This is a genomic window from Arthrobacter sp. B3I4, from assembly GCF_030816855.1.
In the GTDB taxonomy this organism is placed as follows: domain Bacteria; phylum Actinomycetota; class Actinomycetes; order Actinomycetales; family Micrococcaceae; genus Arthrobacter.
In genome coordinates, this window is the sequence record NZ_JAUSYK010000001.1 from 3,403,651 (window position 1) to 3,460,161 (window position 56,511).

Annotated in this window: 53 protein-coding genes, 1 tRNA gene and 1 pseudogene (2 of these 55 cut by a window edge); 16 read left to right on the forward strand and 39 right to left on the reverse strand. The window is 67.7% G+C overall.

All coding sequences use genetic code 11. The features are described from left to right. Window positions 1-213 carry the 3' end of a GNAT family N-acetyltransferase gene (locus QFZ61_RS15985; protein ID WP_307037673.1) on the forward strand. 435 nt of this gene lie to the left of the window's left edge, so 213 of the gene's 648 nt are visible here — the last part of the coding sequence; the start codon falls outside the window, past its left edge; it ends in the stop codon at window positions 211-213. Between the two features lie 62 nt (window positions 214-275). Further along, window positions 276-1,205, forward strand: a complete 930-nt coding sequence (locus QFZ61_RS15990; RefSeq protein ID WP_307037675.1) for a threonine/serine dehydratase — start codon at window positions 276-278, stop codon at window positions 1,203-1,205. A 3-nt stretch (window positions 1,206-1,208) separates the two neighbouring features. On the opposite strand, the gene QFZ61_RS15995 is transcribed toward QFZ61_RS15990, so the two are convergent. Together QFZ61_RS15995 and QFZ61_RS16000 are read right to left on the reverse strand one after the other, a co-directional pair. Next, on the reverse strand, window positions 1,209-2,603 hold the full coding sequence (locus QFZ61_RS15995; protein ID WP_307037678.1) for a PhoH family protein: 1,395 nt from the start codon (window positions 2,601-2,603) through the stop codon (window positions 1,209-1,211). 154 nt (window positions 2,604-2,757) lie between these two features. Further along, a complete protein-coding gene (locus tag QFZ61_RS16000) occupies window positions 2,758-3,519 on the reverse strand; it encodes an isoprenyl transferase (RefSeq protein WP_307038266.1) in 762 nt (253 codons plus the stop codon). 262 nt (window positions 3,520-3,781) lie between these two features. Between QFZ61_RS16000 and QFZ61_RS16005 the strand changes: the two genes are divergently transcribed. After that, window positions 3,782-4,423, forward strand: a complete 642-nt coding sequence (locus tag QFZ61_RS16005) for a hemolysin III family protein (RefSeq protein ID WP_307038268.1) — start codon at window positions 3,782-3,784, stop codon at window positions 4,421-4,423. A 10-nt stretch (window positions 4,424-4,433) separates the two neighbouring features. Here the strand turns inward: QFZ61_RS16005 and QFZ61_RS16010 are convergent, their stop codons facing one another. The 4 genes from QFZ61_RS16010 to mca form a co-directional block, all read right to left on the reverse strand. Then, a complete protein-coding gene (locus QFZ61_RS16010) occupies window positions 4,434-5,111 on the reverse strand; it encodes an HAD family phosphatase (RefSeq protein WP_307037680.1) in 678 nt (225 codons plus the stop codon). Further along, window positions 5,108-7,297: a thioredoxin domain-containing protein gene (locus QFZ61_RS16015; protein WP_307037681.1), complete on the reverse strand. Its 2,190-nt coding sequence runs from the start codon at window positions 7,295-7,297 to the stop codon at window positions 5,108-5,110. The genes QFZ61_RS16010 and QFZ61_RS16015 overlap by 4 nt, the downstream gene beginning before the upstream one ends. Next, window positions 7,272-7,529 (reverse strand): hypothetical protein, encoded by a 258-nt coding sequence (locus QFZ61_RS16020; protein ID WP_307037683.1) that lies wholly within the window; start codon window positions 7,527-7,529, stop codon window positions 7,272-7,274. The genes QFZ61_RS16015 and QFZ61_RS16020 overlap by 26 nt, the downstream gene beginning before the upstream one ends. A gap of 80 nt (window positions 7,530-7,609) precedes the next feature. Further along, window positions 7,610-8,515: a mycothiol conjugate amidase Mca gene (gene mca, locus QFZ61_RS16025; protein ID WP_307037685.1), complete on the reverse strand. Its 906-nt coding sequence runs from the start codon at window positions 8,513-8,515 to the stop codon at window positions 7,610-7,612. A gap of 124 nt (window positions 8,516-8,639) precedes the next feature. Between mca and QFZ61_RS16030 the strand changes: the two genes are divergently transcribed. Continuing rightward, window positions 8,640-9,098, forward strand: coding sequence for a DUF4307 domain-containing protein (locus QFZ61_RS16030; RefSeq protein WP_307037687.1), 459 nt, complete (start codon window positions 8,640-8,642; stop codon window positions 9,096-9,098). Window positions 9,099-9,300: 202 nt separating this feature from the next. Further along, complete coding sequence (gene greA / locus QFZ61_RS16035) at window positions 9,301-9,795, forward strand: transcription elongation factor GreA (RefSeq protein ID WP_307037689.1); 495 nt, start codon at window positions 9,301-9,303, stop codon at window positions 9,793-9,795. Between the two features lie 80 nt (window positions 9,796-9,875). On the opposite strand, the gene QFZ61_RS16040 is transcribed toward greA, so the two are convergent. From QFZ61_RS16040 to QFZ61_RS16055, 4 genes are all read right to left on the reverse strand, one after another. Further along, window positions 9,876-10,493 (reverse strand): rhomboid family intramembrane serine protease, encoded by a 618-nt coding sequence (locus tag QFZ61_RS16040; RefSeq protein ID WP_307037691.1) that lies wholly within the window; start codon window positions 10,491-10,493, stop codon window positions 9,876-9,878. Between the two features lie 9 nt (window positions 10,494-10,502). Then, entirely contained in the window at window positions 10,503-11,741 is a 1,239-nt protein-coding gene (gene ilvA / locus QFZ61_RS16045) for a threonine ammonia-lyase (RefSeq protein WP_307037693.1), read from the reverse strand. A 3-nt stretch (window positions 11,742-11,744) separates the two neighbouring features. Beyond that, on the reverse strand, window positions 11,745-13,124 hold the full coding sequence (locus tag QFZ61_RS16050; protein WP_307037695.1) for an AI-2E family transporter: 1,380 nt from the start codon (window positions 13,122-13,124) through the stop codon (window positions 11,745-11,747). 99 nt (window positions 13,125-13,223) lie between these two features. Continuing rightward, complete coding sequence (locus tag QFZ61_RS16055; protein WP_307037697.1) at window positions 13,224-14,210, reverse strand: aldose 1-epimerase family protein; 987 nt, start codon at window positions 14,208-14,210, stop codon at window positions 13,224-13,226. An 83-nt stretch (window positions 14,211-14,293) separates the two neighbouring features. On the opposite strand from QFZ61_RS16055, the gene galT reads away from it, so the two are divergent. Continuing rightward, the gene (gene galT / locus QFZ61_RS16060; RefSeq protein ID WP_307037699.1) at window positions 14,294-15,460 is read left to right on the forward strand and encodes a galactose-1-phosphate uridylyltransferase; all 1,167 of its coding nucleotides are present in this window, start codon (window positions 14,294-14,296) and stop codon (window positions 15,458-15,460) included. Further along, window positions 15,457-16,638, forward strand: coding sequence for a galactokinase (galK, locus tag QFZ61_RS16065; protein WP_307037701.1), 1,182 nt, complete (start codon window positions 15,457-15,459; stop codon window positions 16,636-16,638). The genes galT and galK overlap by 4 nt, the downstream gene beginning before the upstream one ends. 158 nt (window positions 16,639-16,796) lie before the next feature. Here the strand turns inward: galK and QFZ61_RS16070 are convergent, their stop codons facing one another. After that, complete coding sequence (locus tag QFZ61_RS16070; protein ID WP_307037703.1) at window positions 16,797-17,720, reverse strand: Bax inhibitor-1/YccA family protein; 924 nt, start codon at window positions 17,718-17,720, stop codon at window positions 16,797-16,799. A 538-nt stretch (window positions 17,721-18,258) separates the two neighbouring features. On the opposite strand from QFZ61_RS16070, the gene QFZ61_RS16075 reads away from it, so the two are divergent. From QFZ61_RS16075 to QFZ61_RS16090, 4 genes are read left to right on the forward strand one after another with little or no spacing between them, the layout of a single operon-like run. After that, window positions 18,259-19,542 carry a branched-chain amino acid ABC transporter permease gene (locus QFZ61_RS16075; RefSeq protein ID WP_373427210.1) on the forward strand — a complete coding sequence of 428 codons (1,284 nt, stop codon included), beginning with the start codon at window positions 18,259-18,261 and terminating at the stop codon, window positions 19,540-19,542. A 9-nt stretch (window positions 19,543-19,551) separates the two neighbouring features. Next, on the forward strand, window positions 19,552-20,520 hold the full coding sequence (locus QFZ61_RS16080) for a branched-chain amino acid ABC transporter permease (RefSeq protein ID WP_307037706.1): 969 nt from the start codon (window positions 19,552-19,554) through the stop codon (window positions 20,518-20,520). Further along, complete coding sequence (locus tag QFZ61_RS16085; RefSeq protein WP_373427174.1) at window positions 20,517-21,632, forward strand: ABC transporter ATP-binding protein; 1,116 nt, start codon at window positions 20,517-20,519, stop codon at window positions 21,630-21,632. Before QFZ61_RS16080 ends, QFZ61_RS16085 begins: the two co-directional genes overlap by 4 nt. Continuing rightward, a complete protein-coding gene (locus QFZ61_RS16090; protein ID WP_307037709.1) occupies window positions 21,629-22,402 on the forward strand; it encodes an ABC transporter ATP-binding protein in 774 nt (257 codons plus the stop codon). The genes QFZ61_RS16085 and QFZ61_RS16090 overlap by 4 nt, the downstream gene beginning before the upstream one ends. A gap of 331 nt (window positions 22,403-22,733) precedes the next feature. On the opposite strand, the gene QFZ61_RS16095 is transcribed toward QFZ61_RS16090, so the two are convergent. The 24 genes and pseudogenes from QFZ61_RS16095 to QFZ61_RS16210 form a co-directional block, all read right to left on the reverse strand. Further along, a complete protein-coding gene (locus QFZ61_RS16095) occupies window positions 22,734-24,101 on the reverse strand; it encodes an ABC transporter substrate-binding protein (RefSeq protein ID WP_307037711.1) in 1,368 nt (455 codons plus the stop codon). A 227-nt stretch (window positions 24,102-24,328) separates the two neighbouring features. Continuing rightward, a tRNA-Leu gene (locus QFZ61_RS16100) sits at window positions 24,329-24,402 on the reverse strand. 31 nt (window positions 24,403-24,433) lie between these two features. Then, a complete protein-coding gene (locus QFZ61_RS16105) occupies window positions 24,434-25,411 on the reverse strand; it encodes an N-acetyltransferase (RefSeq protein ID WP_307037713.1) in 978 nt (325 codons plus the stop codon). A 135-nt stretch (window positions 25,412-25,546) separates the two neighbouring features. After that, window positions 25,547-27,004, reverse strand: coding sequence for an NAD(P)/FAD-dependent oxidoreductase (locus QFZ61_RS16110; protein WP_307037715.1), 1,458 nt, complete (start codon window positions 27,002-27,004; stop codon window positions 25,547-25,549). A gap of 35 nt (window positions 27,005-27,039) precedes the next feature. Continuing rightward, the gene (locus tag QFZ61_RS16115; protein ID WP_373427175.1) at window positions 27,040-28,425 is read right to left on the reverse strand and encodes a S8 family serine peptidase; all 1,386 of its coding nucleotides are present in this window, start codon (window positions 28,423-28,425) and stop codon (window positions 27,040-27,042) included. A 50-nt stretch (window positions 28,426-28,475) separates the two neighbouring features. After that, window positions 28,476-29,426 carry a Ppx/GppA phosphatase family protein gene (locus QFZ61_RS16120; protein ID WP_307037717.1) on the reverse strand — a complete coding sequence of 317 codons (951 nt, stop codon included), beginning with the start codon at window positions 29,424-29,426 and terminating at the stop codon, window positions 28,476-28,478. Beyond that, window positions 29,423-30,178: a DUF501 domain-containing protein gene (locus QFZ61_RS16125; RefSeq protein ID WP_373427176.1), complete on the reverse strand. Its 756-nt coding sequence runs from the start codon at window positions 30,176-30,178 to the stop codon at window positions 29,423-29,425. Before QFZ61_RS16125 ends, QFZ61_RS16120 begins: the two co-directional genes overlap by 4 nt. A 65-nt stretch (window positions 30,179-30,243) precedes the next feature. Beyond that, a complete protein-coding gene (locus QFZ61_RS16130; RefSeq protein WP_307037719.1) occupies window positions 30,244-30,948 on the reverse strand; it encodes a septum formation initiator family protein in 705 nt (234 codons plus the stop codon). Between the two features lie 96 nt (window positions 30,949-31,044). Next, complete coding sequence (gene eno, locus QFZ61_RS16135; RefSeq protein ID WP_307037721.1) at window positions 31,045-32,325, reverse strand: phosphopyruvate hydratase; 1,281 nt, start codon at window positions 32,323-32,325, stop codon at window positions 31,045-31,047. 125 nt (window positions 32,326-32,450) lie between these two features. Further along, a complete protein-coding gene (locus tag QFZ61_RS16140) occupies window positions 32,451-33,137 on the reverse strand; it encodes a MazG nucleotide pyrophosphohydrolase domain-containing protein (RefSeq protein ID WP_373427211.1) in 687 nt (228 codons plus the stop codon). Between the two features lie 64 nt (window positions 33,138-33,201). Then, window positions 33,202-34,365 (reverse strand): adenosine deaminase, encoded by a 1,164-nt coding sequence (locus QFZ61_RS16145; protein ID WP_307037725.1) that lies wholly within the window; start codon window positions 34,363-34,365, stop codon window positions 33,202-33,204. Between the two features lie 32 nt (window positions 34,366-34,397). After that, entirely contained in the window at window positions 34,398-35,117 is a 720-nt protein-coding gene (locus tag QFZ61_RS16150) for a DedA family protein (protein ID WP_307037727.1), read from the reverse strand. 218 nt (window positions 35,118-35,335) lie between these two features. After that, entirely contained in the window at window positions 35,336-35,986 is a 651-nt protein-coding gene (locus tag QFZ61_RS16155; protein ID WP_307037729.1) for a DedA family protein, read from the reverse strand. 183 nt (window positions 35,987-36,169) lie between these two features. Continuing rightward, the gene (locus QFZ61_RS16160) at window positions 36,170-37,492 is read right to left on the reverse strand and encodes a thymidine phosphorylase (protein WP_307037731.1); all 1,323 of its coding nucleotides are present in this window, start codon (window positions 37,490-37,492) and stop codon (window positions 36,170-36,172) included. Beyond that, window positions 37,489-37,944, reverse strand: coding sequence for a cytidine deaminase (locus QFZ61_RS16165; RefSeq protein WP_307037732.1), 456 nt, complete (start codon window positions 37,942-37,944; stop codon window positions 37,489-37,491). The genes QFZ61_RS16160 and QFZ61_RS16165 overlap by 4 nt, the downstream gene beginning before the upstream one ends. A 2-nt stretch (window positions 37,945-37,946) precedes the next feature. Continuing rightward, window positions 37,947-39,284 (reverse strand): ABC transporter permease, encoded by a 1,338-nt coding sequence (locus QFZ61_RS16170; RefSeq protein WP_307037735.1) that lies wholly within the window; start codon window positions 39,282-39,284, stop codon window positions 37,947-37,949. Continuing rightward, window positions 39,281-40,711, reverse strand: a complete 1,431-nt coding sequence (locus tag QFZ61_RS16175; protein WP_307037737.1) for an ABC transporter permease — start codon at window positions 40,709-40,711, stop codon at window positions 39,281-39,283. Before QFZ61_RS16175 ends, QFZ61_RS16170 begins: the two co-directional genes overlap by 4 nt. Next, on the reverse strand, window positions 40,704-42,320 hold the full coding sequence (locus tag QFZ61_RS16180) for an ABC transporter ATP-binding protein (protein WP_307037739.1): 1,617 nt from the start codon (window positions 42,318-42,320) through the stop codon (window positions 40,704-40,706). Before QFZ61_RS16180 ends, QFZ61_RS16175 begins: the two co-directional genes overlap by 8 nt. A 169-nt stretch (window positions 42,321-42,489) precedes the next feature. Further along, complete coding sequence (locus QFZ61_RS16185; protein WP_307038275.1) at window positions 42,490-43,560, reverse strand: BMP family protein; 1,071 nt, start codon at window positions 43,558-43,560, stop codon at window positions 42,490-42,492. 334 nt (window positions 43,561-43,894) lie between these two features. Then, window positions 43,895-44,926 (reverse strand): NADP-dependent oxidoreductase, encoded by a 1,032-nt coding sequence (locus QFZ61_RS16190; RefSeq protein ID WP_307037742.1) that lies wholly within the window; start codon window positions 44,924-44,926, stop codon window positions 43,895-43,897. After that, window positions 44,923-45,354 (reverse strand): organic hydroperoxide resistance protein, encoded by a 432-nt coding sequence (locus QFZ61_RS16195; RefSeq protein WP_307037745.1) that lies wholly within the window; start codon window positions 45,352-45,354, stop codon window positions 44,923-44,925. The genes QFZ61_RS16190 and QFZ61_RS16195 overlap by 4 nt, the downstream gene beginning before the upstream one ends. A 59-nt stretch (window positions 45,355-45,413) precedes the next feature. Further along, a complete protein-coding gene (locus tag QFZ61_RS16200) occupies window positions 45,414-45,806 on the reverse strand; it encodes a MarR family winged helix-turn-helix transcriptional regulator (protein ID WP_307038277.1) in 393 nt (130 codons plus the stop codon). A gap of 326 nt (window positions 45,807-46,132) precedes the next feature. After that, window positions 46,133-47,222, reverse strand: a pseudogene (locus QFZ61_RS16205) (amidohydrolase). Window positions 47,223-47,447: 225 nt separating this feature from the next. Then, a complete protein-coding gene (locus QFZ61_RS16210) occupies window positions 47,448-48,605 on the reverse strand; it encodes a mannose-1-phosphate guanylyltransferase (protein WP_307037747.1) in 1,158 nt (385 codons plus the stop codon). 257 nt (window positions 48,606-48,862) lie between these two features. Between QFZ61_RS16210 and sdhC the strand changes: the two genes are divergently transcribed. From sdhC to QFZ61_RS16235, 5 genes are all read left to right on the forward strand, one after another. After that, entirely contained in the window at window positions 48,863-49,243 is a 381-nt protein-coding gene (gene sdhC / locus QFZ61_RS16215; protein WP_307037749.1) for a succinate dehydrogenase, cytochrome b556 subunit, read from the forward strand. A 2-nt stretch (window positions 49,244-49,245) separates the two neighbouring features. Further along, a complete protein-coding gene (locus QFZ61_RS16220; protein WP_307037752.1) occupies window positions 49,246-49,728 on the forward strand; it encodes a succinate dehydrogenase hydrophobic membrane anchor subunit in 483 nt (160 codons plus the stop codon). A gap of 118 nt (window positions 49,729-49,846) precedes the next feature. Continuing rightward, window positions 49,847-51,646, forward strand: a complete 1,800-nt coding sequence (gene sdhA / locus QFZ61_RS16225; RefSeq protein WP_307037754.1) for a succinate dehydrogenase flavoprotein subunit — start codon at window positions 49,847-49,849, stop codon at window positions 51,644-51,646. A 1-nt stretch (window position 51,647) separates the two neighbouring features. Next, window positions 51,648-52,430 (forward strand): succinate dehydrogenase iron-sulfur subunit, encoded by a 783-nt coding sequence (locus tag QFZ61_RS16230; protein WP_307037756.1) that lies wholly within the window; start codon window positions 51,648-51,650, stop codon window positions 52,428-52,430. An 88-nt stretch (window positions 52,431-52,518) separates the two neighbouring features. Beyond that, window positions 52,519-53,289 (forward strand): S9 family peptidase, encoded by a 771-nt coding sequence (locus QFZ61_RS16235; protein ID WP_307037758.1) that lies wholly within the window; start codon window positions 52,519-52,521, stop codon window positions 53,287-53,289. Here QFZ61_RS16235 and QFZ61_RS16240 read toward each other — a convergent pair. The 4 genes in view from QFZ61_RS16240 to QFZ61_RS16255 are tightly spaced (at most 17 nt apart) and all read right to left on the reverse strand, a layout consistent with a single transcriptional unit that may run on beyond the window. Next, a complete protein-coding gene (locus QFZ61_RS16240; protein WP_373427177.1) occupies window positions 53,246-54,412 on the reverse strand; it encodes a YihY/virulence factor BrkB family protein in 1,167 nt (388 codons plus the stop codon). The two genes, QFZ61_RS16235 and QFZ61_RS16240, sit on opposite strands and share 44 nt — an antisense overlap. After that, complete coding sequence (locus tag QFZ61_RS16245) at window positions 54,354-55,034, reverse strand: 2'-5' RNA ligase family protein (RefSeq protein ID WP_307037760.1); 681 nt, start codon at window positions 55,032-55,034, stop codon at window positions 54,354-54,356. Before QFZ61_RS16245 ends, QFZ61_RS16240 begins: the two co-directional genes overlap by 59 nt. Window positions 55,035-55,038: 4 nt before the next feature. Next, complete coding sequence (gene trpS / locus QFZ61_RS16250; RefSeq protein WP_307037762.1) at window positions 55,039-56,157, reverse strand: tryptophan--tRNA ligase; 1,119 nt, start codon at window positions 56,155-56,157, stop codon at window positions 55,039-55,041. A 17-nt stretch (window positions 56,158-56,174) separates the two neighbouring features. Beyond that, window positions 56,175-56,511 carry the 3' end of an exodeoxyribonuclease III gene (locus QFZ61_RS16255; protein WP_307037763.1) on the reverse strand. Its footprint extends 497 nt past the window's final position, so 337 of the gene's 834 nt are visible here — the last part of the coding sequence; its start codon lies off the right edge, out of view — the gene reads right to left on this strand; its stop codon occupies window positions 56,175-56,177.

Below are 56,511 nucleotides of genomic sequence, written 5' to 3' on the forward strand. Positions count from 1 at the left end.
GCTGAGTCTGAAGCAGCCGCCTGGAACCAGCAGTCCCTGGGCGTCTCCCGGTCGCTCGGCTACGAGCTCAACGGCACCTCCCCTGCCAACTGGGGCGGCATCCGCCAGGACGCCCAGAGAGTCCGCCTCACCCCCGCCAGCTTCAACCGCCCCGCGTGGACGCTGGAAGTCCAGGGCCACGAACCAACAGCTAAGTACCTTGGGATCGGCTAGGACCGCGTGCTGGCGTAAGGTGTTCAGGAATCCCGGCGAAGTGCCGACCAGAAGGAGAAACGGTGATCGATCGCAGCGACGTACTCGACGCGAAGAACCGCATCAGTGGCTACGTGCGGCGGACACCCTTGCTCAGCGCCGGTACCGCGGCGGCTCCGCTGTGGTTGAAGTGCGAATTCCTGCAGCACACAGGGGTCTTCAAAGCCCGTGGCGCCTTCAACCGCCTGCTGGCCGCCCGCGAGCGCGGCGAACTGGACCCGCGCGTCGGGGTGGTGGCGGCCTCCGGCGGTAACGCGGGCCTGGCCAACGCCTACGCTGCCGCCGCCCTCGGGGTTCCGGCCACGGTGTTTGTCCCGGAGACAGCCCCGCAGGTCAAGGTCGAGCGACTGCGCGGATACGGCGCGGCCGTCCGCCAGGTCGGCGCGGAGTATGCCGAGGCCTACGCCGCCGCGATGGAGTACGTAGCGCAGACCGGGGCACTGTTCTGCCACGCGTACGACCAGCCCGAAATCGCGGCAGGCGCGGGCACCCTCGCCGAGGAAATCCTTGAGGACGAGCCGGACATCGACACCATCGTCGTCGCCGTCGGCGGCGGCGGACTGTACGCGGGCATCGCAGCAGCGGCGGAAGGCCGGGCGCACGTGGTGGCGGTTGAGCCGGTGAGCATTCCCACCCTGCACGCCGCTCTTGCCGCGGGACACCCCGTCGATGTGCCCGTTTCGGGCATCGCCGCCGATTCCCTGGGCGCACGGCGGGTGGGTGAGATCGCTTTCAGCATGGCATCGCGGGTTCCACCGACGTCCGTTCTGGTGGAGGACGCGGACATCATTGCCGCCCGCGCAAAGCTGTGGAGCGACTACCGGATCCCGGCGGAGTACGGAGCGGCCGCGGCCCTCGCGGCGCTCACCTCCGGGGCGTATGTGCCCCGGGCAGGTGAACGCGTTGCGGTGGTTGTCTGCGGCGGCAACACCGATCCGGGCACGCTGGGCTAAACCCTAAATCTCCGCCCCCTCGAGCATCTCCGTCACCAGCGCCGCGATCGGTGAGCGCTCCGAGCGGGTGAGGGTGATGTGGCCGAAGAGCGGATGGCCTTTGAGGGTCTCGACGACGGCGGCAACGCCGTCGTGCCGACCGACCCGAAGGTTGTCACGCTGGGCGACGTCGTGGGTCAGCACAATCTTGGAGTTCTGGCCGATCCGGCTCATCACCGTGAGCAGGACGTTTTTCTCCAGGGACTGGGCTTCGTCGACGATCACGAACGCGTCGTGCAGGGAGCGGCCGCGGATATGGGTGAGCGGCAGAACCTCCAGCATGCCGCGGTCCATCACTTCCTCCACCACTTCCTGGCTGACCAGCGCGCCGAGGGTGTCGAAGACGGCCTGCGCCCACGGGTTCATCTTCTCCGACTCGGACCCTGGCAGGTAGCCAAGCTCCTGGCCGCCGACGGCGTAAAGCGGCCGGAAGACGACCACCTTGCGGTGCTCCCGTCGCTCCAGCACGGCTTCGAGACCGGCGCACAGGGCCAGCGCGGACTTGCCGGTTCCGGCACGGCCGCCGAGCGAGACGATGCCCACGGAGGGGTCCATCAGCAGGTCGATGGCGAGCCGCTGTTCGGCGGAGCGCCCATGCAGTCCAAACACGTCACGGTCGCCCCTGACCAGGCGGACCTGCTTGTCCTCCCCCACCCGGCCCAGGGCGGAGCCGCGGCCGGAGAGCAGCACCAGGCCGGTGTTCACCGGCAGTTCGGCAGCGGCGGGGATGAAGACCGGTTCGTGGCCGTAGAGCGTCGCCACCTCGTCCTCGGCGGCGTCGATCTCGGCGATGCCGGTCCAGCCGGAGTCCTTGACCAGTTCATTGCGGTACTCGTCGGCGAGCAGCCCCACCGCTGAGGCCTTGACCCGCATCGGGAGGTCCTTGGACACGACGGTCACGTTCCGGCCCCCGTTGGAGAGGTTCTTAGCGACGGCGAGGATCCGGCTGTCGTTGTCGCCGCCGCGGAAGCCGGCCGGCAGCACCTCGGCGGAGATGTGGTTCATCTCCACCGTGAGGGTGCCGCCCTGGTCGCCCAGCGGGATCGGGCGGTCCAGGCCGCCGTGTTCCACCCGGAGGTCATCGAGCAGCCGCAGCGCTTTGCGGGCGAAGTACCCCAGTTCCGGGTCGTGCCGTTTGCTTTCCAGTTCGGTGATGACCACGATCGGCAGGATGACTTCGTGCTCGGCAAAGCGCAGCAGCGCGCGCGGGTCCGAAAGCAGCACGGAGGTGTCAATCACGTAGGAATGAACATCGGGCACTGTGTCAGAAATAGCCACTTCGACTCCAGCCCCGGGCCGCCGGCCCGGAATTGTTAGTGGTGAGGCGGCTCGGCTGGAAGGCCGGACGCGGCCTCCCATACATCCGGTGCGAACTTCCGCTGCATGTACTGGCCTCCCCCATCAACCGGCGGTTTGCCCGCTGATGGGAATAACGTACGCCCGCGGCCGGCGTATTGCCCACCCATTTGTCAGCGATTCGTGTTGCCGGCGAGTGAAGACCGGGTGAACCAGTTCAGGCGCCGAACCGGCGCTGCCGGCCGGCGTAATCACGCAGTGCCCGGAGGAAGTCCACCTTGCGGAAGGCGGGCCAGAGGGCCTCGCAGAAGTAGAACTCGCTGTAGGCGCTTTGCCACATGAGGAAACCGGAGAGCCGCTGCTCCCCTGAGGTGCGGATCACGAGGTCGGGGTCCGGCTGGCCGCGGGTGTAGAGGAAACGGGAAATGTCATCGACGCTGAGGTTGTCGGCGAGCCGGCCGATGTCCGCTCCGCGGGCGACGGCGTCGTGCAGCAGTTCGCGGACGGCGTCGACGATCTCACGGCGGCCGCCGTAACCGACGGCGACGTTGACGTGGATTTTCTCGTGCACGGGGGTGCGCGCGGTGAGTTTGTTGAGCCGTTCAGCAAGATAGTCCGGGAGCAGTTCGGGGGCGCCCATGGCGTGCACGGAAACGTCCACATCCTCATCGAGCCGGTCCAGGGTGTTGGCGATGATGCCCATCAGCAGCTCCAGCTCCTCGCCCGAACGGTTCATGTTGTCCGTGGAGAGCATGTAGAGCGTGACGACCTTGACGCCGAGTTCCTGGCACCAGCCGAGGAACTCGTGGATCTTGTCCGCTCCAGCCTGGTGGCCCTGGCTTGTGGGGGCATTGAACTGCCGGGCCCAGCGCCGGTTCCCGTCGACCATGACGCCGATGTGCCGGGGGATCCGCTCCTGGTCCAGGGAGCGCTGCAGCCTGCGCTCATAGAAGCCATACAGAAACCCGGGCAGTTCCATCCGGAGATTCACCTGGCTTCCTGGGTCTGACGGCAGTGCATACCTAGGCTACCCGCAGGACGGCCGGTGCCGCGCACCCCGGTCCCGCGATTCACCCTGCACCGCTTGTTACCCACCAGTAACTTACCGCGCCGTAGATTATTATGACGGAATGGAGAGCAACAACCCGGAACCCGGATACGGGCCGTCCGCGAACGGCGCACCGCAGGACGACAAACAGGGCACCAGGCCCGGCGGACCGATCGACGACGCCGCCGTCCGCATCGCCGAACTCCTGACGATCAAGCCCAAGTGGCGCGGCTGGATCCACACCGTCACCGCGCCGCTGGCGCTGGTTTCCGGCCTGGTCCTGGTGGTCCTGGCTCCCAGCACCGATCTGAAGATCGCCTCGGCGGTATATGCCTTCACCGGCGTGCTGCTCTTTGGTGTCAGCGCCGTCTACCACCGGGGCAACTGGTCCCCAGGGGTGAAGATGGTGCTCAAGCGGCTGGACCACACCAACATCATGCTGGTGATCGCCGGCAGCTACACTCCGCTGGCCTGGGCTCTCCTGGAGCGGCCCACCGCGGTGTTCCTGTTATGGCTGATCTGGTCCGGCGCGGTGCTAGGCGTGCTCTTCCGGCTGTTCTGGACGCACGCCCCGCGCTGGCTCTACGTGCCGATCTACATCGCGCTCGGTTGCGGCGCCCTGTTCTACCTGCCGGATTTCTTCGCCGCGAGTGTGCCCTCCGCGGTCCTCATCTGCGTCGGCGGGGCTCTCTACATTGCCGGGGCCGTCTTCTACGCGCTGAAGAAGCCGAACTTCAGCTACCAGCATTTCGGCTTCCACGAGCTGTTCCACGCCTTCACGGTCTTCGCCTTCGCCGCGCACTACGTCGCGATCGCGATCGCCGTCCTGGGCTGACCGGCTCCGCTCAGCGGGGCCTGCCGGCGGCAATCAGCTCCGGAAGCTCCCGCATGTCGAAGAAAACAGTGGTGCCGGGTCCGGCGAGCCGTTCCGCCGGCGTGACCCCGCCGGCGTAGGCGAACGCATGCATCCCGGCAGCCCGCGCGGCCTGCACCCCATACGCGCTGTCCTCGACGACGGCGCAGCGGCCCGGGTCGGTTCGCAGCGTTCCGGCCGCGTGCAGGAACAGATCCGGCGCGGGCTTGCCGCGGGCCACTTCGGTGGCGCTGAAGATGCGGCCGGCGAAGCGGTGGAACAGGCCGGTCTGGCCCAGGGTCCGCTGCATTTTCTCGTGGCTGCCGCTGGAGGCCACGCAGTGCGGCAGACCCAGCCGGTCCAGGGCCTCTTCCACGCCGTCCACCGCGGTGAGCCCGCGCTCGAAGGCGTCGCGGTACCACGGTTCGTAGCGGCGGTCCCAGCCTTCGGCCAGTTCGATGCCCAGCTGGTGTTCCACCGCTGCGATGAAGTTTGCCTCGCTCCGGCCGACGAAACGCTGCACGATTTCCTCAAGTTCCAGCTCCCAGCCGAGATCGGCGAGCACCCGCTGGTCCACCCGGACGGAGATTTTCTCGGAATCGACGAGCACGCCGTCGCAGTCGAAGAGCACCAGTTCAAACGGTTCCGGGGCGGCCGGGGCAGAAGTCATTCCGCCATGCTAGCCAGTTGCTCCCGCAGTTGGGCAACGGTACGCACCGGGAGCCTGCAGACCATACCGCGGCACAGGTAGGCCGTCGGCTCCGCGTCCGCCGCTGTCCGGCCGCGCAGCAGCGGGACGACAGCGCTGGCGGACCCAGTGGCTTCCGCGCCGGGCTCCGCGGCCGTGTCCTGCACGGCAATGACGAGCCCGGGGCTCGGTGTGAGCAGCAGCGCGCGGTGCAGGGCCGCCCGTTCCGGCGTAGCTGCTCCGGCGACGGCGGCCTCCAGCGGACCGGCCAGCGCCGCCTGCGCGGTGGCCAGCAGCCAGCCGGCCGCCCGGGGTGCGCGGACCGCCAGCGGCGGCAGCAGGGCCAGGATGTTAGCCGCCATGGCGCGGTGTTCGGCCGACCCGGAGAGGGCGGAGTAGCTCAGCAGCACGCCGGCAAAAGCGGCAGCACCGCTGGGGGTGGCGTCATCGTAGGGGTCCGTCCCGGCGCGCCGGCCCTGGGCATTGAACACCTGGGATGATTCCCCGGCTGTGTCGCGGAGAGTGCCGTCGCCGGCGAACCGCTTGCACGCGGCGGCGAGCAGCGCCTCAGCGAAGGCATACCAGCGGCTCCTCCCGGTGGCGGCGTAGAGCGCGAACAAGCCCTCGGCGCAGAAGGCGTAGTCCTCCAGCAGGCCGCCGATCCCGCGGGCCTGCCCGGCGTGGGAGACCCGCACCAGCAGGCCCGGTTCCTGGCCCTGTCCGGGGTTCCAGTGGACGCGTTCCAGATACCCGGCGATCCGTTCGGCGGCGTCGAGCAGGTCGGGCCGGTCCAGCACGGCACCGGCTTCGGCCAGGGCTGCCACGGCGAGCCCGTTCCAGCCGGCCACCACCTTGTCGTCACGGGCGGGCTGCGGCCGCACCGCACGGGCAGCGCGCAGCACCGGCCGCACCCGTTCCCACAGCTCGCTGTCCGGTCCCTGGAGCCGGCGCCCCGGGTGCAGCGGGGACCCGGCCTCGGAGACCGTGCCGCGGGCCCGGACGTTCATCATCCGCGCGACGGCGGCGCCGTCGTCCTCCCCCAGCAGCTTCGCGAGTTCGGCGGGGGTCCACAGGTAGCTGGCGCCTTCAAAGTGTTCCCCGTCCACCACCGTGTCGGCGTCGAGGGACGAGGCCAGCGCCGCCGGCTTTCCGTCTGCTCCGGGCAGCCCCAGGGCGCTGAGCATCCAGTCCGCGGTGCCGCCGGCGACGGCCGCTGCCTCCTCGGCCGGGTAAACGCCGGTGCCGCCGAGCCGGACCCAGTGGACGTAGCCGCGCAGCAGCTGGGCATTGTCGTAGAGCATCTTCTCGAAGTGCGGGACGGACCAGTCTCCGGTCACGGAGTACCGGGCAAAGCCGCCCTCGAGCAGGTCAAACAGGGCCGAGCGGGCCATCGCGGCCAGTGTGCGGGCGGCGAGGTCCTGCGCGTCGCGAGAGGTCCCGGAGGGCGCGGCGGCGTGCCGGATCAGGAACTCCAGCACTGCCGACGGCGGGAATTTGGGCGCGGTCCCGAAGCCGCCGGCGGCGTCCTCGGAGCGGGCCAGCGCGCGCACCGCCTCGGCGAGCAGCGCCGGGTCCAGCTCCGGCGCCGGTCCGTCGACGCGGACCGCGGCGCCGGCCTGGGCAGCGGCGATGCCCCGCGCCAGCGCATCTGCGTTCTCCTCGATGGCGCTGCGCCGCTCCAGCCACGCTTCGTGGACCGCTTCCAGCAGCTGGCGGAAGGAGGGCCGTCCGGGCATCGGCCGGGGCGGATAGTAGGTACCGGCGTGGAAAGCCCGGCCGTCAGGGAGCAGGAAGACCGACATCGGCCAGCCGCCTTCGCCGCTGATGGCCTGGGTCGCGGCCATGTAGACGGCATCGACGTCGGGACGCTCCTCCCGGTCCACCTTCACGGAAACGAAATTCGCGTTCAGGAACTCGGCGGTGGCGGGGTCTTCGAAGGATTCGCGGGCCATGACATGGCACCAGTGGCACGCCGCGTAGCCGATCGACAGGAAGACCGGAACGTCGCGGGCCGCGGCCATGGCGAAGGCGTCATCGCCGAAGGGGCGCCAGTGCACCGGGTTCCCGGCGTGCTGGCGGAGGTAGGCGGAGGGTTCCCCGCCCAGGGCGTTCGCCCCGGACGAGTCGTTGGCGGAGCCGGGCTCAGCGGCTCCCGGTTCCGGCGTCACGTTCGGCTTCCTCGGCGGCGGCGCGCTCCTCCTCCACCTGCGCCCGGTACCGGACGCGGCGGATCCGGCGCACCATGTCCACGATCAGCAAGGCCGTGAGGACCACAATGAACGCGGTCAGCAGGAACCCCAGCAGGCCGGGCGTAACCTGGCTCGGGTCCAGCCCGGGGCGCAATGACGGCGACGGGGCGGGCGCCGGGGAAGTCGCCAGGGCGACGAGCAACGAATGCACGGTGGAAACCTTCTATGGGGAGCTTGTCCTGCAGGCCTTCAACGCCGCTCTTCTACGCGGAATAGAAGTTCCTGCTGGATCTATCTTAGCCCGGCAAAGAAGTCGGTCTCAGGCAGCTCTGTGGGGATCTTGGACTGGATGAGCGAGTAGTCCTCCCACGGCCACGTCTGGCGCTGCAGGGCCGGCGACACGGCGAAGAAGAAGCCTTCCGGGTCGATCTGGGTGCGGTGGGCGCGCAGGGCGTCGTCGCGGGCTTCGAAGAAGTCCCCGCACTGGATCTGGGTGGTGGTTTCGTGGGTGGGGGCCGGCGGCGTGTGGCCCTCGGCGTCTGCCTCGAGCCAGGCGGCGATCCGTTCGGCGTACGGCGACTGCAGCCCGGCTTCCTCCAGGGCGTAGTGCAGGGCCCGGAAGCGTTCCGGGCTGAACGCGCGGTCGTAGTAGAGCTTGCTGGGTTCCCAGGCCTCGCCCGTTCCCGGGTACCGCGCGGGGTCGCCGGCGGCTTCGAAAGCCTCCACCGCGACCCGGTGCGCCATGATGTGGTCCGGGTGGGGGTAGCCGCCGTTCTCGTCGTAGCTCAGGATGACCTGGGGCTTGAACGCGCGGACCAGCCGGACCAGCGGCGCGGCTGCCCGCTCCAAGGGCAGCGTGGCGAAGGACCCTGGGGGCAGCGGCGGCAACGGGTCCCCCTCCGGCAGGCCGGAGTCAACGAAGCCGAGCCACCGCTGCCGGATGCCCAGGACGCTGGCGGCGTTGTTCATTTCCAGCCGGCGGGCGCCGGCCATGTCCCGTTTGGGATGCGGCGCGGATTCCATGGCGGGGTTCTGGATGTCGCCGCGTGAACCGTCCGTGCAGGTGGCGACCAGAACGTCGACGCCGGCGGCGGCGTACATGGCCATAGTCGCGGCGCCCTTGCTGGACTCATCGTCCGGGTGGGCGTGGACGGCGAGCAGCCGAAGCGGTGCCGACGGGCTGGGGGACGCTGTCATGGGCGGACGGCTCCTCTTTCTTCTGCGGGTTTCGTACTGCGGAGATCTTTGCTGCGGCTGGAGCTGGACGAGGCGGAGCGGTAGTGCGGAACTGCCGCTGCCCGATCCACACTAAACTGGACTGGTGACTTCCGAGGACCAGCCCGCCGCGCCCGCGCCGGCCCCCACCAGCCTAGCCAATCGCTACGGCCGTCAAAAGCGCGCGCTTGGAGGTAAGGCGAAGCGCAATATCGTGATCGTGGCCCTCGCCGCCGGGATCGGCTTCCTGGCCTGGGTGTCGACGTCGGGCGCCGCCGAGTCCGTCAGCTTCAAGGACGTCGGTTACAGCACCCCCGACGCCACGCTCGCCGAGATCGACTTTCAGGTCACCAAGAATCCGGACACGGCTGCCAAGTGTGCGGTCAAGGCCCTCGATGCCAAGTTCGCCGTGGTCGGCTGGAAGGTCGTGGATATCGGCCCCAACGCGGCCGACGCCGGCACCGACGGCGGCCACACCACGGTGCACCGGGAGAAGGTCCGCACGGAGACGCAATCCGTGTCCGCCGTCGTCGACAGCTGCTGGATTCCGGACCGCGCCAAGTAACGTTTGCCACCCACCGGCGTCCGCCCGGGCGTAACACGGTGTGATCTGCGCCGCAGCGGTTCTTGGGTTTATCCACATCCTTTGCCTACAATGGACTAATACCCCTGCCCCGCTGAGCTGGTTACTGAGATCCATAAGTGGCCACCGTGGCGGGGTCTTTGCTTGTTTGACCAGCTTGTTTGACCACCAAAAGGAGAAGTCCGTGTCGACCACCAACAGCGCAACTGCAGCTTGGCTTACCCAGGAAGCTTTTGACCGCCTGAAGGCAGAGCTGGACCACCTCTCCGGCGCCGGCCGTGCAGACATTGTTCAGAAGATCGAAGCTGCCCGCCAGGAAGGCGACCTCAAGGAGAACGGTGGCTACCACGCCGCCAAGGAGGAGCAGGGCAAGATCGAGGCGCGGATCCGCCAGCTGACCGTCCTGCTGCGCGACGCGCACGTGGGCGCTGCCCCCGCAGACGACGGCATCGTGGAGCCCGGCATGCTCGTGGTTGCGCGGATCGCCGGCGACGAAGAGACGTTCCTGCTCGGCTCCCGGGAAATCGCCGGTGACTCCGATCTGGATGTCTTCAGCGAGAAGTCCCCGCTCGGTGCCGCCATCGTCGGCCACAAGGAAGGCGACAAGCTCAGCTACACCGCCCCCAACGGCAAGGACATTTCGGTGGAGATTCTCTCCGCCAAGCCTTACGCAGGCTGACTCCCGCGCAGCCCTGACGCCGGCCCTTCCCCGCAGCGGGAGGGCCGGCGTCGATGTTTAACCGCGTTCCCGGAAGAAGGTCAGAAGTTCCCGGCGTTCCGGACGTCCCGCCGGGCCGGGCGCAGCAGCAACGCCGCAACTATCCCGCCGGCAGCGCCGCCGAGGTGCGCCTGCCAGGAAATGTAGCCGGCGAAGGTGGGCAGCACGCCGAAAAGGATGCCGCCATAGGCCAGGAAAAGCACCACGGAGAGCAGGATCTGGCCCCAGTGGCGGTTGATGAAGCCGCGGACCAGCAGGAATGCGAACAGGCCGAAGACCAGCCCGGAAGCTCCGACGGTGACGTTGTCGCCGATCAGCCAGACCGTGGCCCCGGAGCCGAGCCAACTCGAGGCCAGCGCGGTCAGGAAGACCCGCAACCCGGACAGGAAGACCAGGAACCCAAAGATGATCAGCGGCAGGGTGTTGGAGAGCAGGTGGCCCAGGTTGGCGTGCAGCAGGGGAAACGTCAGTACGTCCAGGAGCCCGTCCGGGCTCCGCGGGCGCAGCCCGAAGGTCCGGTTCAGCGAGTGCAGCATCAGCGTATTGAGGATCTCGACCGCGTAGAGCAGCAGCACGAAGCAGCCCACCACCAGCAGGCCCTGGCGGGCCCGGGCGGCGGGAGTGTCGCGGCGCCGCTCCCCCTTGGGCGCTTCGAGCACGGCGGCCGCCTAGTGCACCACGATCGGCTGGAAGCCCTCGGCGCGGAGCGCACCGAGGACCTGTTCGCAGTGCTCGTGGCCCTTGGTTTCGAGGTTGATCGTGATGGAGACGTCGCCCATGCTGATCGAGCCGCCCACCCGGGTGTGGTCCAGGCCGGTGACGTTCGCGTCGTTCTCGGCAATGATCCGGGCGATGGTCGCGAGCGAACCGGGCCGGTCATCGAGCATCATCCGCACCGTCATGTAGCGGCCGGCGGCGGAGAGGCCGCGCTGGATCACTTTGAGCATGAGCATCGGGTCGATATTGCCGCCGGAGAGCACGACGGCGGTGGTCCCCGGGTTTTCGATCTTGCCCTCCAGCAGGGCGGCCACGCCGACGGCGCCGGCCGGCTCGACCACCATCTTGGCCCGCTCCAGCAGGAAGATCAGGGCCCGGGCCAGCGCATCTTCGCTGACCGTGACGACGTCGTCGACAAGTTCGCGGATGATGCTGAAGGGCAGCTGTCCCGGACGGCCCACGGCGATGCCGTCGGCCATGGTGGACACGCGCTTGAGCGGTACGAGCGCGTCAGCGGCGAGGGAGGGCGGATAGGCGGCGGCGTTCTCGGCCTGCACACCGATGATTCTGATCTCCCGGCCAAGCTCCTTGGCCCTGGCCTTGACCGCAACGGCGACGCCGGCCAGCAGACCGCCGCCGCCGACCCCCATCAGGATGGTGTCGACGGACGGGATCTGCTCGAGGATCTCGAGTCCGACCGTGCCCTGCCCGGCGACGATGTCGACGTCGTCGAACGGGTGCACGAAGACGGCGCCGGTCTCATCGGCGTAGCGCTTGGCCTCGGCCAGGGCCTCGTCGACGTTGTGGCCGTGCAGCACCACCTCAGCGCCGTGGCTGCGGGTGGCAGCCAGCTTCGGCAGGGCAACGCCCAGCGGCATGTAGATGCGCGCCTTGATCCCCAGCGCCTTTGCCGCCACTGCCACACCCTGGGCGTGGTTGCCGGCCGAGGCGGCGACCACTCCGCGTTTTTTCTCCTCGGCGGAAAGCTTCGCCATCCGAACGTACGCACCGCGGACTTTGAAGGAGCCCGCACGCTGCAGGTTCTCGCACTTGAAGTAGACTTCCCCGCCGGCCAGGGCGCCGAGGGCGCGGGACGATTCGACCGGGGTTCGGGTAATAATCCCGTCGAGCAGCTTCTGCGCCTCCAGGACATCGTCCAGCGTGACGGGCAGGCTCTCGAGGGTGTTCACGAATTAGTCTCCTTTGGGGTTTCCGGCGTCGGCGCCGGGGAGGCGGGCCTCCCTGATACTTGGGTCCTCGCCGGCGCCGGCGAGTGCAGGGGCCTGCTGCCAGCCCGCGGCTGCCAGCTCTCCATCATGTTCCCACGTTCGGGCGGCGATGTACCGAATCGACGAGTTTGCTACGGCGAGGATCGGCACGGAGAACAAAGCGCCCGGAATGCCGGCCAGGTAGGAGCCGGCAGCCACGGACAGGATGACGGCGACCGGGTGGAGGGAAACCGCACGGCCCATGATGAGCGGCTGCAGGATGTGGCTCTCGAGCTGCTGGACCAGCAGCACAATGCCGAGCATGATGAGCGCGTTGACGGGCCCGTTGGCTACCAGGGCCAGCAGCACGGCGATGACGCCGGTCACGAGCGCGCCGACCACGGGGATGAAGGAACCGATAAAGACCAGCACACCGAGCGGCAGCGCCAGCGGCACGCCGATGATTGCGGCGCCGACGCCGATCCCCAGGGCGTCCACGGCCGCGACGAGCATCTGGATCCGGGTGTAGCTGACCATGGACTTCCAGCCCCGCCGGCCGGCCCCGTCGAAGCCCGGACGGGCCCGCCGCGGCATCAGACGGACCAGGAAGCGCCAGATCCGCTGGCCTTCGAGGAGGAAAAAGATCGTGACGAACAAGGCGATCAGCAGGCCGGCGGCAAAGTGGCCGGCGGTGCTGCCGAAGTTCAGCGCCCCGCTGACGATGCTGCTGCTGTTGTTCTGAAGTGCGTTGGCCGCTTCTTTGACGTAGGTGTCGATTTCGGCCGCCGAGAGGTGCAGCGGGCCCTCGCCAAGCCAGTCCTGGACCTGCTGCACGCCGGTGAGCGCCTGGCCCCACAGCTCGCTGAAACCTGTGGTCAGCTGGCGGCCCACCAGGGTCAGCGCGCCGCCGACGAGGCCGATGAAGCCGAGGATGGTGATGGCCACGGCGGCTCCGTTGGGAACTTTGCGCTTGCGGAGCCAGTGCGTGACGGGGCTGAGCAGCCCGGCCAGCAGCGCGGCCACCATCACCGGGATGATCAGGAACGTGATCTTGCTGAGCAGCCAGATCAACGCGCCGGTCACGAGCAGGATTAGACCGATCCGCCAGGCCCATTCGGCCGCGATGCGCACGCCGTACGGAATGTCCTCTTCCTGCAGCTTCCGGCCGCTGCGGGCCGCCTGGGCCGGAAGCGGCACGCCGGTGCGGGCTGGCACGGGTGCGGCGCCCGGGACCGTGGCGGCCGCCGCGCCGTTTGCTGCGGCGGGCGTCGTGCCGGTTGCCGCGGGCGGGGCGGAGAGCTCCGGGGCGGCGTATCCGGGGAGTTGGGAGTCGGGGCGGGTGGCGGCGTCCTCAGCTGGCGTCATTTACCCATGATTCACCAGCGCGGCCGCTAAAGGAAACGCAGCAGCCGCCCGGGGCACTGAACCGCCGACGCCACCACTGCCGAAGGCGTTCCCGGCGGACTACCCTTCCAGCGCGGCGGTGATGCCCCAGGTCATGGTGAAGGACTCCCCCGGCGGCAGCCAGCCCAGCCCGTCGCCGCTGTTGAAGGCGTTGGCCGGGCCGGTCATCGGCTCCAGCGCCACGGCTTTGGTCCGGCCGGGCAGCCGGTCGGTGACGAACACGTGGGTATAGCGGCAGTGCGCATCCTGCCAGAGGCTCACGCTCCGCCCGTCCGGCGCCCGAAGGGTGCTGTGGGCGATGCCGCCATCGTCAAAGTCCAGGTCCGTGTAGGCACAGTCCAGGTCCAGCGTCCCGGCCAGCACTCCGGAACGGAGATCGAAGTGGCCGCTGACCGGTTCGGTGCTGCGCGGGATTTGGCGCTCGTCCGTCACCAGCCGGGTGCGTCCGCTGGCTGTCACGGTCAGGTCCTCGCTGGGAACGTCGCCGAGGCGCAGGTACGGGTGTGCGCCGAGGACGAACGGAGCCGGCTCTGCACAATCGTTGACCAGTGTCTGCCGGACCGTGAGGCCCAGGCCGGTCTCCAGTTCGTAGCGCACCCGGTGGCGCAGCAGGAACGGGTAGCCGTGCTGCGGAAAAATGGCCGCTTCAAGCGTCACGGAGAATTCCGATTCGTCCACCAGGGTGTACGAGGCGTTGCGCAGCAGCCCGTGGCTGGCGTTGTTGCGGGACACCTCGGTGATGTCGAGTTGCTGCTTCTTCCCGTTCAGGTACCAGACCCCGTCCTCCACCCGGTTGGCCCAGGGCGCCAAGGTGATGCCGGCGGCTCCCGGAGAGATGTCTGCGTCCCCGTAGCTCTCCGTTAACTGGACCCCGGCACGGCTGTAGAGCCGCAGCCCGGCCGCGAGCTCGGTCACCACGGCGAGGGCATCGCCCCGGCGCAGTTCGTACTGCCGGCCGCTCGCGTAGCGTCTGGCGGAGGCGTCCGGCCCCGCCGGGACGGCGGACGCTGCGTCACGGGAAGCTGTGGCGGAAGTTGAGGGGTCCATGGGCACCACGGTACCCAACGCCGGGCCGGACCGTCACCGGCGGGGCTTTGCCGGATTCTCCCGAAGTCTGATCGAATGATGGAATGCCCGCCACCAGCATCACCCGAAGCACCCTCGCAGACGGCCGGGAGCTCTTCTATTTTGCTGATGCTCCGGCCAGCGGACCCGACTCTTCGGCGAGCGCCGGCCGAGCAACCATGTTGGCCGCTTTCACGGACCGCCGCGAACTGGGCGGGCGTTCGTCCGCCGGTGAGTTGCGGTTTGATGCGCTGACCGGCGAATGGGTGGCCGTTGCGGCGCACCGGCAGTCCCGGACGCACCTGCCGCCGGCCGATCAGTGCCCGCTGTGTCCCAGCACCCCGGAAAACCTGTCGGAGATCCCCGCGCCGGGTTACGACGTCGTCGTCTTTGAAAACCGCTTCCCCTCCCTTGGCCCCGACGTCGGGATGCTCCCGGAGCAGCCGGGATGGGGAACCAGCGTGCCGGCCTCCGGGCGCTGCGAGGTGGTCTCCTTCACGCCGGAGCACACCGGTTCCTTCAGCGGCCTCAGTGATACCCGGGCCCGCACCGTGGTGGAGGCGTGGGCGGAACGGACCGCGGCGCTCAGCGCGCTGCCCGGTGTCCGCCAGGTCTTTCCGTTCGAGAACCGCGGCGCCGAGATCGGCGTCACCCTGCACCATCCACACGGCCAGATCTACGCCTACCCGTATCTGCCGCCGCGCGCCGCCGTGCTTGCCGCTGCCGCCCGGAAGCACTACGACGACGCCGGGGGCCGGGAGACGCTGACCGGTTCACTGCTGCGGGCCGAACGGGAAGACGGCAGCCGGATGGTGCTGGAAGGGAAGCACTTCAGCGCCTACGTTCCCTTCGCTGCGCGCTGGCCGCTTGAAGTCCATCTGGTTCCGCACCGGCAGGTCGCCGACCTCGCAGGGCTGGACGGCGAGGAACGGGATGAACTGGCGCGGCTGTACCTGGATCTACTGCGGCGGCTGGACGCCCTCTACCCCACCCCCACGCCGTACATCGCGGCTTGGCAGCAGGCGCCGCTGGACCGGCTGCTCCGCCCCGCCGGCTACCTCCACCTGCAATTGACCTCGCCCCGCCGCGCGGCGGACAAGCTGAAATACCTGGCCGGCTCCGAGGCCGCCATGGGCGCCTTTATTAACGACACCACCCCGGAGGAAGTGGCGGCCCGGCTTCGCGCTGCGGCAGCGACCTCTCCGGCCCGCACGGGAGGCGGCAATCCATGAGCAATTCCTCCGGCACCGGCACTCCGGCCCTGGACCTGGACGAACTCCGGTCACGGTTCACGGAGGTGTTCGGGGCGGTTCCCGACGGCGTCTGGCAGGCCCCCGGCCGGGTCAACCTGATCGGCGAGCACACCGACTACAACGAGGGCTTCGTGCTCCCCTTCGCCATCGACCGCACCGCCCGGGTGGCGGTCCGGTTCCGCGCCAACTCGGCCGTGCGGATGCTGTCCACCTTCGGGAACCAGGGACTGACGACGGCGGATGCGCATGTTCTCGACCCCGCGACCGCGAGGGGCTGGACCAAGTACCCGTTGGGAGTGCTGTGGGCGCTGCAGCAGCGCGGACTGGACGTCCCCGGCCTGGACCTGTTGCTTGACTCCGACGTGCCGCGCGGCGCCGGCCTGTCCTCCTCGCACGCCATCGAATGCGCCGCCATCCTGGCCGTCAACGAACTCGCGGGCGGCGGGCTCAGCGCGCACGACATGGTCCAGGCCACCCAGCGCGCGGAGAACGACTTCGTCGGGGCACCCACCGGAATCATGGACCAGTCGGCGTCGCTGCTGGGCGCTGCCGGGCACGCCGTGTTCCTCGACTGCCGGGACCAGGGCGTCCGGCTCGTGCCGTTCGACGCCGAAGCGTCTGGCCTGGTGCTGCTGGTTATCGACACCAAGGTCTCGCACTCACACTCCGACGGCGGCTACGCGGCCCGCCGCGCGTCCTGCGAACTGGGCGCCGACGTGCTCGGCGTGCAGGCGCTGCGCGACGTCGGTCTGGCGGACCTTGAGGAGGCCGCAGGCCTGCTGGATCCGGAGACGTTCCGCAGGGTCCGGCATGTCGTGACCGAGAACGACCGCGTATTGCAGGCCGTGGAGCTGCTGGAGCGCACCGGACCGGAGGCGATCGGCGGGCTGCTGGACGCCTCGCACGCCTCGATGCGGGACGATTTCGAGATTTCCTGTCCCGAGCTGGACCTGGCGGTGGATACCGCCCGGAGCGCCGGCTCCATCGGTTCCCGGATGACCGGCGGCGGGTTCGGCGGCTCCGCGATCGCCCTCGCGCCGGCCGGTGCCGAGCAGGAGGTGCGGGACGCCGTCGGACGCGCGTTCGCCCGTGCCGGTTACACCGCGCCGGACATTTTCCGCGTCCGCCCGGCAGCGGGAGCCCGACGCCTCGCCTGAACCGTTCCGGCCCCGGCGGCGCCCCCCGGTTCCCAAATTTCCGGGGCAAACCTTCCGGTGCCCACGGCCGAACGTGCCGGCGCCGAAACGCGAGAAGCGGGCCCCGCCGTCTGGCAGGGCCCGCTTCTCGCGGTTGTCTTACTGTGTACGGCTAAGGACTAGTCGTCGCCGCGGAGGATGGCCAGCAGGCGGATGATCTCCACGTACAGCCACACCAGGGTGACCGTGAGGCCGAACGCCGCGGTCCAGGAGAAGCGCTGCGGAGCGCCGCTGCGCACGCCGGCCTCGATGCTGGTGAAGTCCATGATCAGGGAGAACGCGGCCAGGCCGATCGCGAGCAGGCCGATGAAGACGCCCAGCGGGATGCCGAAGATCTCAAAGGAGGTGCGCAGGCCGAACGGGGACTGCACGGCGCCGGTCCACATCATCACCATGTTGATCAGCGCGAACACCGCGTAGCCGATCAGGGCGATCATGAAGAAGCGCATCGCCTTCGGCGTGGCCCGGACCTTCCCGCTCTTGAACAGTACGAGGGTCACGGCGAAGACCGACAGCGTACCGATCACGGCCTGCAGGCCGACGCCGGGGAACATTCCGTCGAGGATCCGGGTCAGGCCGCCGAGGAAAAGGCCCTCAAGGGCGGCGTAGGCGAGGATCAGGGCCGGCGACGGCTGCTTCTTGAAGGTGTTGACCAGGGCCAGGACAAAGCCACCCAGGGCGCCGACGATCATCAGCATGGAGGCCAGGCCCTGCGCCACCACCAGGGTGACGGCCGCGCCGGCAATGACGGCGGCCAGGCAGGCCGCCGTCTTCATGATGACGTCGTCGAAGGTCATCCGGCCCGAGTCGGCCGGTCCGGCGGCGGGACGGTTGTACATGTCCTGCAGCTGGTCGCTGCTCATCGCCTGCTGTGCCGGGTTCCATCCGCCCTGCGTCTGGCCGAACTGGGGCTGACCGTAGCCCTGACCGTAGGGAGCCTGTCCGTAGTTCTGACCGTAGCCCTGCCCGTAAGGGGCCGGAGGCGCCTGGGTGGCTCCACGGAAGTTCTTTCCGTTGAAGATCGGGTTTCCGCCAAGTGCCATTGCTGGTGTCCTCCAAATAAGGGGGTAAGTGATGAGTGGTCGCGAAGATCGGTACTCTCCACGCTACCAATTTCCACGTCCGGGCGGCAGGGAAAGTTCCCGCCGTCCCCGGCCGCAACACAACCGTGATCTCTGCCGTCCCGGCCGCGGCGCCGGCTCCCGGGCTTGAGACGTGAAGCGGGCCCTCGGGGCCCGGAAAACGGATTGTTTAGGCAGCATCCCAAACAACAAAAGTTTTCATTAGCCGAACTGAACTATCGTTTGGCCACAGCTTCATGGTCGTTACACGATCGCGACGTTTGAGCACCTCGGAGCGGCATTCGGGACGCTCCCGGGGCGGTAGCATTGGGCCAACAGGGTGACGGGCGTCACAACCAGTTCGTCTCCATCGCATCGAAGTATCAGCACCGCCCCGTCCCCTGATCGTTCGCAGCGGTTGCAACGGCGCAACCCAGACCACCCCCCTGTGGAGGTTTTCAATTTGAGAAGCACATCGAAAGGCCTGTCGCTGAGACGGCGCGGCGGACTGCTGAAAGCGGTGGGGGCCGTGTTCGCCGCCGTGGCCGCCCTTCTGCTGGTCATCGCCCCGGCGTCGCAGGCCACCACCCCTTCGCCGACACCGTCGCCGTCGAGCACCTCGTTCCAGAACAGCATCAGCGGCTTCCTCCGCGGCGATGACCGCGCCCCGCTTGCCGGTGTCACCATCACCGCCAAGGGCGGGGACTTCACCGGAACAACCAAGTCGGCTGCCAACGGCTCCTGGACCATCGGCGTCCCCACGCAGGGAACGTACGAGGTCGAGCTGGACACCAAGACGCTCCCTGAAGGCATCAAACTGGCCGACGGGCAGGAAAACCCGCGCAAGGTCACCTTCAGCCAGACCTCCAACCTCTCGGTGATCTTCGCCTTCGGCAAGGGCATCGTCGTCCAGCAGCAGGACTTCGGCAAGAACCTGCTCAACCGTCTGGTGGCAGGCCTCAGCTTCGGCCTGCTGCTGGCGCTCGCTTCGGTAGGCCTGTCGCTGATTTTCGGCACCACCGGCCTGACCAACTTCGCCCACGGCGAGATGGTCACCCTCGGCGCCGTGCTGGTTTTCGCCTTCAACGCCATGAACCTGCCGTTCTGGCTCGCCATTCTGCTCGCACTCCTCGGCGGCGGCCTCTTTGGTTACGTCCAGGACGCCGGGCTGTGGAAGCCGCTGCGGCGCCGCGGCACCGGCCTGGTCCCGATGATGATCGTCAGCATCGGCCTGGCCCTTGCTGTCCGCTACATCATCCAGTTCTACTTCGGCGGCGCCACCCAGCAGCTGCCCTTCGCCCAAAGCGCCGAAATCCAGCTCGGGCCGGTGTCGATCTCACCCAACAACCTCTGGTCCCTGCTGATCAGCGTGGTCGTTATCGCCATCCTCGGCGTCGTGCTGCTTAAGACCCGGCTGGGCAAGGCGACCCGCGCGGTGGCGGACAACCCGGCACTGGCCGCGGCCTCCGGCATCGACGTCGACTCCGTGATCCGGATTGTCTGGGTCACCGGCGGAATGCTCGCCGCCCTCGGCGGCATCCTCTGGGCTTACTACCGGCCCGGCGTCACCTTTGACATGGGGTCGCAGATCCTGCTGCTCATCTTCGCGGGCGTCACCCTCGGCGGCCTGGGCACCGTCTGGGGCGCCCTGCTCGGATCCATCATCGTCGGCATCTTCGTGGAGCTGACCACCGTCTTCGGCCTCGCCGCCGACCTCAAGTACGTGGGAGCACTGTTCATCATGATCGTTGTCCTCTTGTTCCGGCCGCAGGGCATCCTGGGCCGCCGCGAGCGCGTGGGTTAGGAGACAGACATGGACTTCGGATTCATTCTTTCCAGCGCAGCCGGTGAACTTTTCAGCCCGACGACGGCGGCGTACGCGCTTGCCGCGCTCGGCCTGGCGGTCCACTTCGGCTACTCCGGCCTGCTGAACTTCGGCCAGGCGGGCTTCATGGCGGTCGGAGCCTACGGCTTCGCCATCTCCACCTTGACGTTCCACGTGCCGTTCTTCGTGGGCCTGCTGATCGCCGTCGTCTGCTCGGCGATTTTCGCCTTGCTGCTCGGCATCCCGACGCTCCGGCTGCGGGCCGACTACCTAGCGATCGTCACCATCGCGGCCGCGGAAATCGTCCGCTACATCGTCACCACCAACCAGCTGACGTCCGTGACGGGCTCGGCCAACGGTCTGGCGGCCTTCGAGGGCGACTTCTACGCCATGAACCCGTTCCCCGAGGGGTCCTACTTCGGGATGAACAACCGTGACTTCTTCATCCGGGTGGTCGGCTGGGCGCTCGTGATCGTCTGCTGCCTGCTGGTCTGGCTGCTGATGCGCAGCCCCTGGGGCCGCGTCCTCAAGGGCATCCGCGAGGACGAAAACGCAGTCCGGTCACTCGGTAAGAACGTTTACTCCTACAAGATGCAGGCTCTGGTGATTGGCGGTGTCCTCGGCGCCCTGGCCGGCATGGTGTTCACGCTCCCCCGCGGAGCTGTGCAGCCGGCCAACTACGGCACTGAGTTGACGTTCTTCCTCTACACCTGCCTGCTGCTGGGCGGACTTGGCACTGTGCTGGGTCCCGTCATCGGCGCGATGATCTTCTGGGTCGTGCTCTCCCTCACCCAGGGAGTGCTGTACGGCCTGATCGAATCGGGCGCCATCACGTGGCTGAACACGGTCCAGGCCGGGCAGCTGCGCTACATCCTGGTCGGCATCGCACTGATGCTGCTGATGATCTTCAGGCCCCAGGGCGTCTTCGGCAACAAGAAGGAGCTGGCGTTCGCATGAGCACGAGCATGAACAGTGAAGCACCAAAAGCCGGTGGCGGGACGTCCGGTGCCGCCGACACTATCGACTACATGACGGATACGCGTCCGATTGCTGCCGGCGAGATCGCGCCCGGCTGCAAGAAGCGCGATCCGATTGTGGTGGCGGAGAACGTCACCCGCAGCTTCGGCGGCATCAACGCCGTCGACGTCGAGTACCTCGAAATCCCCCGGCACAAGATCACCGCTTTGATCGGTCCGAACGGGGCGGGCAAAACCACCTTGTTCAACCTGCTCACCGGCTTCGACACTCCGAACTCGGGCAAGTGGCAGTTTGAAGGCAACGCCCTCGCCGGCGTCTCCTCCTACAAGGTGGCGCGGATGGGTATGGTCCGCACCTTCCAGCTGACCAAGGTGATGGGCAAGCTCACCGTGATGGAGAACATGCGCCTGGGCGCTTCCAACCAATCCGGTGAGAAGCTCTACAAGGCCCTGTTCAAAGGGATCTGGGGCGGCGAGGAAAAGAAAATCACGGCACAGGCCAACGTGCTGCTGGAGAAATTCAAGCTCGACGCCAAGAGGGACGACTACGCCGCTTCGCTCTCCGGCGGCCAGCGCAAGCTGCTGGAAATGGCGCGTTCGCTGATGGTGCGCCCGAAGCTCGTCATGCTCGATGAGCCGATGGCCGGCGTCAACCCGGCGCTGACCCAGTCCCTGCTGGACCACATCAAGAACCTCAAGGCGGAGGGCATGACCGTCTTGTTCGTCGAACACGACATGCACATGGTGCGCCACATCGCCGACTGGGTCGTGGTGATGGCCGAAGGCAAGATTGTGGCCGAAGGCCCGCCCGCAGAGGTCATGAAGAACCAGGCCGTGATCGACGCCTATCTGGGCGCCCACCACGACGTGGACCTCGGCGACTCCGAGGGCCTCAAGGAACTTGCTGCCGAACTCGAGGCGGACGAGGAATCCATCGTCGGCACCGAGAACGCGGGCCTGATCTCCGCCGACGTTCTGGCGAAAGAGGCTGCTGCTCGTGAGGGCACCAGGAACACTTCGCGCGGCAGGCGCAGCGCGGAGGAACCGCCCAGCGGCGAACAGCCGCCCAGCAACGTGAGGGAGACAGAATGAGCACCGTCAGCCCGGCAACCGCCGCCGCTAACGCCTTCGAGGGGGACTCCGTCGTCAAGGTCACCGATCTGGTGGCCGGTTACATTCCGGGCGTCAACATCCTCAACGGCTGCAGCATCGAAGCCCGCAAGGGCGAGCTGATCGGCATCATCGGTCCCAACGGTGCCGGCAAGTCGACCCTGCTTAAGGCCATGTTCGGTCTCGTCAAGGTGCACTCCGGCTCCGTCGTGGTCCGCGGCCAGGACATCACCGGTCTGAAGGCAAACAAGCTGGTCAGCCGCGGCGTGGGCTTCGTTCCGCAGACCAACAACGTGTTTGCGGCGCTGACCATCGAAGAGAACCTGCAGATGGGCATGTTCCAGCGGCCCAAGGACTTCGCCCAGAGGTTCGACTTTGTCGCTGGCCTGTTCCCGGAACTCGCCAAGCGGCGGGCCCAGCGTGCCGGTTCGCTCTCCGGCGGCGAGCGCCAGATGGTTGCCATGGGCCGTGCCCTGATGATGGACCCGGCCGTGCTGCTGCTCGACGAGCCCTCGGCAGGCCTCTCCCCCGTCAAACAGGACGAGACGTTCCTGCGGGTGCACGAGATCAACCGGGCCGGTGTCTCCGTCATCATGGTGGAACAGAACGCCCGGCGCTGCCTGCAGATCTGCGACCGCGGCTACGTCCTGGACCAGGGCAAGGACGCGTACACCGGCACCGGCCGGGAACTCATGAAGGACCCCAAGGTGATCCAGCTGTACCTGGGCACCCTGGCCGACACCGTCGAGTAGTTCCGCCGTCACGAGGGGCCGTCACACCGGTGGCGGCCCTTCTGCGTGCCCGGCAGTTTCCGGCTCCGGCTAGCAGGCACTTGCTCGGCGCCTGCGCTCGTTCCTCCCCGGCGGCACCCTCCCCTCGCAAGCTCGGGCAGGGCACCCTACCGCCGTGGGCCCACCGCAACAACGGCGCTTTCGCAAGCGCCTGCCCCCGTCGCCTGCATTGTTTGCTCGCCAGGACGTTTTCGCACCGGTTCCGGGCCTGCGCCTCGCGTCTCCCCCGGCGGCGCACAAGAGACCCCCGTCCGGGTGGACGGGGGTCTCTTGTGGTTAGGGAGGGGCGAGCTTACAGCTTGCCGAATTCTTCCTTGACGGGCTTGTAGGTGTTGTCATCCTGGAACTCGTAGATGCCGATGTAGGCTTCCGTCGGGTCACCGGCGTCAGAGAACGTTACGGGGCCGGACTGGCCGTCGTAGTCGATGTCCTTGCCGTTGCGGAGCAGGGTGACGCAGGAGGCGAAGTTGTTGCACTTCTCGCCGCCTTCAGAGACCGCCTTGAGCTGCTTGGCGATCTCCACGCCCTTCGTGCTCTTGGCCGCTTCAGATGCCAGCGCGATCAGGTTCACGGCGTCGTAGGATTCGCCTGCGTAGCTGTAATCCTTGAGCGCCGGGTCGATCGCGAGGAGCTTCTTCTTGAAGTCATCCTTGGCGAAGGTGCCCGGGATGGTGCCTTGGGCGCCCTTCAGGGTGCCGGGCTTGAAGTCCTTGCTGTAGTCGGACATGTTGCCGTCCACCATGAAGATCTGGGTGGGCTTGATGCCCTTGCCCGTCATGAGCGGAACAATGCTCTTGGCCTGGTCGAAGGTGATCAGCGCGATCGCGTCCGGCTTGGCCGCGAGGACCTTGTCCACCTGGCTGCTGAACTGTGAATCGCCCTCGTTGAACAGCTCCTGAGCCACGACCTTGCCGCCGGCGGCCTCAACCGCGGACTGGATGTTCTTGGCCAGGCCGGTGCCGTAGGCATCGTTGAGCACGATCATGCCGACGGTCTGGGCGCCACAGGTGGTCATGTAGTTGCCCAGGACCTTGCCCTGCAGCACGTCGGAGGGTGCGGTGCGCCAGTAGAGGCCCTTGTCGTCCCACGTGGTGAAGTCAGGCGAGGTGTTGGCCGGCGAGAACTGGATGACGCCTGCACCGGTGATCTGGTTGATCACGGTCTTGGAGACACCCGAAGAGGCGGCACCAATGATGGCGCTGACGCCCTGGCCCAGGAGCGCCGAGGTGGACTGGGTGGCGATGTCGGTCTTGGTGTCACCGGAGTCGCGGTGAATCACCTCAACGGGCTTGCCCAGCACGCCGCCGGCGTCGTTGATCTCCTTGATGCCAAGGTTGACACCGGCGATTTCAGGCGGGCCGAGGAACGCCAGGGATCCGGTGGTCGGCAGCAGCGAACCGATTTTGAGCGCGGTTTCCGTGGTGGTCGTGGCCGGCGGCACGGAACCTGCCGCGGCCGCGGAACTGCTGGCCCCACCTGAGGCACTGGGCGCCGGGCAGGAGATGCCTGCGGCCTGACCGGATGCGGAACCTGAAGCTGAACCTGAACCGCTTGACGTGGGAGTGGACGAACCGCCACAAGCCGTAGCCAGAAGGGCGACGCCGATGCTAAGCGCTGTGAGCTTAGCGACGCGCGGCGCCACCTGGGGGAGTGAAGTCATAGAGAAGTCTCCTCGATCTAAAGGTGCGAACGGCCTTTGATGCGAAAGATCAGGTGTTCCTGATTTACTTCAAGCTAATGCAATTTACCCGTGAAGATAAGTGACTAGGGTCACATCCTTATAACACTGGTTGCCTAGGGGGAATCAGGCCCGGGTTGCCGGCTGGGGCTGTCCCGCGGGCCGCCGTCGAATGACCCCTTTCCGCGGCTCAGCCGACGGCAGTTTTGTACCCCAGGTGGGACTCGAACCCACAACACGCGGATTTTAAGTCCGCTGCCTCTGCCAATTGGGCTACTGGGGCGCCCGGTCAATGGTATCCCGCCGGGAAGACCTTACGCCCCGGCCTTGGGACCGTTGAAGGGTTCTGCGAAGCGGAAGGTTCCGCTGACGCCGCCGGGCCAGAGCGCCAGAGGCAGCAGTTGGAAGTTGTCCCCCCAAGCGGACTCGGGCGGCTGGACGCCGAGGGATGTGGAGGGGACGAAACCGAACCGGGCGTAGTAGTCAGGGCTGCCCAGCAGCGCGATGCCTCGCTCCCCCGCCGCGTTCGCCCGGTCGATTGTCTCCTTCATCAGCGCCGACCCGATGCCGTGCCGCTGGAGCCGGGGCACCACCCCGAGCGGCCCGAGGCCCAGCAGCTCCAGCTCCCCCGCCCGGCCCCGGGTGCTGATCACATGGCCAACGACTTCGCCGCCGAGTTCCGCCACGATGCTGAAGTCCGGCAGATACTCCGCGCAGTCGAAGAGCCGCCGCAGGAGGTCCACTTCCTCCGGCTCCCCTTCGACCGGCAGGCCCGTGACGGGCGAGATGGCGAAAGCCGCCGCGGTAAGCGCCAGCAGTTCAGGCCGGTCGGCCGGCTCCTCGGTGCGCAGCACCAGTTCGGGCGCCGGCAGTTCGGTGCCACCGTTGCCTACGCGGCTGGCGGCTGAGACCTCGTGGAGGATCTCCAGCGCGCGTTCGGCGTCGGCTACAGGAACCAGCAGGTGGTCATGGTGGAAGCCCGCCAGTACGTTACAGCTGATCTTCGCCTCGGTCAGGGCGGCACTCACAGCCGCTGTGAGCCCCACCGCCTCCAGTGATGAGTGCACCTGCAGGGTGATCCAGGCTGCCACGAAGTCGTACTTCAGGCCCAAAGCATCGGCGTCCGTCCGCGGGAGCACGACGGTCAGGCCCTCCGCTTCCCGGACGGCGGCGGCGATGTGGCCGGCCAGCGGTTTGCCGTCCGGCCAGAGGGCATAGACGTACTCGCCTTCCCGGGTCACCGGCCGCAGGGCAGCGAGGAGGGTATGCAGGTCCTTTTCAGCGGGAGTCATCGACCCAGTCTAGACAGCGGGCCGGCCGAGTGAGCCGACTCGGCTCGCGAACGGGCGAAGCGGGCCGGCGGGACCAACGACGACGGCGACCGCCCCCGGAGAAGGGGGCGACCGCCGTCGTTGTGGTGCTGGGGGCTACTTGGAGTCGGCCGCGACCGGTTGCTTGGCAGCTGCCTCTGCAGGCTTCTCAGCCGCCGGAGCCGCGGGGGCGGCGGCCGGCTTGGGAGCCGGGGTCGCGGCGGCGACGAAGGCGGCCCGGGGGTTGTCCAGGTCCATCAGCTGCGTGGTGTCCCGGCCCAGGAACAGCGTCCAGAACCAGCCGGAGATGACGCGGATCTTGCGCTCGACCGTCGGCATGGCCAGGCCGTGGTAGCCGCGGTGCGCGAGCCAGGCCAGCGGGCCCTTTAGCCCGATCCGGCCGAGGAGGTTGATGTTCGCAACGCCCTTCCACTGGCCGAAGCCGGCGACGGCGCCCAGGTTCTTGTGCTTGTAGTCCTTGAGGTCCTTGCCCCAACGGGAGGCCCAGACGTTCTCGGCCAGGACCTTTGCCTGGCGCAGCGCGTGCTGGGCGTTGGGAACGCAGGTACCGTCCGGCAGGCCGCTGCCCGTCAGGTCCGGTACGGCGGCGATGTCGCCGGCTGCCCAGGCGTTCTCGACGATGCCCTCGTCGCCGGCAATGCGGAGGTCGGCGAGGACGCGGACACGGCCGCGCGGCTCGAGCGGGAAGTCGGTGGAGCGGACCATCGGGTTGGCCTGCACGCCGGCGGTCCAGACGAGGGTGTCGGACTCGAATTCCTGCGCGGGGGTCTTGTCCGGCAGGTTGATGAGCTTCAGGGAGCCCTCGGCGTTGTCCAGCGAGGTGTTCAGCAGCACCTCGATGCCGCGGCTGCGCAGGTGTTCGACGACCCAGTCGGCCTGCTTGGCGGTGACTTCGGGCATGATGCGGCCCATGGCCTCGACCAGAACGAAGCGGACTTCCTCCTGCTTGACGCGGGGGTTGTTCTTGACCGCGGCGCGGGCGAGGTCTTCCATTTCGGTGAGGCACTCGATGCCGGCGAAGCCGCCGCCGACCACGACGAATGTCAGGGCACGGGCGCGCTCTGCCGGGTCGGTCATCAGCGAGCCGGCTTCGATCCGCTCGAGAACGCTGTTCCGCAGTGCGACGGCTTCCTCGATGGTCTTCAGGCCGATGCCCTTGTCCGCGAGGCCCTTGATCGGGAACGTGCGGGTGATGGCACCGGCGGCCAGCACGACGTCGAAGTAGGGAATCTCGAAGTTCTCGCCGCCGTCGACCGGAGCCACCACGGCGGTGCGGTTGGCGTGGTCGATCGAGGTGACGCGGCCCTCGATCAGTTCGGTCTGCTTGAGGTGCCTGCGGTGCGAGACGACGGCGTGGCGTGCCTCGATGTTTCCGCCGGCGACTTCCGGCAGGAACGGCTGGTAGGTCATGTAGGGCAGCGGGTCGACGACGGTGACGATGCCACCGGCTTTTGCGATCTTCTTCTGCAGTTTGAGGGCTACGTACAGGCCGACGTACCCGCCGCCGACGACGAGTACCCTGGGACGGTCCTGGAGCTGAGGAGTGGATGCCATGGGTCTAAGAATACCGCAGTTTGTGAAAAACTTCACTAACTAGCCGGCGGGTGCTCCCCGGCCGGATCCGTTGTGCCGCCGTCCTCGGCCGGGGTTCCGCGGACAACCCTGCGGAGCTGGATGGCAGCGCCGGCAATAATGCAGACGAAGAGGCCGCCAAAGCCGAGCACCACCATGGCCGGGACGGCGGTGTCGGCCGGTGAGGGTGCTTCTGCCACCGGTACGGTCGGCTCCGGCAGCGTTGGAGCCGCGCTGGACGGGCTGGGAAGTGCCACGGGCGCAGGGCTGACCGGGTTGCCCCGCCGGTGCACGCGGATCCAGTCGGAGATAGACCCGAGCGGGTTAACCTCGCTCTCCGGTACGTCGGCCTTGAGGGCGGCTTCGGCGTCGAGCACGCCAAAGCCGTACAGCGGGTCCTTGCCCGGCCTCCCGGCGTCTTTGGCGGTGCTGACAATCCGGTTGATGACCTGGCTGGCCGGCATTTCCGGCCACTTGGAACGGATCAGCGCTGCCACGCCGGCGACGATGGGGCAGGCGCCCGAGGTGCCCGCCCACTCGGCGTACCCGCCGCCGGGCAGCCCGCCGACCAGGTTCTCAGCCGGGGCGGCCACCCCGATGCTGATGCCCTGGGAGGAAGAGTCGACGCTGGCGACGCCGTTGCGGTCCAGACCGGCCACCGTCAGCACGCCCGGGATTGTTGCCGGCGCACCGACCTGGACGTTCCCGCCCACCCGGTTGCCGGCAGCGGCGACTATGACGACGTCTTTCTGTTCGGCGTACAGGAACGCCGCATCCCAGCTTTGCGGCCACTCCGGAGAGGTGCTTCCCAGCGAGATGTTGATGACCTGGGCGCCGTTGTCCACGGCCCAGCGGACAGCCGCAGGTATCTGGTCCTGGTCGCTTTTGCCGCCGGGGTTGGCGGAGCCGAGCCAGGTCGACACGGAGAGGATCTGGGCTTCCGGGGCCACCCCGACAATCCCGTCCGGGCCGGGTCCCGGCGTCGGCGACGGGCTGGGGGTTGGGCTGGCGCTCGCGCCGGGGCTCGGGCTGGCTGGCGGCGGCTGGTGCCCCCGGCCGGCGAGCATCGTCGCCACGAGGGTGCCGTGTTCGGGCTTGGCGCCGATGCTCTTCTGGCCGTCGGGGCCGCCTGCTCCGGACACGTCCGCTCCCCCGGCGAGCACGCCTTTGAGGTCCGGGTGCTTGCCGTCCACGCCGCTGTCAATGACGGCGACCTTGACGTTGGCACCCTTTGAAACCTCCCAGGCCTTGGTGATCCCCGACTCGGCCAGCCAGTATTCCTTGTCCCTGGTGGCGTCGGCGTGGGCTGCCGGTGCCATGGAGAGGGCGGCACTGCTGCCGACGAGGGCCAACGCCATTAACACGGAGGCGGTCCGGCGTCGCCGGGCTGTTGCTCTGGTCATTCGGGTCCAATCGGCGGTACGTCTGCGGGCGCCGCAGATTGGCGCGAAAGCTAGCTGATGCTCAAGGCAATTCCGTCAAGAATATCGTGCTCACTGGCGATCGCCGTCGTGATCCGGCCCTCCGTGACCTCCGCCATGCGTTCCAGCACCCGGCGCCAGACCAGTCCCCCGGCACCAATAACGTCCACGCGGCCGGGGTGCATGTACGGCAGGGCCGCACGGTCTTCCCGGCTCATTTCCAGCAGCGAGGTGCAGGCTTCCCGGGCAGCGGCGAGGTCGAGTTCGGCGCCGTGGATGGCCGCCGGTGAGTACTCCGGCAGCTTCAGCGCGTGCGCCGTGATGGTGGTGACCGACCCTGCCACGCCGATCACGGCCGTGGCCCGGCCCAGCGGCACGGTCTGTGCGGCCTGGCTGATGGCGGCATCGACGTCGGCTTCCGCGGCGGCGATCTGCTCCGCGGCGGGCGGGTCGGCTTTCAGGTGGCGTTCGGTCATGCGGACGCAGCCCACGTCGACCGACTTGGCGGCGATCACGCCGTCGGCGTCCCCGAGGACGAACTCGGTGCTGCCGCCGCCCAGGTCCACCACCAGCACGGGGTCCTGGCCGCGCGAGGGCAGGACGCTGCTGGCCCCGGCGAAGGACAGCGCGGCTTCCTCGTCCCCGCTGATGACCTCGGGTTCGACGCCGAGCAGGTCGCGCACACCGTCGATGAAGACCTGACGGTTGCGGGCGTCGCGGGTGGCGGAAGTGGCGACGAAGCGGACCTTTCCGGCGCCGTGCCGGCGGATCAGCTCGGCATAGTCGCGGGTGGCGTCGAGGGTGCGGTCCAGCGCCTCAGGGGCGAATTCCCCGGTGGCGTCGACGCCCTGTCCGAGGCGGACGACCCGCATCTCGCGGTGGACGTCGGTGAGCTGTGGCGCAGCGCCGTCGGCAGCCGCCACGTCGGCAATCAGCAGGCGGATGGAGTTGGTGCCGCAGTCGATCGCGGCCACGCGGCTCACTGGCCGGCTCCGGTGCCGGCTGCAGCGCCGGTGGTTGCTGCGTCGGTGGCGGCGGTGCCGGTTCCACTTTTCCGTACCGGCGCGGGCCGGCCGACGATGTCCGGAAGGCCTTGCGGGCCGTGGCGGCTGAGGTCCCGCGACGGTGCCTCGCCCCCGGTGTCCCAGGCGCCGTCGCAGTAGCACCGGTCCCGGGTCCACCACTGGCTGATGCCGGCGATCGCCTCGTCGCCCAGCGGGTTGACGCCGGGCCCGGCGGCCAGCGACTGGCCCACCAGGACGTGCAGGCATTTGACCCGGGTGGGCATGCCGCCGGCGGAGATCCCGTCGATCTCGGGCACCGCACCGATGCCGGAGCGGGCGCCGATGTCCGCGCGGGACTGCAGGTAGGCCTCGTGCGCTGCGCGGTAGCGGTCCGCCAGTGCGGCGTCCGCACCCAGCCGCTCGTTCATCTCGTTCATGGTGCCGGCTGCTTCCAGCCGGGACACCGCCGAGGTGATGACCGGGTGGGTGAGGTAGAAGGTGGTGGGGAACGGCGTGCCGTTGCTGAGCCGCGGCGAGGTGGCCGCGACCAGGGGGTTGCCGCAGACGCAGCGGGCCGGAATTTCGACGACGTCGCGGACCGGCCTGCCGAGCTGGCGGCTCAACACGTCCAGGTCGCGGGCCGACGGCTTGCGGGAGTCCTCGGGCGCGGCGGCGGGATCCGCTTCGCCGATGGTCCCGCTCCGGGGAGCGTCCGTTCGGTTCTCGTCCACTGGCGCGGCACCTTCCTGCCCTGTTGGGGTTACCGGCTGCGGCAATCCGGCGGCGGGCACCGCTTTTAGTCTGTTGCCGACCGCCTGATGGACTCCCAGAGGGAGTCCACCCATGGCAGATCGGCCGGGTCTGAGGTTGTTCCTGCTGCGGCACCGGCTCCGGAGGTCCCGGCAGGAAGATCGCTGCCGAAAACCCAGTAGCCGGTTTCACCGGGCATAACCATGTTAATGCGGTCGCGGGCCTGCTGCTTCACGTAGTTCGGGTCCTGCCAGCGCGAGACCTGGCGCTTGAGGTCGTTCTGCTTCGTTTGTTTGGCGGAAATGTCGGCCTCCAGCGCCGCGATCTCGGCCCGCTTTTCCACGAAGATCTTGACCGACGGAGCCAGCATGATGGTGATGGCGACCATTACCAGGGCGAGGGCCAGCATCCGGCCGGAGAACGCTTTCGCCGGAACGGGATCCAGGTTGCCGGCGTCGCTCCCGCGTTCCGTGGCCGAGCCGGGCCTGGTCTTGGACCCGCCCTCCGACCGGGCTTTGCCGGCGCCTGCATTGGCTCCGGCACTGGCCCGTGCACGGGACGGCTGCGCAGGCGAGGGCTGCGCGGGCGCGGACCGGGCAGAGCCGGCGGCGCCGGCTTCCGGCCGGGGCTCTTGCCGCCCGCCGAAGTCGGCTCGAATGACGTCGCCGCCGTCGGCTCCCCCGTGGCCGGCGGCCGTGGGCTTCGGGGCCGCTGCGGCGGCCCGGGGAACCTTGGGTCGGCGGGTTGCCATGTCACTCCTTAAAACAGGCCAAAAAGAACCGGCCAAAACAGAACCGGTGGCCATGGTTCTTCCACCATAGCCACCGGTTACTGGTTTATGCCGGTACTAGCCCTTGAAACGCGGGAAGGCGCTGCGGCCGGCGTAGCGTGCGGCGTCGTCGAGCTCTTCTTCAATGCGCAGCAGCTGGTTGTACTTAGCGACGCGCTCGGACCGTGCCGGCGCCCCGGTCTTGATCTGGCCGGCGTTGGTGGCCACCGCGATGTCGGCAATCGTGGTGTCCTCGGTTTCGCCGGAGCGGTGCGAGGTGATGGTGGTGTACCCGTTGCGCTGGGCCAGGGACACGGCGTCGAGCGTCTCGGTCAGCGAACCGATCTGGTTGACCTTGACCAACAGGGAGTTGGCGGTCTTCGAATCGATGCCGGTCTGCAGGCGCTCCGGGTTCGTGACGAACAGGTCATCACCAACGATCTGGACCTTGTCGCCGATGGAGTCCGTGAGGGTCTTCCAGCCCTCCCAGTCGTTCTCGTCCAGCGGGTCCTCGATGGAAACCAGCGGGTAGTCGGCCACCAGCTCCGCGTAGTACGCGCTCATGTCGGCGGAGCTCAGGGTCTTGCCCTCGAACTCGTAGGAGCCGTTCTTAAAGAACTCGGAGGAGGCGACATCCAGGGCCAGCGCAACATCCTTGCCCGGCGTGTACCCGGCGTTCTTGATGGCTTCCTGGATCAGGTCCAGGGCGGCGCGGTTCGACGGCAGGTTCGGGGCGAAGCCGCCCTCGTCGCCCAGGCCGGTGGCCAGGCCCTTGGACTGCAGCACGGCCTTGAGCGCGTGGTAGACCTCAACGCCCCAGCGCAGGCCCTCGGAGAAGGTTTCGGCGCCCAGCGGGACAACCATGAACTCCTGGATGTCGACGTCGGAGTCGGCGTGCGAGCCGCCGTTGAGGATGTTCATCAGCGGCACCGGCAGGACGTGCGCGTTCGGGCCGCCCAGGTACTTGTAGAGCGGCAGGTCCGCGGAGGCGGCTGCGGCGTTGGCCACGGCGAGGGAGACGCCCAGGATCGAGTTGGCGCCGAGCTTGCTCTTGTTGGCGGTGCCGTCCAGGTCGATCATGGCCTGGTCGATGCTGCGCTGGTCGGTCGCGTCGAAGCCGATCAGGGCGGGGGCGATCTGATCGATGACGGCGTCGACGGCCTTCTGGACGCCCTTGCCGAGGTAGCGGCCCTTGTCGCCGTCGCGGAGTTCCACGGCTTCGTGCTCGCCGGTGGACGCGCCGGAAGGAACGGCCGCGCGGCCGATCTGGCCGTCGGAGAGCAGGACTTCAACTTCTACGGTCGGGTTGCCGCGGGAATCAAGGATTTCGCGGGCGTGAATGGCATCGATAAGGGCCATGAATATGCTCCTTTAGGTGAAGCGGCTGGGGAATCTGACTGCTGGAAAGTTCGCGGTGGATCAAGCTGGAATCCGACGTCCTCGTCGCCCCTAGCCTAGTCGAGAGTGGGATAAATTACGGAAAGTTATCCGGGGGCCGGACGCCCGGACGCCGGGGACGGACTGCCGTTACCCGGACCGCCGGCATTGTTGTCCTGGAACCGGCGGTTGGCCGCCCGCAGGGCCCGTTCGGCATCCAGGCCGCCGCGGCGGGCGGCGACGACAATACCGAAGAGCAGCTCCCCGAGTTCGTCCTCGGTGGCTAGCTCGACGGCGGGCGGGAGTTTGTGCTCACTGGCCGGCTCAGCGTCGGCCTCAGCGGTGGGGCGGGCGGCGGGCGGCCCAGGCGGCGGGAGCAGTCCGGCACGGTCGGCGCGGTCCAGCAGCTTTTGCGCCCGGGCCAGTGCCGGCAGCGCGGCGGGCACCCCGTCGAAGGCATGGCCGCGTCCGGGCTTCTCGGCTTTCTTGACCGCGTCCCACGTGAGCTCGATCTCCTGCACCGTGGCCGGGAAGGATTGTTGCAGCGAGCCATCGGGCTGGAAGACGTGCGGGTTGCGCCGGATCATCTTGTCGCGCAGCCCGCGGGCGACGTCGTCGAACTCAAAGGCGCCGCGCTCCTCGGCGAGACGGGCGTGCAGCACAACCTGCAGCAGAACGTCCCCGAGTTCAGCCTTCAACTCGGTGTCGTCGCCGCCGGTTTCGATGGTTTCCGCCACCTCATAGGCCTCCTCGAGGAGGTACTCAACGAGGGATTCGTGGCTGAGCGCACCCATCCAGGGGCAGTGGACGCGCAACTGGGCAATGACGTCCAGAAGCGCGTCCACGGCGTCGGAGTGCTTAGCCAAGGTCGGCGTAGGCCTCGTTGATGTATTCGACCAGGGCTTCTTTTTCCTCCAGCGGCAGGAACGCGGCCTCGGCGGCGTTCAGGGTCAGCTCGAGCAGGTCATCGAGGTCGTAGTCGAAGGTCTCCACGAGCAGCTCGAACTCGTCGGTAAGGGTCACGCCGCTCATCAGCCGGTTGTCCGTATTGATGGTGACGTTGAAGCCCAGCTGGTAGAGCATGTCCACCGGGTGGCTTTCGATGCCCTCGCCGAAGCCCGCGATGGCGCCGGTCTGCAGGTTGGAGGACGGGCAGATCTCCAGGGCGATACCGCGGTCCCGCACCCAGCTGGCCAGTTCGCCCAGGGTCACCATGCCGATCCGGTCGTTGACTTCATCGCTGTCGACGTCGAGGGCCGCGTCGTCGTCCTCGTCGAATTCGACGGTGACGTCTTCGGCGATCCGCACGCCGTGGCCCAGGCGCAGGGCCCGGCCGTCCACCAGGGCCGACTGGATGCTGTCCAGGCCTGCTGCCTCGCCGGCGTGGATGGTGGCCGGGAAGTTGTGCTGCGCAAGGTAGGTGAAGGCGTCCTTGAAACGGGACGGCAGGAAGCCGTCCTCGGCCCCGGCAATGTCAAAGCCGACGGCGCCCTGGTAGCGGTGGCGGACGGCGAGCTCGGCGATCTCCTGGCCGCGGTCGGCGTGGCGCATGGCGGTAATGAGCTGGCCGACCTGGATCTCGCGGCCGGTCTCCGAGACGGCGTCGACGCCGGCGTCCAGCCCGGCCTGGACGGCCTCCACGGCGTCATCCAGGGACAGGCCCTGCTGCAGGTGCTGTTCCGGTGCCCACCGCACCTCGCCGTAGATCACGCCGTCGTCCGCCAGGTCCTCGACGAACTCCTTGGCGACGCGGAACAGGCCTTCTTTGGTCTGCATCACGGCGATGGTGTGGTCGAAAGTTTCGAGGTAGCGGACCAGGGAGCCGGAGTCGGCGGATTCGCGGAACCACTCCCCCAGTGCCACCGGGTCGGTGGAGGGCAGCGCGTGGCCGGCCTTCTCCGCCAGTTCAATGATGGTGGCCGGTCGGAGTCCGCCGTCCAGGTGGTCATGAAGGGAAACCTTGGGAAGGCCCTTCAGGTCAAATTCGAGGTCAGGGGCTGCGTCAGGCATAGTCTCAGTCACGTTCCAACCATAGGGTCGGACGGCGTCATGCGCTACTTGCGGGAAACGTGCGGGGTGCCGGCCGGGGGCGGGGCCGACGGGGTGGCCGACGGCGTGGACGCGGAACCGGCCGGACCGCTGCCGTGCGCGGACGGCGCGTCGTCGTGCCGGCCGAGGCGCTTGTGCCACCAGCGCAGCGCGTGGTCTACGCCGACGCCGAGGATGATCGCGAAGACGACGGCGATTCCGGCGCTCAGCAGCGGATTGTGATGCAGCCAGGGGAAGGAGCTGGCCAGCAGTCCGATGCCGAGCGAGTAGGCCACCCAGGTGACGCAGGCGAAGGCGTCGAGGAGGAAGAACCGGCGGTGCGGGAAGCCCGTTGTACCGGCGACATAGTTGACGGCGACCCGGCCCCAGGGAATGTAGCGGGCGGTGAAAATGAGCACGGCGCCGCGCTTTTCAAGTTCGTACCGGGCCCAGCCGAAGACTCTCTGAACTTTGGGTTTGCGCATCCAGCGGAAGCGCTCGAGGCCGATTTTGCTGCCCAGCAGGTAGGCCATGTTGTCACCGGCGATGGCGCCGATCAGGGCGGTCAGGCCGAGGATCCACAGGTTGGGTAGCCCGCTCTGCCGGGAGAACGCGGCGAGGGCCACAATCAAGGTCTCGCTGGGAACGATCATGGCGAAGCCGTCGACAAAGAAGAACACCAGCAAAAGGGGGTAAATCCACCACTGGCCGGCGGCATGGAGCACGGCCTCACTAATGAACTCCACGCGGGCTGTGCTCCTAGAAAACGAAAGGGTCGGGACGTACCCGGAACGGACTGGGCTGGAACGGAGTGGTTACGGCACCGACGTGACGTGAATCGCACCTAAGTGTCCCACGGGCGGCGCTGCCTGCGCTACGCGCCGAACACTATTATTGCGGCGTTGCCCGAACGTTCCCTGAGACGGGCACCGGCACGGGCCGGGCTCCGGAGTCCGCACAGCGTTTAGCCCTCCGCGGGCGGGACGGACCGGTCCTCGCCGTCGGGCACGAGTTCGCCCGGCGCCCGGCCGCGGACCCGGTTGAGGACGACGTCGACGGCGATGCCGAGGACAACCGCACAGACGATCGCGATGGTGGCGCCCAGCAGGTGGTTGTCTTCGAACCATTGCCCGAAGAACAGCCCGATGGCAACCGAATACGAGGACCACAGCAGGGCCGAGAGTACTGTCAGCCCGACAAAGTGGGAGTGGCGGTAGCCGGTGGCGCCGGCAGTCAGGTTGACCGCTACCCGGCCGATCGGGACGAACCTGGCCACCATGATCAACGAGGCGGGCCGTCTGCGAAGTTCCCGGCCGGCCCAGCGGAAGGCCCGCTGCGCCCGAGGCCGCCGCATCCAGGCCCAGCGTCCGGTTCCGGTGGACCGTCCGATCAGGTAGGCGATGTTGTCGCCGCAAAACGCACCGGCAGCCGCTACGGCCACCAGCAGGACCGGATTCGGCACGTCGGCGGTGGCGGCGACAGCGGCCAGGCCTACCACCACCGATTCGCTGGGCACCGGCGGAAAGAAGCCGTCGATCACGCAGCAGGCGAACACCAGAAGCAGGACCCACGGCTGGCCTGCGGCTGCCAGGATGAAGTCGTTGATTGCCTGCACGGTTTCCTAACGCACGGCGGGGCCCGGTTTCTCCCGGAATCGGTCGTGCCAGTGTACTGCGGCGTCGGTTGGGCGGTTGCCCTATCACTCGGAGCTGCCAAGCCGGGCTTTTGAGGACTCCAAATGATAGGGCAACCGTCGGCCGCCGGCCGGGCGGCGCTGAGCCCGGTTCGGTCCGCCGGCCTACGCGATGCGGTCGATGATGAGCTGCTGCGCCGGGCGGGAGCCCTCGGGGGCGATCACGGCCGCGTGCTCGAGGGCTTCCTTGGCACGCTCGAACTTTTCCGGGGTGTCCGTCAGGAGGGTCATCAGCGGCTCCCCGGCGCGGACCGTCGCGCCGGGTTTGGCGTGCATCCGCACTCCGGCACCGGCTTGGACCTGGTCCTCCTTGCGGGCCCGTCCGGCACCGAGGCGCCACGCCGCGACGCCAACGGCCATCGCGTCGAGTTCCACCAGCACGCCGTCCGCCGGCGCGTAAATGGTTTCCGATTCCCTGGCCACGGGCAGTGCGGCGCGCGGGTCCCCGCCCTGAGCCTCGATCATCCGGTTCCACACGTCCATGGCACGGCCGTCCTTGAGCGCAGCGCGCGGATCGGCGTCGTGCACGCCGGCGCAGGCAAGCATTTCCTCGGCCAGCCGGACCGTCAGTTCGACGACGTCTTCCGGACCGCCGCCGGCAAGCACCTCCACGGACTCCTCCACCTCGATCGCGTTTCCGGCGGTGAGGCCAAGCGGTGTGTTCATGTTGGTCAGCAGCGCGACTGTGTTAACTCCGGCGTCCTTGCCCAGGGCCACCATGGTCTCGGCCAACTCGCGGGCGCGCGCCTCGTCCTTCATGAACGCTCCGCTGCCCACCTTGACGTCCAGCACCAGCGAGCCGGTGCCTTCGGCGATCTTCTTGCTCATGATCGAGGAGGCGATCAGCGGAATGGCCTCCACGGTGCCGGTGACGTCGCGCAGGGCGTACAGCTTCTTGTCGGCCGGGGCCAGGCCGGCGCCGGCAGCGCAGATGACCGCACCGATGTCCTGCAGCTGGGCCAGCATCGCCTCGTTGGTCAGGTCCGCGCGCCAGCCCGGAATGGATTCGAGCTTGTCCAGGGTTCCACCGGTGTGGCCCAGGCCGCGGCCGGACAGCTGGGGCACCGCGACGCCGAACACGGCCACCAGCGGGGCCAGCGGCAAGGTGATCTTGTCCCCCACACCACCGGTAGAGTGCTTGTCCGAGGTGGCTTTCACGCCGCCGTCGGGCCGGCGCAGGCTGGAGAAGTCCATCCGCTCGCCCGAGGCGATCATCGCCGAGGTCCACCGGGAAATCTCGGCCCGGTCCATGCCGTTGAGCAAAATGGCCATGTTGAGGGCCGCCATTTGTTCGTCCGCGATGGCGCCACGGGTGTAGGCATCGATCGTCCAGTCGATCTGGGCGGCGCTGAGCACGCCCTTGTCGCGTTTGACGCGGATGATGTCGACGGCGTCGAATGCTTCAGTGCTGCTGTTGGTCTGGGTCACCGGGTTTCCTCCAGGTGTTGGGGGCCAAATGCGTCGGGAAGCACCTGGTCCATCGTCTTAATGCCCTGCGTGGTCATGAGCTCCATGTCCGGGGCGCGGAATTCGTACAGCAGCTGCCGGCAGCGCCCGCACGGCATCAGCACGGCGCCGCCGGCGTCCACGCAGAAGAAGGCGCGCAGCAGGCCGCCGCCGGTCATGTGCAGGTTGCCGACCAGCGCGCATTCGGCGCAGAGCGTGAGGCCGTAGCTGGCGTTCTCCACGTTGCAGCCGCTGACGATCCGGCCGTCCGCGGTGAGGGCCGCTGCCCCCACCGGGAACTTCGAATACGGCACGTAGGCGTGCTGCATCGCGGCGACGGCCGCGGCCTCGAGGGCTGCCCAGTCGACGCCGGAGCCGGCGCCGTCGCCCGCTTTGGTTGCTTCTTGGCTTTGGTTCTCTTCGGTGGCAGCCACGGTCAGCCCTTCACATACGGGATGCCGCTGGCCGCCGGCGGCCGGGAACGTCCGACGAGGCCGGCGACGGCCAGCACCGTCACGAGGTAGGGAAGCATGGCCATGAACTGGCTCGGGACCGGGGTGCCGATGATCGTGACGATGCTCTGCAGGTTGTCCGCGAACCCGAACAGCAGCGCGGCGAAGAACGCACCGATCGGGTTCCACCGGCCAAAGATCAGGGCCGCCAGGGCGATGAAGCCGCGCCCGCCGGAGATTTCCTTGGTGAAGCTGTCGATCGCGACCAGGGTGAAGAACGAACCGCCGATGCCGGCGATGGCGCCGCCCAGGGTGACGTTCCAGAAACGGGTGGCGTTGACCTTGATGCCCATGGTGTCCGCGGCCTGCGGGTGTTCCCCGACGGCACGGACGCGCAGGCCCCACTTGGTCTTGAACAGCCCCACCCAGACCACGATCACGGCAATGTACATGAGGTAGCCGATCAGGGACTGTTTAAACAGGATCGGACCGATCAGCGGTATGTCGCCCAGGATCGGGATGGTGATCGGGTCCAGGTGTTCGGGCGCGTTGAACTTCGCCTTGTCCGCCTGCATGACGGTGCTGAACAGGAAGCCGGTGACGCCGGAGACCAGCACGTTGAGCACGACCCCGACGATGATCTGGTTGACCACGTACTTGATGCTGAACAGCGCCAGGACCATGGAGACGAGCGCTCCGGCGGCGGCCGCCGCCAGCAGTCCGAGGAAGGGGTTATGCGTCAGGGTCGCGATGATCGCGGCGGTGAAGGCGCCGCCGAGGAGCTGGCCTTCGATCGCGATGTTCACGACGCCGACGCGCTCACAGAGCACGCCCGAGAGGGAGCCAAACACGAGCGGCACGGCGAGGGTCACCGAGCCGGCGATCAGGCCGGCCAGCGAAATGCTGGTGGTGCGGGCGCCGCCGACGACCCAGATCAGGAACGCCGCAACAAACAAGACGATGAAGACGATCGGCACCCAGCCCGGGACCCTCGTGCTTCGCGTTTTGAGCCAGACGGCGTAACCGGCCAGGGCCAGCATCAGCACGGAGAGAACGACGCCGCCCAGGAAGGCCGGAACCTCCAGGGCCGGCAGCTGGAAGAAGTCGGTGCCGGTGGAGATGCCGAACTTCGCGGTCTGGTGCGGGCCCATCAGTCCGAAGAAGATAAACGCGACGACGGCGAGGACGGCCAGGGTGACGGGCACCTTCCAGGTAACCGGCTTCGCGGTGACCGCCGGTGTGTGGGTACCTGCCGCGGCAGTTGCGCCTTGCCGGGGAGCAGGCTGCTTACCCGGCTGGGGCGAGGTTGCTGTTGTGCTCATGCTGCTACTCCGGTGGTTGCTGCCTTCGAGGACGGGGTGGCCTTGGCGGCCTTCTTCTTGCGCGGGTTCAGGCCGAACACCGCCCGCACCAGCGGAGGGGCGGCGATGAAGAGCACGATCAGCGACTGGACCACCAGCACGATGTCGATCGGGGTTCCGGTCTGGATCTGCATCTGGACGGCGCCGGCGCGGAAGGCGCCGAACAGCAGACCCGCGGCGAAGGTGCCCCACGGCGTCGAGCGTCCCAGCAGTGCCACCGTGATGGCGTCGAAGCCGTAGGTGGCGGCGACGCCGTCGGTGAGGACCTTTTCGGTGCCGGCCACCTGCGCGACGCCGGACATGCCGGCCAGTGCGCCCGCGATGGCCATCACCAGGACGGTGGCGCGCCGGACGTCGATGCCGGCGGTGAGGGCGGCCTGCGGGTTGGCGCCGACCGCGCGGAACTCGAAGCCGATGGTCGAGCGGTTCAGCACCCACCAGACGAACACGGTCGCGGCGATGGCCAGCAGGAAGCCCAGGTGCAGCCGGTACTGGGTGCCGAGGATCTGCGGGTAAACGGCGCTGGGATCCAGGATCGGCGAAATCGGGTTCGTCTCTCCCGGCCGCTGGAACGCGGGGGTGTTGAGCAGGTAGCGCAGGAAGTACAGCGCGATGTAGTTGAACATGATGGTCAGGATCACCTCGTGGGCGCCGGTGCGGGCCTTGAGGAACCCGACCAGGCCGGCCCAGAGGGCGCCGCCGACGATGCCGGCGACCAGGACCAGCAGCAGGTGCAGGCCCATCGGCAGGTGCAGGGCGAAGCCGACCCAGGACGCGAGGATGCCGGCGATGATGATCTGGCCCTGCGCGCCGATGTTGAACAGCCCTGCCCGGAAGGCCAGCGCGACGCCGAGGCCGGCGGTGATCAGCGGGGTGGCGATCGTGAGGGTTTCCATCAACGGGGCGAACTGGCCAGCCACGCCGCTGCCGCGCGGGTTGAACACCGAGCCCTGGAACAGCGCTACATAGGAGCGGGTGGCGGCCGACCAGACGGCGGAGAAGAAATCGCTGGGCCGGGCAAACAGGTAGCCCGCGGATGCGCTGACAGCCTTGTCGGTACTGGCGATCAGCAGGCCGCCCAGGATCAGCGCGAGCAGCACGGCCAGCACCGACACCATGCCGCTGCCGGTGAAGATCTTGCGCAGCAGCGAGTCAGGCCCGCCGGGCACCGTGCCGCTCTGGGCCGAGACCGGAACGGCAGAAGGGCGCAGCGCGCCGCCGGCGGTATCCAGCGAGGTGGCGGTCGCCGCGTCAACCTCCGGAGTATCCCTGTCCGCCGCGGCCTGCCCGGGGGTCTGCCCGGGGGTCTGCTCGGTGACGTCCCGCTCGGTCCCGGGCGCGTCCGGCGCCGAGTCGGCCGCGTGGCGGGGCTGGTTGGTTTCAGTCATGGTGCTCTCCTACGGCGCCGGAAACGGACTCCTGCGCGGGCTGGGCGGCGGGCGCGGCAGCGGCTGCGGCTGCGGTTGCCGGGGTCTTGGTGGTGTCTGCGGAGGCCTCGTCCGGGGCGAGTCCGGCCATCATCAGGCCGAGCACGTCACGGCCGGTGCCTGCCGGCACAATGCCGACGAGTTTGCCCTTGTAGAGGACCGCGATCCGGTCCGCCAGCTCAATGACTTCATCGAGTTCGGTGGACACGATCATCACGGGAGTGCCGTGGTCCCGCTCCGCGACGATCCGCTTGTGCAGGAACTCGATGGACCCGACGTCGACGCCGCGGGTCGGCTGGGAAGCGATGAAGAGGCGCAGCGGCCGCGAGAGTTCGCGTGCCATGACGACCTTTTGCTGGTTGCCGCCGGAGAGCGTCCCGGCGGCAAGCGAACCGGACGGGGTGCGGACGTCGAACTCATCGATTCGGGTCTTGGCGTTTTCCAGGACCTTGGCCGGGCTCATGCTGATGCCCTTGGCGAACGGTTCCTGGTCGTAGCGGTCCAGGATCAGGTTTTCGGCAATCGAGAAGGTGCCGATGAGCCCGTCCACCGAGCGGTCTTCGGGGACGAAGCCGACGCCGGCCTTGAGTACCTCCTTGACGCTGCGGCCCAGCAGTTCCTCGCCGTCGAGCAGGACGGAGCCATGGACCCGGTCCTGCAGGCCCAGGATGGCTTCGGTGAGCTCGGTCTGGCCGTTGCCCTGCACTCCCGCGACGGCGAGGATCTCGCCGCGGGCGATGTCGAAGCTGATGCCGTCCACCACGTGCTGGCCGCTGGGGGCGATGACGGTGAGGTCTTTGACCTGGAAGGTGGTCTCCTGCGGCTTGGCCGGCGCCTTGTCGAGGGTCAGGTTGACGGCGCGGCCCACCATCATTGAGGCGAGTTCCGTCGTGGACGCCGTCGGGCTGGCGGTTCCCACGACCTTGCCGCGGCGGATCACCGTGATGGTGTCCGAGACGGCCTTGACCTCGCGCAGCTTGTGCGAAATGAAGACAATCGACGTGCCGTGGCTCTTGAGCTGCCGCATGATGTCCAGCAGCTCGTCGGTGTCCTGGGGCGTCAGCACTGCGGTGGGTTCATCGAGAATGAGCACCTTCGCATCGCGGACCAGGGCCTTGATGATTTCCACCCGCTGCTGGACGCCGACGGGCAGGTCCTCGATCAGCGCGTCCGGGTCGACGTCGAAGCCGTACCGGTCGGAGATCTCCTGGATCTTGCGCCGGGTGTCATCGAGGTTGAGGAATCCGCCGGCCTTGGTGGTTTCCGCTCCCAGCGCGACGTTCTCGGCGACCGTGAAAACCGGTACCAGCATGAAGTGCTGGTGCACCATGCCGATGCCGGCCGCCATGGCATCGCCCGGTCCGCGGAAGCTGACGGGTTTGTCGTCGATGAGGATCTCGCCCTCGGTGGGCTCATACAACCCGTAGAGGACGTTCATCAGCGTGGACTTGCCGGCGCCGTTCTCGCCCAGCAGGCAGTGGATCTGCCCGGGTTCAACCACCACGTCAATGTGGTCGTTGGCTACCAGGGAGCCGAAGCGTTTGGTGATCCCCTTGAGTTCAAGTTTCAAAACTCTGACCAATCTCGAAGTGTGTCCGGGTTACAGCCGGGACGCGGGTGACGGGCTGCAGAACCAGCCTAGTGCCTGCCGCCGGGGCAGGGACCGGGCCGGCGCAACGAAAAGCGCCACAGCCCGTGCGGTCAATGACCGTGCGGGCCGTGGCGCTTTGCGGCGGAAATTAGGCCTTCGGGCTTGCTGCGGATTCGACCTTCAGCTTGCCGGAGGCGATGTCCTTCTTGATCTGGTCCAGCTCGGACTTCAGCTCGGCCGGAACCTGGGAGTCCAGGTCGTGGAACGGAGCCAGCTGCACGCCGTCGTTCGCGAGGGTGCCGACGTACGGCGTGTTGGTGAACTTGCCGTCCTTGTCTTCCTTCACAACGGTTTCCACGGCCTCGCCCATCTGCTTCATCACGGAGGAGAGCATGATGTCCTTGTAGTCCGGGGCGGTGAGGAAGCCGTCGGAGTCAACCCAGATGAGCTTGACGTCCTTGCCTGCTGCCTTCGCTTCCTTCAGGGCCGCGCCGGCACCCTTGCCGACCGGGCCGGCGACGGGCATGACGATGTCCGCGCCCTGGTCAAGGAAGTTCTGGGTGAACTGCTTGCCCTTGTCCTGCTTCTCGAAGTCGCCGGTGAAGGAGCCGTCCTGCTTGGCCTTGTCCCAGCCAAGAACCTTGACGTTCTTGCCCTTCTTCTCGTTGTAGTACTTGACGCCGTCGGCGTAGCCGTCCATGAAAATGGTGACGGTCGGGATCTTGATGCCGCCGAAGGTGGCGACGGTGCCGGTCTTGGTGGCGCCGGCCGCGAGGTAGCCGGCCATGAAGGCGGCCTGGGCAGTGTCGTAGATGATCGGCTTGACGTTGGCGATCGGCTTGTCGTAGCCGAAGTCGATGATCGCGAAGTGCTTGTCCGGGTTCGCCGTGGCCTGGGCCTTGGTGGCGTCGCCGAGGAGGAACCCGACCGTGATGGTCAGGTTGCAGCCGGCGGTGACCATGGCACGGAGGTTGGGCTCAAAGTCGTTGTTCGTCTTCGACTCGACCTGGTTGACCTTGATGCCGAGGTCCTTTTCGGTCTTCTTCAGGCCTTCGTAGGAGGACTGGTTGAATGACTGGTCGTCGAATCCACCGGAGTCGGAGACGATGCAGCCGGTGTAGTTGCTGGCCGACTTGGTGGCGCTGCTGCCGGCGTCCGGGGCAGCCCCGCAGCCGGTGAGCAGCAGTGCAGCCGCCCCAACGGTGGCGACACCTGCCATTGAACCGCGCTTGACGGTGGCGCGCAGTGAGTTCTTCAAAGTTCCTCCAGGAAGAAAGAGATAGGCGCTACGACGGGAGTTCAATGAGTGTCTGCTTCCGGTTTCCCCTGAAACACTGTTGTCACTGACGGATTCGCAGCACTGCGCCGAGGCGCACTGATGGAAGCTACTTTAGTGTCATGGAACACGCCCAGTAACACACTTCACACTCATTGCCCCGATTGTTGAGAACTTGTTACCTAGCAGTACCTCCCTACCAGCGCGAACGGACACTTGAGGCCCCGAAATCCAAGGAAATCAGGGCCTCAACTGTCCGTTCGCGCTTCCGGGGGGACTAGATGCGGACGAGCATCTTTCCGGTGTTGGCGCCGTCGAGCAGGTCCATGAAGGCCTGCGGGGCGTTTTCCAGTCCGTCGACGATCGTTTCGTCGTAGCGGACGGTGCCGTCGGCCAGCCAGCCGGAGAGCGCCTCGACGAACTCGCCCATGTACTTCCAGTAGCCGCCGACCAGGAATCCCTTCAGGGTCAGCTGCTTGCCGATGGCCAGCATGAGGTTCCGCGGCGCCGGCGTCGGCTCGGTGGAGTTGTACTGCGAAATGGCGCCGCACATCGCCACCCGTCCGCCGACGTTCAGCACCGACAGCGCAGCCTCGAGGTGCTCACCGCCGACGTTGTCGAAGTACACGTCAATGCCGTTCTCCCCCGCAGCCTCCTTGAGGAGGTCACGAACCGGGCCGTCGTGGTAGTTGAACGCTGCGTCGAAGCCCAGTTCCAGCAGCCGGGCCACCTTTTCCGGGGTGCCGGCGCTGCCGATCACCCGCGAGGCGCCCATGGCCTTGGCGATCTGGCCCACCAGGGAACCGACAGCGCCGGCCGCTCCGGAGACGAAGACGGCTTCGCCGGGCTTGAACTCGGCAACCTTGAGCAGACCCGCGTAGGCGGTCAGGCCGGTCATCCCGAGCGCGCCGAGGAAGGCCGACGCCGGCGCGAGGTCGGTGCGGGCCGGAGTGGTGGCGGCCGCGTCCAGCACCGCGTACTCACGCCAGCCGAGGCTGTGGACGACGGTATCCCCCACCTTGCGGTCGTCCGCACGGGAGGCGACGACCTCGCCGACGGCCCCGCCTTCCATGGCGGCGTCCAGGGCGAACGGCGCGGAGTAGGACTTCACGTCGTTCATCCGGCCGCGCATGTACGGGTCCACCGAGATGAAGAGGTTGCGGACCAGGACCTGGCCCTCCTGCAGCTCCGGCAGGGCCGATTCGGTGAGCCGGAAGTTTTCCGGTACCGGCCGGCCGTGCGGCCGGGACGCGAGCTGGATTTCCCGGGTGGTGGCGGGAACGGTGGTGTTTTCGGTCTGGGTGCTCATGCGGCGACCTCCAGGATTTTGATGTCTACGGTGATGTTGCCTCGGGTGGCATTGGAGTAAGGGCAGACCTCGTGGGCCTTTGCTACGAGGGCCTCGGCGGTTTCCCGGTCAACGGCGGGAAGGGCGATTTCCAGTTCGGCGGCAATGCCGTAACCGGCGCCGCCGTCCAGGGCGCCGAGGTGGATCTTGGCGGCGACGGCGGAGTCCGTCAGGTCCGCTTTCTGCTGGCGGCCGACCAGGCGCAGGGCCGAATGGAAACAGGCCGCATAGCCGGCGGCGAAGAGCTGTTCGGGGTTGGTTCCCTCCCCCGAGCCGCCCAGCTCCACCGGGCTGGCGAGGGTGACGTTGAGCTTGCCGTCGCTGGTCTGGGCGTTGCCGTCGCGCCCTTCGCCGGAAGCGAGTGCTTCCGCGGTGTAGAGGGGTTTCATGGGAATCCAATCTGTTGGGTACTGAAAGTTTTCGTGCCGCGCGGCCTCGGACGAGTGGCTCAGTGGCTGGCGTGCAGGGCGGCCGTGAGCCGGCTCAGCGTCTCGCGAAGCTGGTCGAGTTCGGCGGCTGAGAGCCCGGCGGCGTCCGCGAGACGCTGCGGGATACCTGCCGCGCGGGCGCTGAGCGCCGATCCCTCCGGGGTCAGGAAGACCTCCACGCGCCGCTCGTCCGCCGCCGACCGCCGTCGTTCGACAAAGCCCAGCGCCTCGAGACGCTTCAGCAGCGGGGACAGCGTCCCCGAATCCAGCCCCAGCTCCTCGCCGAGTTCCCGGACGCTGCGCGGGTTCTCCTCCCACAGCACCATCATCGCGAGGTACTGGGGGTAGGTCAGGCCGAGTTCTTCGAGCATTGGCCGGTACGCGGCCGTCGCGGCGCGGGACGCCGAGTACATGGCGAAGCACACCTGCCGGTCTAGGCGCGGTGCGTCGGAGGGAATGTTCTGGGCCACCCCAAAACCCTAACGCACAATTAGATTGTGCACAACTCAAACCCCCCGGCGTGAGGCCGAACGAACACTTGAGGCCCAGAAATTCCCGATTTCTGGGCCTCAAGTGTTCGTTCGCGCCGGGGTGCGGGGCCGGAAGTGTTCGTTCGCGCCGGGGTGCGGGGCCGGAAGTGTACGTTCGCGCCGGGGTGCGGGGCCGGAAGTGTACGTTCGCGCCGGGGTGCGGGGCCGGAAGTGTACGTTCGCGCGAGAGTGGGGAGGGCCGGCCGGGGTTAGAGGTCGCGGAGGGTGCGGAGGGCCGCTGCGGTGAGCACCCGGATGCCGAGACCCAGGGCCCGCTCGTCCACGATGTAGTCACCGCGGTGCAGGTCGTACTCTTCCCCGCCGGGGGTTTTGGTGCCGAGCCGCATCATCGCGCCGGGAAGGTCGGCGAGGAACCAGGCGAAGTCCTCCCCGCCCATGGACTGGGGGGTCAGCACAACGGAGTTCTCGCTGATCTCGGCGCGGGCGGCGGCTTCGATCAGCGCGGTTTCGTGTTCGGAGTTCACCACCGGCGGCACCCCGCGGGTGTGTTCCAGGTGGACGTCGACGCCGTAGGGCGCGGCGATCTGCTGCACCACCTCGTCGAGGATCTGCCCCGCGCTGTGCCAGGCATCCCGGTCCAGGCAGCGCATGGTGCCGGCCATGTAGCCGCTAGCAGGAATGGCGTTCGGGGCGGAACCGGCCGAGATGTGGCCCCACACCACGGAAACGCCGCTGCGCACATCGACGCGGCGGGACAGCACCGCCGGAACGTTGATCGCGATCTGGGCCAGGGCGAAGACCAGTTCCTCGGTCAGGTGCGGCCGCGAGGTGTGTCCGCCGCGGCCGGTGAGCTCGATCTTGATGGTGTCCGAGGCAGAGGTGATGGCCCCGATCCGGGTGCCGATCTTGCCGACCTCGATCCGCGGATCGCAGTGCAGTGCCAGGATCCGGGGCACGCCTCTCGAGCACGCCCTGCTCGATGCACGCGTGCGCACCGCCGGGCATGGTCTCCTCCGCCGGCTGGAAGATGATCCGCACCGTCCCGCCCAGCGGCGCGGATTCGTGCATCCGCTGCAGGACCAGGGCGATGCCCAGCATCGTGGTGGTGTGCACATCGTGACCGCAGGCGTGGGTGACGCCGTGGTTCTTGGACGCGAAATCCAGTCCGGTCTCTTCGATGATGGGCAGAGCGTCAATGTCCCCGCGCAGCGCGGTGGCGATCGGGCCCTCCCCGACGTCCACGGTCACACCCGTGCCCTCAAGTCGGCGGGGTTTGAGGCCGGCCGCCTCGAGCCGGTGGACGAGCTTGTCCGTGGTGCGGAACTCCTTAAAGGACAGCTCCGGGTGCGCGTGGAGGTCGCGGCGGAAGTCGGTCAGCTCCGGCAGGAGCGGCTCCAGCCACGGCCCCACCAGAGTGGTTGGGTCAGCTTCAGTAGTGTAATTGCGCACACAATCACTGTAGCGAGCGTCGAAAAAATAGCGGCATCGCGTCGGCGCGTTACGGTTCCCGGAGGGGCCCCGCAGGCCGAAGAGCCAAGGCCGCGGGCGCCGGCGTCGGGGCGGCTAAAGGACGTCCGTGTCCCCGCTGGCCTTGAGCGCGTCCACCGCGGCCTTAACCCGCTGCGAGTGCGCCTTGGTGGTCACGAGCAGCGCATCAGGCGTGTCGACGATCACCACGTCCTTAATCCCGATCAGGGCGATGACGCGCTTGGTGTCAGTGACCACCACGCCGCTGGCGTTTTCGGTGAACACGCGGGCGCCGGCGCCGATCACGGTGACCTCGTCGACCTCCTTGGCGCTGTTCAGCCTGCCGACGGAGGCGAAGTCCCCGACGTCGTCCCAGCGGAAGGTGCCGGGCACGACGGCGACGTCCCCGGCGGCCGCGGCCGGCTCGGCGACGGCGTAGTCGATGGCGATTTTCGGCAGGGTGGGCCAGACGCGAGCCGTGACCTCGTCGCGCAGCGGGGTGTCCCAGGCCTTGGCGATCTCCTGCAGCCCGGTGAAGAGCTCCGGCTGGTTCGCCTCCAGGTGCTTGAGCATCAGCGAGACCGGTGCGACGAACATGCCCGCGTTCCAGACGTATTCGCCGCTGTCCACGTACTGCTGGGCGACTTCCTCACTGGGCTTTTCGACGAACTCCACCACGGTGTGGGCGTTCGGGGCGCCGGGAACGCTGAGCGTGTCGCCGGCGCGGATGTAGCCGAAGCCGGTGGACGGGTGCGTGGGCTTGATGCCGATGGTGACGATCTTGCCGGCCGCCGCGGTGTAGATAGCTTCCCTGACGGCCTCCTGGAACAGATCGTCGGGGCTGATGACCTGGTCTGCTGCGAAGGAGCCCATGATGGTGTCCGGGTCGCGCTCGTACAGGATGGCGGCGGCGAGGCCGATGGCCGCGCCGGAATCCTTGGGTTCGCTTTCCAGGACGAGGTCAGCGTCGTGCACCTCCGGCAACTGGCGGCAGACGGCCTCGCGGTGCGCGTTGCCGGTGACAACCAGCATGCGGCTGCCGGCGAGCGGCTCGAGCCGGTCGTAGGTCGCGCGGAGCAAGGTGCTGCCGGACCCGGTGAGGTCATGCAGGAACTTCGGCGCGGCAGCCCGGGACAGCGGCCAGAGCCGGGTCCCCACGCCGCCGGCGGGGATCACCGCAATGAAACGGTCGAGCGGGGAGTCGGCCGCGATCTCCCGGGCCGACTCGTGGCTGGGCACATTGTCTGTAGTCATCAGGGTTACTTTAGCCGAATGCTGCGATTTCGCCCCGGAATCATGACCCCTGATCCTCGGCCGGCGCCAGCGAATGTGGCGTTCGTCTCAAAACCGGCCCAAAACGGCGCCCCGCGCGGGCACCGGCGGGCGGCTGAATTGAATAAGCGCAAACCGAAGCCTAGATTTAGGCTTGAGCTTACGAGTGCTCTCGCAGCAGGCGTTCCCCCCGCGTGGATCCCATGCCAGCGCCGCTGTGTTGCAGGGAGGTTTATTCAGTGCCGACAAAACCAGCTGGCACCTTGTACCGCGGCCGTGAAGGCATGTGGTCCTGGGTAGGACACCGCGTTACCGGTGTAGTGATCTTTTTCTTCTTGTTGGTCCACGTGCTGGACACCTCATTGGTGCGTGTGTCCCCCGAGGCCTACACCGCAGTGATCGGTGCGTACAAGAACCCCCTTATGGCCCTGGGTGAAACGGGCCTCGTCGCAGCGATCGTGTTCCACGCCTTTAACGGCCTGCGCATTATCGCCATCGACTTCTGGAAGAAGGGCGCGAAGTACCAGCGCCAGATGCTGTGGACGGTCCTGGGTCTCTGGGTCGTCGTCATGATCGGCTTCTCCATCCGCCACCTGTCGCTCGCCCTCGGAGGTCACTAGCCATGGATGCAGCACAAATTCAGAGCCCGCGCGCGGCCAAGGTCGGTGCCGGCCGCGTTGCCCCGGAGTACAACCGCAGCGGCGGCTCCAAGGGCAACTTCGAAATGCTGGCATGGCTCTTCATGCGGCTTTCCGGCGTCGTCCTGGTGGTCCTGATCTTTGGCCACCTGACCGTCAACCTCCTGGTGGGCGAAGGCATCCACGCCATCGACTTCGGCTTCGTCGCCGGCAAGTGGGCCGACCCCTTCTGGCAGGTCTGGGACCTCGCCATGCTGTGGCTCGCCATGCTGCACGGCACCAACGGTGTCCGCACGATCATCAACGACTACGCCGAAAAGGACACCACCCGGCGCTGGCTGAAGACGGTTCTCTACGCGGCCGCCGCCGCGATCGTCATCCTCGGCACCCTGGTGATCTTCACGTTCAACCCGTGCCCCGTGGTCAACGGCGTGCAGCTGCCCGGCGGGTTCTGCCCCGCTCCGTAGCGGCCCGGTCCCCCGGGCACCGATCCCCGCCTGCCCGCGCAGGCCCGGATCTGGAGGTTTCACTGTGCAGGCTCCGCCGGCGGTGTTTTAGCGAATTTTGAGAGAAAGAGCATCTGGTATGCAGGTCCACAAATACGATGTCGTCATCGTCGGTGCCGGTGGCGCCGGCATGCGGGCGGCGATCGAATCCGGTCAGCGCGCCCGAACAGCGGTACTGACCAAGCTTTACCCCACGCGCTCCCACACCGGTGCGGCGCAGGGCGGCATGTGCGCCGCCCTGGCCAACGTGGAGGAAGACAACTGGGAGTGGCACACCTTCGACACCATCAAGGGCGGCGACTACCTGGTGGACCAGGACGCCGCCGAGGTGATGGCGAAGGAAGCGATTGACGCCGTCCTGGACCTGGAAAAAATGGGCCTGCCGTTCAACCGCACGCCCGAGGGCCGGATCGACCAGCGCCGCTTCGGCGGCCACACCCGCGACCACGGCAAGGCGCCGGTCCGCCGCGCCTGCTACGCCGCGGACCGCACCGGGCACATGATCCTGCAGACCCTGTACCAAAACTGCGTCAAGCACAACGTCGAGTTCTACAACGAGTACTACGTGCTGGACCTGCTGACCGTCGAAGAGGACGCGGTCCGGGAGGATGGCACCCCCTACAAGCAGAAGCGCGTTGCCGGCGTCGTCTCCTACGACCTTGCCTCGGGCGAGCTGCACGTCTTCCAGGCCAAGTCCGTTGTGTTCGCCTCCGGCGGCGCCGGCAAGGTCTTCAAGACCACCTCCAACGCCCACACCCTGACCGGTGACGGCATGGGCATCGCGTTCCGCCGCGGCATCCCGCTGGAGGACATGGAGTTCTTCCAGTTCCACCCGACCGGCCTGGCCGGCCTGGGCATCCTGCTCTCCGAAGCGGCCCGCGGTGAGGGCGCGATCCTGCGTAACTCCGAGGGCGAGCGCTTCATGGAGCGCTACGCCCCCACCATCAAGGACCTCGCCCCGCGTGACATCGTGGCCCGGTCGATGGCCAACGAGGTCCGTGAGGGCCGCGGCTGCGGCCCGAACAAGGACTACGTCCTGCTGGACCTGACCCACCTGGAGCCGGCGCACATCGACGCCAAGCTGCCGGACATCACCGAGTTCGCCCGCACCTACCTGGGTGTGGAGCCCTACACGGAGCCGGTTCCGGTCTTCCCGACGGCGCACTACGCCATGGGCGGCATTCCCACGAACATCAGCGCCGAGGTCCTGCAGGACAACGACACGATCATCCCGGGCCTCTACGCCGCCGGTGAAGTCGCCTGCGTCTCCGTGCACGGGTCCAACCGCCTGGGCACCAACTCGCTGCTGGACATCAACGTGTTCGGCAAGCGCGCCGGCGTCGCCGCCGCCGAGTACGCGAAGACCGCGGACTACGTCGAACTGCCGGCTGATCCCGAGGCGTACACGCTGAACCTGCTGGACCACGTCCGCACCGCCAACGGCACCGAGAAGGTCGCGCAGATCCGCAAGGAACTGCAGGACACCATGGATGCCAACATGCAGGTGTTCCGCACCGCCGAGACACTGAACCAGGTCCTGACGGACATCGCTTCCTTCGAGGAGCGGTACCAGCGGATCAGCGTCCAGGACAAGGGCAAGCGGTTCAACCTGGACCTGCTCGAGGCCGTGGAACTGGGCTTCCTGCTGGAGCTCGCCAAGGTCATGACCGTGGCGGCCCTGCACCGCGAGGAATCGCGCGGCGGACACTTCCGCGAGGATTTCCCCGAGCGCGACGACGAAAAATTCATGAAGCACTCCATGGCGTACAAGGATGAGCACGCTCCTGCGGATGGTTCCGCGGAGGCGATTGCCGGCATCCGGCTTGCCACCAAACCGGTGGTCTTTACGCGCTACGAGCCGATGGTGAGGAAGTACTAAGATGACCGCTGAACTCGCTGAGCCAGCCTCCAAAATCGAACTGCCCGCCGGCGTCGGCGGCGGCGGGGAAATCCCGTCCTTCGACGTCACCCTGCGTGTTCGCCGCTACAACCCCGAGGTCTCCGAGGAGGCCACCTGGGATGACTTCCACGTTACGATGTACGGCACCGACCGCGTCCTGGACGCCCTGCACAAGATCAAGTGGGAGCAGGACGGCAGCGTCTCCTTCCGCCGCTCCTGCGCGCACGGCGTCTGCGGTTCCGATGCCATGCGCATCAACGGCCGCAACCGGCTCGCCTGCAAGACCCTGCTGAAGGACCTGGACACGTCCAAGCCCATCACGGTCGAACCGATCAAGGGTCTGCCGGTGGAGAAGGACCTGATCGTGGACATGGAACCGTTCTTCCAGTCCTTCCGTGAAGTCATGCCGTTCCTGATCAACCGCGGCCACGAGCCCACCAAGGAACGCCTGCAGTCCGCCGAGGACCGCGAGCGGTTCGACGACACCACCAAGTGCATCCTGTGCGCCGCGTGCACCTCGTCCTGCCCGGTGTTCTGGACCGACGGGCAGTACTTCGGCCCGGCGGCGATCGTCAACGCGCACCGCTTCATCTTCGATTCCCGTGATGACGCCGGCGACATGCGCCTGGAGATCCTCAACGACAAGGAAGGCGTGTGGCGCTGCCGCACCACCTTCAACTGCACCGAGGCGTGCCCCCGCGGCATCCAGGTCACGCAGGCCATCGCCGAGGTCAAGCAGGCCATCCTGTCCCGCAGGATCTAGCGAAACCACAGCACCACCATGACGACGGCGCCTCCCACCTTTCCGGGTGGGGGCGCCGTCGTCGTCATTCCCCCAGTGAAAGGCCCTCATGTCCCGCTCCGAAAAAGTCTCCTTCGAAGGTTCCACCGGCGAACTGCTGTCCGGCGTTCTGGACCTCCCCGAGGGGCCGGTGAAGGGCTGGGGCGTCTTTTCCCATGGCTTCACCCTGGGCAAGGACAGTCCGGCGGCGTCGCGCATGTGCAAGGCGCTGGCGGACAACGGGGTGGGCATGCTCCGCTTTGACAACCTGGGCCTCGGCGAGTCCGCCGGGCTCTGGGCGGAAGGCTCCTTCAGCCACAAGGTCGCGGACACCGTCCGCGCCGCTGAATTCATGCGCGACGCCGGCCGTCCGGTCTCCCTGCTGGTGGGCCATTCCTTCGGCGGCGCCGCGGTGCTGGCGGCGGCCGGCAGTATCCCCGAGCTTGACGCGGTCGCCACCGTCGGCGCCCCGTTCTCACCCAAACATGTCGCGCACGTCTTCGACGCCGCCCTGGACCGGATCCTAAGCGAGGGCAGCGCGGAGGTGGACCTCGGCGGCAAGCGCGTGGAGATCCGCCGGCATTTCGTCGAAGACCTTGAGCACGCCGACCTGACCCGTCATATCCAGCAGCTGCACAAACCGCTGATGGTGCTGCACTCCCCCACCGATAGCACCGTCGGCATCGAAAACGCGAGCAACATCTTCCAGACGGCCCGGCATCCGCGCAGCTTCGTCTCGCTGGAGGGCTCCGACCACTTGCTCACCGGCAAGGGCCAGGCCGCCCGCGCGGCGAAGATTATTTCGGCGTGGTCTGATCAGTACCTCGACGCCGGAAGATAGCGACCGACGCGCGGCGGCGCTCCCGCGGTTCGGCAGGGGTCTTTCCGGGCTGGACCTGCCGGGCACCCCAGCCCGTCGTCTTGGCGGCGGGCGCGGCCGACAGGTCCCCTTCACGCACCGCGGACCAGGCAGCCGAGACGAGGTACACCTGACTGACCAGGTTGAACCAGATCAGCAGGCCGATGATGATGGCGAACGGGGCCAGGATCGGGTTCCGGCCGGCGCTGGCGAGCAGTTGCGTGCTGAAGATCTGCAGCACCGTGGTCCCGGCGGCGGCGAGAATGGTTCCTTCCAGGAGCGCGCGGCGGCTCAGTTTGAGCCCGGCCGCCACCCGGAACATGATCAGCGCCGTTCCCCAGCCCAGCAGCAGCGGCACCACAATCGTCACTGACGTCGCCAGCGGGCGGGCGAGCAGCGGATCGAGGCGCAACAGCCCCGCCACCCAGTCCGCGGCGGTGCCGAACACCAGAGAGGCGCCAGCGCTGACCACCAGCGCCGCGCCGAGCAGCAACAAGGTGGCAGCGTCGCGAACGATCAGCAGGGCCGGGTTGATCCTGCGCGGACCGAGTTGCATCATGGCGCGGACTCCGTCACGCACACCGCTGATCCAGCCCAGGGCGGTGAAAACGGTCACCGCGCCGGCAATCACGGCGGCCCAGCCGAGGTTGGCGGGGTTGAGCAGCTGGTAGGGATCAACCAGCCCCGGGCCGCCGTTGACTTTCAGCAGGCCGGGCGCCGCTTTGGCCACGCTCTTGATGATCTGGTCCAGCAGCGGGGGCTGCCCGCTCAGGAACAGGCCGGCCAGCGAAAATCCGGTCGCCAGCAGACCGGTGATCGAAAAGAACATACGGAAGCCGATGCCGGCACTCATCAGCGGGCCGCGCTGCAGGTTGTAGTGCTGGAAGGCGCGCAGCGGCCGGAGCGTATTGAGCCGGGCAAGCAGTAACGGCACTTTCGCCATCGCCGGTACCGGTCCCCCGCCGGAGCGACGGGCTTTTCCCAGCTCGACCTGTTTGCGGATAACTTCGAGTTTCAGCCCGGCCAGGTCGGTGGGCAGGGGCGGCTTAGCGGCCGCCTGCTGCGTCTGCCGGTCCCCGGCGCTGGTCGTCAGGTTCGGTGCCAAAGTGTAGCTCTTCCCGTAGCTGCCAGATGCCGTTGTCATCGTGCTCGTAAAGTCCCATGCTAGCCACTGGGAAGCTGGCCCTGTAATTCTTCAACACCGTTTCGGCCTCATCCAGGCTTTCCGGGGCAACGTCGTGGGCCACTGTGACGTGGGGGTGGTAGGCGAACGGCAGTTCCCGTTCCAGCGGCCCGGTCTGGAGCTGCCGGTGCAGACTGACGCATTCGCCGAAGCCTGCCTCGACTTTCAGGAAGACCACCGGCGAAACCGGCCGGAAGGAACCGGTGCCCGCGATGGTGACGGTAAAAGGCTCCTGCCGCCGCGCCACCTCCCGCACATGAGCGCAGGTTGCCTCCCAGTCCTGGGTCATGGTGGTGGTCACGAGCGTGATGTGCGCCGGCACCGTCGCCGCCAGGGGGTCCCCGAAGGAGGCACGCCAGCGCCGCAGCTCGTCAGCGACCTTCGGCGGAAAGCCCAGGATGATGCCGATGCTGATGCCATCCTCCTGCGACTGCCCGTTTCCCGTTGCTGCGTCTTTGCGCGGTGCCCCGGCGGCAGCCGTGCGCGGGCCATGGTAGGCGGCACGCCCGGTGTCGCTTGCGGTGACTTTGCTGGCGGACGGCATCGCGCTAGTGGCCTCCCCGTGCTCCGGCGTAGGGCAGGAACCCGACCCTGGCGTAGACCTCCGAGAGTGTGACCGAGGCGATCTCCCGGGCTTTGTCTGCACCAACTGCCAGCAGCCGGTCCAGTTCTGCCGGGTCGGCCAGCAGTTCGTTGGCCCGGTCGCGGATCGGCGAAAGGTGCGCTGTTACGACCTCGGCCAGGTCGACCTTGAGGTGGCCGTACATCTTCCCCTCGTACGCCGCGACAAGCTGGTCCACGCTCCGACCGGTGATCGCCGAATAAATCGTCAGCAGGTTGGACACGCCGGGCTTCGCTTCACGGTCGAAGCGGATCTCGGTCTCCGCGTCGGTCACTGCGGACTTAATCCGTTTGGCGATCACCTTGGGGTCATCCAGCAGGTTGATCAGGCCGGCCGGTGATTCCGCGGACTTCGACATCTTCGCCGTCGGGTTCTGCAGGTCATAGATCTTGGCCGACTCCTTCTGGATGAAGGGCTGCGGCACCGTGAACGTCTCGCCGAAGCGGGAGTTGAACCGCTGGGCAAGGTCGCGGCTTAGTTCCACGTGCTGGCGCTGGTCCTCACCGACCGGCACGCCCTGCGGCTGGTACAGGAGGATGTCCGCGGCCTGCAGGATCGGGTACGTGAACAGCCCGACGCTGGCCTGATCGGAGCCCTGCTTGAGGGCTTTGTCCTTGAACTGGGTCATCCGGGACGCTTCACCGAAGCCGGTGATGCAGTTGAGCACCCAGGCCAGCTGGGCGTGTTCGGGGACCTGGGATTGCACGAACAGGGTGCACTTGTCCACGTCGACGCCGCCGGCGATGTACTGGGCGGCGGTGACCCGGGTCCGGTGCGCGAGCTCCGCCGGGTCCTGCGGGACGGTGATGGCGTGCAGATCCGGGATGAAGAAGACGGCGTCGTATTCGTCCTGCATCCGGACCCAGTTCACCAGGGCGCCGAGGTAGTTGCCGAGGTGCAGGGAGTCTGCCGAGGGCTGCATGCCGGACAGGATGCGGTGCCGGGTACCGGCCGCTGCCGGGATCCCGGCGGCAGCCGACAGGGCGGCGTCGGAGGAGGCGGCGGCCGTCCCGGAGACGGTCGGCGCGGTGAGAGGAGAGGTCATGTGATGAAACCTTAGAGCTAGAGCCGGTAGTCCACTACCAGCGGGGCGTGGTCGGAGAAGCGGGTGTCCCAGGACGGCGCACGGTCAACAACGGCCGACACCGCCGCGGCGGCAAGCGCGGGCGTAGCCAGGTGGTAGTCAAGGCGCCACCCGGCGTCGTTGTCGAAGGCCTTCCCTCGCTGCGACCACCAGGTGTAGGGGCCGTTGACGTTACCCGCCAGGCCCCTGTGTACATCCCTCCAACCGATTTCCTCGCCGAAAAAGCGGTCAAAGTAGGCGCGTTCCTCAGGCAGGAAGCCGGCGCTTTTGACGTTGCCCTTCCAGTTCTTGATGTCCAGCTCGGTGTGGCCGACG

Excerpts from the sequence above, each read along its gene's own strand:
- QFZ61_RS15995 (WP_307037678.1), bottom strand. The coding sequence starts at position 2,603 with ATGGGAGGCCGCGTCCGGCCTTCCAGCCGAGCCGCCTCACCACTAACA.
- QFZ61_RS16000 (WP_307038266.1), bottom strand. The coding sequence starts at position 3,519 with ATGGAACTGCCCGGGTTTCTGTATGGCTTCTATGAGCGCAGGCTGCAG.
- QFZ61_RS16010 (WP_307037680.1), bottom strand. The coding sequence starts at position 5,111 with ATGACTTCTGCCCCGGCCGCCCCGGAACCGTTTGAACTGGTGCTCTTC.
- mca (WP_307037685.1), bottom strand. The coding sequence starts at position 8,515 with ATGACAGCGTCCCCCAGCCCGTCGGCACCGCTTCGGCTGCTCGCCGTC.
- QFZ61_RS16050 (WP_307037695.1), bottom strand. The coding sequence starts at position 13,124 with ATGACGCCAGCTGAGGACGCCGCCACCCGCCCCGACTCCCAACTCCCC.
- QFZ61_RS16055 (WP_307037697.1), bottom strand. The coding sequence starts at position 14,210 with ATGGACCCCTCAACTTCCGCCACAGCTTCCCGTGACGCAGCGTCCGCC.
- galT (WP_307037699.1), top strand. The coding sequence starts at position 14,294 with ATGCCCGCCACCAGCATCACCCGAAGCACCCTCGCAGACGGCCGGGAG.
- galK (WP_307037701.1), top strand. The coding sequence starts at position 15,457 with ATGAGCAATTCCTCCGGCACCGGCACTCCGGCCCTGGACCTGGACGAA.
- QFZ61_RS16070 (WP_307037703.1), bottom strand. The coding sequence starts at position 17,720 with ATGGCACTTGGCGGAAACCCGATCTTCAACGGAAAGAACTTCCGTGGA.
- QFZ61_RS16080 (WP_307037706.1), top strand. The coding sequence starts at position 19,552 with ATGGACTTCGGATTCATTCTTTCCAGCGCAGCCGGTGAACTTTTCAGC.
- QFZ61_RS16085 (WP_373427174.1), top strand. The coding sequence starts at position 20,517 with ATGAGCACGAGCATGAACAGTGAAGCACCAAAAGCCGGTGGCGGGACG.
- QFZ61_RS16090 (WP_307037709.1), top strand. The coding sequence starts at position 21,629 with ATGAGCACCGTCAGCCCGGCAACCGCCGCCGCTAACGCCTTCGAGGGG.
- QFZ61_RS16095 (WP_307037711.1), bottom strand. The coding sequence starts at position 24,101 with ATGACTTCACTCCCCCAGGTGGCGCCGCGCGTCGCTAAGCTCACAGCG.
- QFZ61_RS16105 (WP_307037713.1), bottom strand. The coding sequence starts at position 25,411 with ATGACTCCCGCTGAAAAGGACCTGCATACCCTCCTCGCTGCCCTGCGG.
- QFZ61_RS16110 (WP_307037715.1), bottom strand. The coding sequence starts at position 27,004 with ATGGCATCCACTCCTCAGCTCCAGGACCGTCCCAGGGTACTCGTCGTC.
- QFZ61_RS16115 (WP_373427175.1), bottom strand. The coding sequence starts at position 28,425 with ATGACCAGAGCAACAGCCCGGCGACGCCGGACCGCCTCCGTGTTAATG.
- QFZ61_RS16130 (WP_307037719.1), bottom strand. The coding sequence starts at position 30,948 with ATGGCAACCCGCCGACCCAAGGTTCCCCGGGCCGCCGCAGCGGCCCCG.
- eno (WP_307037721.1), bottom strand. The coding sequence starts at position 32,325 with ATGGCCCTTATCGATGCCATTCACGCCCGCGAAATCCTTGATTCCCGC.
- QFZ61_RS16140 (WP_373427211.1), bottom strand. The coding sequence starts at position 33,137 with ATGGGTGCGCTCAGCCACGAATCCCTCGTTGAGTACCTCCTCGAGGAG.
- QFZ61_RS16170 (WP_307037735.1), bottom strand. The coding sequence starts at position 39,284 with ATGAGCACAACAGCAACCTCGCCCCAGCCGGGTAAGCAGCCTGCTCCC.
- QFZ61_RS16175 (WP_307037737.1), bottom strand. The coding sequence starts at position 40,711 with ATGACTGAAACCAACCAGCCCCGCCACGCGGCCGACTCGGCGCCGGAC.
- QFZ61_RS16185 (WP_307038275.1), bottom strand. The coding sequence starts at position 43,560 with ATGGCAGGTGTCGCCACCGTTGGGGCGGCTGCACTGCTGCTCACCGGC.
- QFZ61_RS16190 (WP_307037742.1), bottom strand. The coding sequence starts at position 44,926 with ATGAGCACCCAGACCGAAAACACCACCGTTCCCGCCACCACCCGGGAA.
- QFZ61_RS16195 (WP_307037745.1), bottom strand. The coding sequence starts at position 45,354 with ATGAAACCCCTCTACACCGCGGAAGCACTCGCTTCCGGCGAAGGGCGC.
- QFZ61_RS16200 (WP_307038277.1), bottom strand. The coding sequence starts at position 45,806 with ATGTACTCGGCGTCCCGCGCCGCGACGGCCGCGTACCGGCCAATGCTC.
- QFZ61_RS16210 (WP_307037747.1), bottom strand. The coding sequence starts at position 48,605 with ATGACTACAGACAATGTGCCCAGCCACGAGTCGGCCCGGGAGATCGCG.
- QFZ61_RS16220 (WP_307037752.1), top strand. The coding sequence starts at position 49,246 with ATGGATGCAGCACAAATTCAGAGCCCGCGCGCGGCCAAGGTCGGTGCC.
- sdhA (WP_307037754.1), top strand. The coding sequence starts at position 49,847 with ATGCAGGTCCACAAATACGATGTCGTCATCGTCGGTGCCGGTGGCGCC.
- QFZ61_RS16230 (WP_307037756.1), top strand. The coding sequence starts at position 51,648 with ATGACCGCTGAACTCGCTGAGCCAGCCTCCAAAATCGAACTGCCCGCC.
- QFZ61_RS16235 (WP_307037758.1), top strand. The coding sequence starts at position 52,519 with ATGTCCCGCTCCGAAAAAGTCTCCTTCGAAGGTTCCACCGGCGAACTG.
- QFZ61_RS16245 (WP_307037760.1), bottom strand. The coding sequence starts at position 55,034 with ATGCCGTCCGCCAGCAAAGTCACCGCAAGCGACACCGGGCGTGCCGCC.
- trpS (WP_307037762.1), bottom strand. The coding sequence starts at position 56,157 with ATGACCTCTCCTCTCACCGCGCCGACCGTCTCCGGGACGGCCGCCGCC.